A 56,494-nucleotide genomic window follows, 5' to 3' on the forward strand; every position below is an offset into this window, starting at 1 on the left:
TTTCGAGGCGAACACCAGCGTCACCGTTTCCCGCTTTGCGCGCTGAGCAAGCGACCTGAGCGCTTCCCGATGCTCGGTCAGCTCCTTGAGGTAGCGCGTTCGAAACGCCCCCCAGCCGAGCGAGCCGTCGTGAAACGCCTCGCGCAGCTCACGGCTGGGCGCGATCTCCTTCGGCCATTCGTCGATGTGGGCGTGCTGCTTTTTGACGCCGCGCGGCCAGAGGCCATCCACCAGCACGCGGTAGCCATCCTCTTTCTGCGGCGCATCGAAGGCGCGTTTGAGTGCGATCCTTGCCATGTTGCCTCCCTGGTAGATAAAGGTTGATTGCGTGCCTGGCGTCAGGCGGCCACCAGCGGTCTGGCCGGGCCGAAGTGCTCGAAGTGGCGGTGGCTATCATCAATGCCCAGCCCCGCCAGCGCGGTGTCCACGGCGGCCATGAAGCCCTGCGGGCCGACGAAGTAGCAGCGCGCCCTGGGCCCCGGCAGGTAGCGGGCCAGCAGGTCACGATCGATCCGGCCGATGTGCTCGACCCCTTCACCGCGTTCGAGCACGTTGACCACCGTGAGCTGCTCCGGGTAGTCGCGCTTAAGCGCTTTGACATCGTCGCCAAACGCGTGGTGGTCGCGGTCGATCGCAGCGTGCAGGTACACCACCCGGCGGCCATCAAGAAGCGCCTGGCGGGCGATGGGGAGAAGCGGCGTCTGGCCCACGCCGCCGCTGGCCAGCAGCAGCGGCTCGCTTCCTTCGATGAGCGTCAGATCGCCGGCCGGTGGCAAAAGCTCCAGGGTGTCGCCCACCGCTAACACATCGTGGAAGTGACGGCTGACGCGGCCCTGCTCCTCACGTTTGATGGAGATCCGGTAGCTACGGCCGTTGGGCAAATCGGACAGACTGTAGTGGCGATAAACCGGCTCGCCGTCGATCATCACGCGCACACCAATGTACTGGCCGGGCTCATGGGCTGCCACGGGGCCGCCATCCTCGGGCTCGAAAACGAACGACCGGATGACCGAACTCTCCTGGTGGGTGCGGGCGATTTTGAAGCGCCGCGCGCCGCGCCAGCCGCCGGGGCGGCTTTCGAACTCGCGGTAGCGCTGATCTTCCAGATCGATCAGAAGGGCGGCCAGCTCATTGTAGAGCGCGCCCCAGGCATCGGCGATCTCCGGGGTAAGCGCGTCTCCCAGCACTTCGCCGATCGCTGCCATCAGGCACTCGCCGACGATCGGGTAGTGCTCGGGCAAAATGTTCAGCGAGACGTGCTTGCTGACCACGATATCGAGTGCGGCCCGCGCCTTGGCCGGGTTGCCTCGAAGCTGAACGTAGGCGAGCACCGCGCCGGCCAGCGCCCGCGGCTGGCTGCCGTTTTGCTGATGCACCTCGTTGAATAGCACCTTGACCTCGGGGTAGCGCTCGAACATCAGCGGGTAGAACCGGCTCGTGATGGCGTTGAGATGCTCGGCAACGACGGGGGCGGTGGCGTCGATCAGCGCTTCCTGCTCGTGGCTCAACATGGGGTGCTCCTTATAAGATGTATTTAAAATATATCTTATAAGGCGTGCCAACAAAGCTCAACGCAAGACGCGCGCCGGTGCTTGATCCAGATCAAGAGCCGGTGCATTAGCGAAAGGCTGGGTTCAAACGTGGGTGGCGGGAATGCGTAGCAGCCCGGCGAGTTCCGCCGCGTGGCCGTCCAGCACATCGGCCAGGGTGTAGCGGTCGAGCACGGCGAGAAAGGCGGCGAGCGCCTCGCCCAGAATGGGTCTGAGCCGGCACGCCGGGGTAATCGTGCAGCCGTTGCCCTGTTGAAAGCACTCGACCAGGCCCATGTCCTGCTCGGTATCGCGCACCAGCGCCCCAAGCCCGATGGTGGCAGGATCCTTGGCCAGCAACAGCCCGCCGTTTTTACCGCGAATCGCGGTGACGTAGCCTTTTTGGGCCAGTTCGTGCACTACCTTCATCAAGTGATTGCGCGAGATATCGAAGGCCTCGGCGATTTCACCGATCGTCGCGCGCGCCTCACCTTTGACGGCCAGATAGATCAACACGCGAATCGAGTAATCGGTGAAGCGGGTTAGCTGCATGGTGGGTGCCTGGCGTTCGCCCCACACGGGGCATCAAGAGGGGAGGCCGTAGCCTAATCACTTACGCATGTCGGGTCAAAGCGGCGTTTCATCATTGGGTGAGGCGTCTGCGTTCGCGGGTTGGGGCGCCTGCTCGAACAGCGCCAGCTGGCGATGATCGACGGGTTTGACGCGCCCGCGCCGGGCGCTGGGGCGGCGGTGGCTGGCAAGCCGGGCCATCAGCGTTTGGCTGATCGCTTTCGCCTCCGGCGTATGGCTCATCTCGAAGATGCGCGTTTTCCACCTCTGCGCCTCAGCCTCGAACTCAAACGGAATCGGGTAGTGCTCGCCGGGCGTGAACGCGTAGCGCGTTTGCAGGCTTTCCGGCAGCGCCCAGGGTTTGGCCCGCCACTCGACGGGCAGCACGGTTAACTCCGGCACCCAGCGGGCGACGAATTCGCCGCTCGGGTCGTTGTCCTCGGCCTGCTTGATCGGGTTGTAGATGCGCAGCGTATTAAAGCCGGTGGCGCCGGACTGCATCTGAATCTGCGGGTAGTGGATGCCGGGCTCGAAATCGGTAAACAGCCGCGCCAGGTGAAGCCCGGGCTCCCGCCAGTGAAGGCCGAGGCCAAAGGTGGCAAACGAGATCAGCATCGCGCGCATGCGAAAGTTGATCCAGCCGGTATGAATCAGGCAGCGCATGCAGGCATCCACCAGCGGCACGCCGGTTTGGCCGCGCTTCCAGGCCAGCAGCTGCGGGTGCTCTGGGTCGCGTTCGCGCAGCCCCTTGAGCGCCGGGTGCAGGGTTTTATCTTCGATGCTCGGCTCGCTTTCGAGCTTTTGAATGAAGTGGCAGTGCCAGTGCAGCCGCGAGGCGAGCGCTCGCAGCGAATGCGCCCAGCGGGTTTTCTCGGCGTGCTTTTCGCGCTGGTGGCGAAGCGAGCGCACTACCTCGCGCATCGAAAGCGTGCCCCAGGCCAGATGCGGCGAAAGCCGCGAGCCGTGCACCTCGGCCCGCAAGGGCTTGGAGATCGAGCCCCGGTAGCGCTCGCCGCGCCGGGTGATGAAATCGTACCAGAGCGCACGCCCGGCGCGGCGCCCGCCTCGCTGGCGCTCGGGGCAGGGCGTGGTGTCGACACCCAGCGTGAGCGTAGGGAGTTCTTCCACCGGCCGGTGATGAAACACCTCCCAGCCGGGAGCGGGGCGGGCGCTTGCAGGCGCCTTGAAGGGCGGGGCCTGCATCAGCGCCTCCCACTGCTCCTCCCAAGCGCTTTGATCGACACGGCTTTTCAGCCCGCGCACCACGCCCACTTGGCGGTGCTCATGCCATGTTACTCCTTCAGCGCGGCACCACTCACCCACCGCCACGTCGCGCGCATAGCTCCAGGCATTGCCGGTTTCTTCATGGGAGTAGAGCGTCAGCGCCCCGTAGTGCGCCTTCAGCGCGGCGAGCAGCGCGAGCACGTCGCCTTCCCAGATACACAGCGGCAGCCCGCGCGCGCCCAGCGCTGCCTGTAAATCGACCAGCGAGTCGGCGGCGAACTGCCAGTGGCGAAGGGCGCTATCCGGCGCCTGCCACTGGCCGGGCTCGATGGCGAAGACCGGCAGCACCCAACCCGCCTCGGCGGCGAGAGTGAGCGGGGCGTGGTCGTGAACGCGCAGATCGCGCTTGAACCACACCACGTGAATACCGGCAGTAGCCATGGGTCTCCTTGGGCTATCCGTGCCCGGGTCGTAGCGTTACCATCAAGCGTTGGTCACAATCCCTCAAGGAGCAAGCCCATGTACATCGCCATGAACCGTTTTCGTATCGCCCCGGGCCGGGAAGAGGATTTTCTCGAGGTATGGCGCAACCGCGACTCGCACCTTAATGAAGTGCCCGGCTTCAAGGAGTTCAAGATGCTCCAGGGCGACAAGCAGGAGGATCACACTGTGTTTATATCGCACAGCGTTTGGGAGAGCGAGGCGGCTTTCCGCGAGTGGACGCAGTCTGAGGCGTTTCGCAAGGCGCATGCCAATGCCAAGTCGCCGGAAGGCATCTACCTAGGGCCGCCGAAGTTTGAAGGGTATGAGGTGGTGCTTTAAGGCTTGCCTTTGAAACCACGTATTTAATGCTGCCGCTTTCGAGCGGCAGTTTTGTGTTGAGCCTGCCTAAAAGGTGACGATTACAGGCCTAGGATCTATTACTGACGGATGTCATCGAATTTACGCGTGACCGAAGGTAAGTTTGTGGGTAGGGTATGATGAAATTTGGCAAAACGAGCGGTCTCGCGAAGAAGGGATATGCTGCCTGAAAAATCAGAGTGTACTTTATTTATCAATTGCTTATGGGTTTTGAGCTGGCTGCATAACCACTGTTATAACTAAAGGAGTGGCCGTGAGTAGGTGTGCATTTATATTCGGGAATGGTCTGGGGCGGTCTCTTGATAATGGCTATTTCCAGCTTTCCTCAGGGCTTTCGCATGTATGGAATAATCGAGAGGGATTTACCCAGGCCCAGAAGGATTTGGTTATTTCAGCCATCGAGGGATTGAATGCTGAAGAATATCCACAGTTCGAGGAACAGCTTGATAAATTGCAGGTTGCCATCGTTGCGGCGGGGTTCTTACGTTCATTCGAGACCGATAAAATTCAGTGGCTGAATGGCCATTCAAGAGATTTACCTGTAGCTTTTAGAAAATTCATTCACGAAGTTGCATGTTATTTCCATGATTCTGGAAAACAGCTACCAAGAGAATTTATAGATCCTCTGGCGCAATTTGTAAGGGAAACTGCATCGCATATTGGCGTTTTGAACTATGACAACCTTCTTTACGACGGGTTTGTGAAAGAAGGCATCCTAAACGGTTATCGGGATGTCCTGAATGATGGGTTTAGAGCCGCTGGGTTCAATCCTAACTTCATGGATCGACATAGAATTAGCCATCAAGCATGGTACATGCATCTCCATGGTTCACCATTGTACATTGGAAATAAAAAGTTAATGGGAGGAGCCCGAGCGGATCTTTCACCCTCTTCAAATTCGCACATCGTTCTCACTCACGTCAGACATAAACCCCTGATCATAAGCTCGTCAAATATTCTTTCAGAGTATTGGCAGCGCTTAGGAAAGGCCCTTGGAGAGTCAACGCGTTCAATTCTCGTGGGTTATTCAGGATACGATGAGCATTTAAACCAGCTCATAGAATCCAGTCTTCGAGAAAAAAATATTCAAATCCTTGAAAGGAAGGATCAGGAAACACAGGTAAGTCGAGAGCGGTTCTGGAGAGAACGATTCACAAAATGTGATGTTCGCGTCACTCGTGTCGAGAACATATTAGAGTTCGCAGCATGGCGCGACCTTTAGATTATAACCACCTGATTAACGGATCACCAACTGCGCTGTGCTCCGTTTTCGCCTATTGCCACTGGCGTTAATAAATTAAATCAAAGTGAGGTGAGAGTTTGAAACCAAAAGTATTCGTTGCGTCTTCTGTTGAAGGGCTAAATGTCGCTTACTCTATGCAAGTTAACTTGCAGCATGATGCTGATCTTACTGTTTGGAGTCAGGGTGTGTTTTCTTTATCTATTACCCCATTAGACTCTATTTCTGAAGCTTTGAATTCATCTGATTTTGGCATCTTTGTTTTTAGTCCTGATGATGAAACCATGATGCGAGGTCATATCAGTGACACTGTAAGAGATAATGTTATTTTCGAATTAGGTTTGTTTGTAGGGAAATTAGGAAAAAGACGTTGCTTTATAGTCATGCCTGATAACGTTGATCTTCGTATTCCAACAGATTTGGTGGGTGTGACTCCAGCAAAATATTCAGGAAGTAGGGATAAATCAGAAATTGCAGCTTCTTTAGGACCTGCATGCCATGAAATTCGCCAAGCGATGCAATTACAAGGTTTATGTAATCAACAAGGAACTGAAAGTCAAAAAATTCCTGCAAATGATCATGATAATTATGATGAAGATGATAAGATTGCTCTTTTAGAAGCATGGTTAATAACCGAGGCGGAAGAAGGAAAAGCGATAAAGTATATTGATATCGATAATTATCTTAAAATTGAATTAGGCTCTACTAAGAAATTATTAACCACAATTTTTAATCGTAATTCTTCTTTCAAGATCGACATTGCTGGCAGTAATGTTTTTAAATTCCATTATGATCAACAGTTTCCGTTCTAACTGATTTATCATAAGTTGTTCAAGCGGAATAAAGGGAGTTGGCCATCACTTCGCGCTCACAGTCAATCATTTTATCTGTTTAATGAAGCGTTGGGCCAAACCGAGACTTCCATGCTCTCGGCAAGGTGTTGCTGTAATCGCTGTCGGATTTTTTGCCTACGCAGCTTGGTGAGATGATGAAACGTTTCATTATCTATTAGCTTCTCTAGCGCTATAAAGAGAAAAAAAGACCGCATGCCAACTTTAGAAGCCAACTCGCACCAACCATAATATTAAAATATATTAGCAGGCATTATCACGATAAAAGATTAAGTTTTATATGAGTTACGAGTGACAAAAAATGGCGAAACCCAATAAAAAGGGCCCAACCAAAACCATCGATATCTTTTGTAAGAACTGCGGTGCTCAGCTATTCAAATATCGCAAAGGGGGTAAGGGGGCACTGGTGAAATGTTTCAAGGAACGTATTGTAGAAGACTTCACTGATTTGGCTTGTGTATGCCCTCAATGCGAAAAAGCGTTCGCACGCGAGACCCTGGTGCGCGGCACGCCAGCGTATAAGTTTATCGGTGGAAAAGTGTGGTTTAAATAACGCTCCAATCCTTGAACCTGTTGGCTCAATGGCTACTTCAAATAGGCTATCGCGTACCGCTAACACGGCGAGCGCGGTATATTAACCCGGCCATGGGGCTGCTCGTGGCGCGAGTCATCCAGTCGCAGGTCGCTTGGGTGGGAATCATTGAAAGAAAGAGGAATTGGTTTTGAAATTAGTTAAAAGCTTGCTCATGGGGCTTCTGCTGCTGGGGTGCTCATCCTTGGCAAGCGCGTCGGATTACTACGTCGATATCACCAACGATACCGGCTACACCATTTTGTACATGTACGTCAGCCCGGCCAAAGCCGAGACCTGGGAGGAAGACGTGCTGGGTAGTAATGTATTTCGAGACGGTGAGACCCAGCGTGTGACACTAACCAACTACGAAAGCCCCCTATTCGATATTCGCCTGGTGGATGAAGACAAAGACAGCTACACCTTCTGGGATGTGGATGTCTCGCAGCGCGATATCGTAGTCACGCTGAGTGATCTGGATTAAAGCAGCGTCGCGGCGTGATGATCGCGTCGCCTTGAGCGGTTAGCGCGAATATTCATCCAGAGTATTTATTCCTGCGCAAAGCTCAGCCGCTGTCGCCACGTTAAAACGGCTTGCCTTTTCTTTAGAAGGCAAGCCGTTTTTATATAATGCAAAGCGTAGCGGTCTTGAGTAGTTCAGGTTTTTTATCGACCTTTTCGATTACAGGGTGGAGCGTGGGCAATATGGCGCGCTTTCAGTGACCTTCTCACTATTAAACTTTCGGTAGCACGTTATATCTTGGCGCCGCCTTCTCCAGCCTCCCTGTAAGCGTTCACTATGGTTGGTGTTCAGATTGAGCGCGGCACCAAACTCGGCAATACACGCTCCAATACCCGCGCCACCTGCAACACCTTCAAATCCTGATACTTCCCCGCCACAAGATGCAGCCCCACCGGCAGCCCGTGGTCATCCAGCCCGCAGGGGAGTGAAGCAGCGGGCTGCTGAGTGAGGTTGAAGGGGTAGCTGAAGGGCGTCCAGTCCATCCAGTCCTGGTAGGGGCCATGCGGCGGTACGTTGTGGCCCGCCTCGAACGGCGCAATCGGCATCGTGGGCGTGACGAGTAGATCGAATCGTTCGTGAAACGCGGCCATGTGGGCGGTCAGTTCGCTGCGCTTGCGCCGGGCGGCCAGGTACGCCGAGAGCGAGACATCCTGGCCGCGCCGGGCGATGTCGAGAAAGCCGGGGTCCAGCGCTGCCTGCTGTTCGTCATCCAGCTTCTCCAGCGCTTGGGTGGCGCCGGCGAACCAGAGGGTATTGAAGGTGTCGAGCGGGTTGGCAAAGCCCGGGTCGATGCGCTCGACCGTGGCGCCCAGCGCTTCCAGGTGCGCCACGGCTTCCTCTACCTTACGGGCGATATCCGGCGCCACGTTCACGTAGCCCAGGTTCGCGCTGAAGGCGATGCGGTAGCCGGTCAAGTCCGCGGGCGGCGGGGCAAGCCAGTCCGGCCCCTGCGGGTTGCCCGCGTAGCCGTCCCGGGCGTCGGGCTTTGCCATCACGCTGAGCATCAGCGCGGCGTCGGCGGCGGTGCGTGTCATGGGGCCCAGGTGGGAAAGCGTGCTCATGGCGCTGGCGGGCCACTGGGGTACCCAGCCAAACGTCGGTTTGATGCCGAAGGTGCCGGTGAAGCTCGCCGGAATGCGAATCGAGCCGCCGGCATCGCTGCCCTGGTGCAGAAGCCCCAGGTTCAGCGCCGCCGCGGCCCCCGCGCCGCCGGAGGAGCCGCCGGGCGTCAGCCGGGTATCCCAGGGGTTGCGGGTAATGCCGTGCAGCGGGTTATCGGTCACGCCTTTCCAACCGAACTCCGGCGAGGTGGTCTTGCCGATGATGATCGCGCCGGCCTCACACAGGTGGCGGCTGATCGGCGCGTCCACCTCCCAAGGGCCATCCGGCGAGGTGGTGGTCGAGCCCATGCGCGTGGGAAGCCCGCGGGTCAGGGTCAAATCCTTGATCGTCACCGGTACGCCATCCAGTGGGCCGCAGGGCGTGCCCTGTTGCCAGCGCCGGTGGGAAGCCTGGGCGAGCTCCTGTGCTTGCGCCGAGTTGACGACGCTGAAGGCGTTGACGCGCGGGTTGTGGCGCTCGATGCGTGCCAGACAATCCTCGACCAGCGCTTCGGGGCTGAGTGAGCCCTGCTCGAAGCGTGCAAGCGCTTCGACGGCGGTCAGAGTCTCGAAGGTATCGGCAGAAGGGCTGGCCATCAAGCGTCTCCCTTGACCGTACCCGCCGCGTCCAGTACCGCGTGGAGCAGTACGTTGGCGCCAGCGTGAACGTGTTCCGGCGTGGCGCTTTCGGCCTCGTTGTGGCTGATGCCGTCCTTGCAAGGAATGAAGATCATCGCCGCCGGTACCACGCGCCCGAGAAAGATGGCGTCGTGGCCCGCGCCGCTGATGATCTCTTCGTGAGAAAGCCCCAGTGCCTCGGCGCCTTTGCGAACCTGCTCCACGCAGGTTTTATCGAAGTACTCCGGCGCGAAGGTGGCGGTGGGGGTAAGCTTCCACTCGAGGCCGTGGCGCTCGCTGATCTCTTCGACCGCCCCGGCCACCTCGCGGCTCATCGCCTCCAGCGCTTCCGGCTCCCAGTGGCGCATGTCCAGAGTCATCTTCACTTGGCCGGGAATCACGTTGCGTGAGCCCGGATGAAGCGCCATGTAGCCCACCGTGCCGCGGCCGTGGGGCGCATGGTTGTGGGCGATGCGGTTGAGCGCGTGGGTGACTTCCGCCGCGCCCATCATGGCGTCGCGGCGCAGGTGCATGGGCGTGGGGCCGGCGTGGGCCTCGAGCCCGGTCAGCGTCAAATCGAACCACTTCTGGCCCAGCGCGCCGATCACCACACCGATGGTGGTGGCGTTTTCCTCCAGAATGGGGCCCTGCTCGATGTGCGGCTCAAAGTACGCTGCTATTTCGTCCGGCGATACTTCATCGCTGCCGCGGTAGTCGATGGCGTCGAGCGCCTCGCCCGCGGTCACGCCATCGTGGTCGGCTCGGGCCATCATCTCGTCGAAATCGAGCTCGCCGGTAAATACGCCGGAGCCCATCATGCAGGGAGCGAAGCGACAGCCTTCTTCGTTGGTCCAGGCGACGATCTCCACCGGCGCTTGGGTCTGGATGTGGTGCTGGTTGAGCGTACGCAGCACCTCGAGACTCGCTAGCACGCCGAAGGCACCGTCGTACTTGCCGCCGGTGGGCTGGCTGTCCAGGTGGCTACCGGCCATGACGGTTTTTGCGTCAGGGTCGCGGCCTTCTCGGCGGGCGAAGATGTTGCCGACCCGGTCAATGCGGATCGAGCAGCCTTCCGCTTTGCACCACTCGATGAAAAGGTCGCGGCCCTGGCGGTCCAAATCGGTCAGCGCTTGGCGGTTGACGCCGCCCTTGGCCGTGGCGCCGAGCTTCGCCATCTCCATCATCGAATTCCAGAGACGGTCGCTGTCGGTCGTCATTGCGTCATGGGTTTGTTGAGTTGTCATTGTTGGCTACCTCGCGGGTGAGAGTCGGTGGAATGGTCTATCGCCAGGTCGTGCAATCGTGAGCGCTGCATCGGGTCCATGTGCAGGCCGGCGGCGAGCATTTGCTCGGCCATTTCGGCTTCCAGCGCGCTCATGTGGTGTTCGGCGTCCGCCATGTGCTCGGTCATCAGCTGGCGCACCTGTCGCGTATCCTCGATGCGGTAGGCCTCAAGCAGCCGGCGGTGGTAGTCGTGGTTGGCCTGGTCGAACTGCGTGCGCTCGGGGATATAGGCCTTCTTGATCACCACTAGGTCGCGCAGCATGTCGTTGAGAAACCGACATATGAAAGCGAGCAGCGGGTTGGGGCACACGTCGGCCAGGATCTGATGAAACTCCAGTTCCAGAAAACGCTGTTGGCGATGGTCCTCTTCGTGGTCGCAGCCGCCGCAGGCGGCCATATTCGCTTCCAGGCGCTCGAAGTCTTCAGGCGTCAAGCGCCCGACCACCGAGGCGGCAAGCTCTACCTCGAGCAGTTTGCGCAGTTGATAGACTTGGCGTCCGTCCAGCTTCTGAAAGTGCAGGAAGCTTCGCAGCAGGCGGCTGGCGGGCTCCATGCCCGGCTGATTGATCACTGCGCCGCCCTTCGGGCCGGTTTTGAGCGTGATCAGCCCCTCGACTTCGAGGATCTTGAGCGCCTCGCGGATCGTGCCCTTGGCGCTTTCATAAAGCGCCATCAGGGCCTTCTCGTTGGGCAGGCGGTCGCCTGCCTCGAGCCCTTCGGCGGCGATCCAGCGCTTGATGTCCTCGCTGATCAGCTCGGCAAGCTTGGGCCGCCGCGTTCCGGGCTTGAAGCCGTTGGCCATAGTCATAGGCCTCGGTGGCCCGCGGTTTCGCCAACGGCGGGCGTGTCGGTTGCGCGCTCAGGGTGGTACTCGGCGTCGTACTCGCCGCGGGCACGCTCGAAGCGCTCCACCACGTCACGGTCACGCCGCGCAAGCGCCATGCTCAAGCCCATTAAAAGCGCCACGTTGAGCAAAAGCCCCCAGACGCCAGCGTGAAAGCCAAAGGGCGCGGCCAGCGGCCCGAAAGTCATCAGCAGCACGCAGGCCACGCCGCCGAGCAGGCCGACCAGCGCAGCGGTGGGGTGAGCCCTTTTCCAAGTGATCGCGCCGACGGTGGGGACGATGAGCTGGGCGGTGCCGGCCAGGGCCGCAATGCCGATGGTCACCAGCACGCCGGGCACCGCCAGCGCCATGATGTAGGCCGCCAATGAAAACCCGACCAGCGAGTAGCGCCCGATGGTTACGATGCGCGCTTGGCTCGCGTCGCGGTTCACGTAGCGCTTGTAGATATCCATGGTAACGATGGTCGAGACCGCGTGGATCTGCGAATTGGCGGTCGACATCGCCGCCGAGGCGCCGGCGGCCATGATCAGCGAGGCGAGCAGGTAAGGCGCGTACTCCATCAGCATGATGGGCAGAATCTGGTCCGGGTTATCCACACCCGGCTCCAGCAACACGCCGGAATAACCCGACAGTACCGAGCCCACGTAGGCGAATGCGGCCAGTCCCAGCAGAAATGGCATCAGGTTGAAGAGCTTGCCGTGCTTGACCGAATACATGCGCAGCCAGATCTGCGGGCCCATGAAGGCACCGATGGCGGTGACCACGAAAAGTGAGAACCACATCGGGTAGCCCATGGTGCCGTTGGGCCCCGGCAGAGTCAGGTGCTCTGGTGAGCTTTGCTGCAGCTGGCTGAACAGTGCGACCGGGCCGCCTACCTGGGTCGAGATGTAGTAACCCGCGTACATCATGCCGAAGAAGAGCAGGGCACCGTAAATGACATCGGTCCAGGCGATGGCACGAATACCGCCAATCCACACGTAGATAATAATAATGAAATAGAACAGCAGCGCCGCAAGCCAGAAAGGAATCAGCCCATTGGAGGCCACTTCGATGAGGTAAGCACCACCGGTCAACTGAATTTGCAGATAGGGCACAGTGAAGATCAGCGTAATAGCCGCCACGGTGAGGCGAAGCGCTTCGCTGTTGTAGAAGTCGCCCATCAGATCCGACGGGGTCAGATAGTCAAAGCGTTTACCCAGAAACCAGACCCGCTTGCCGATCCAGTAGTACATGAACCCGAACAAGAGATTCCAGGCAAGCGCGGTCAGAAAGACCGGCCCGTTGGTGTAGAAAGTGGCGTTGGAGCCGAGAAACGCAAACGCGCTCCACCAGGTGGCCGCCACGGTGAAGAAGACCGCGATGCTGCCCATCGCGCGTCCTTGCACGAAGAAGTCCTCGCTGGTGGCCTGGGACTGCCGTGCCGATACGACGCCCACGATCAAGGGGATGATCATGAACGCGGCGATGATCAATAGGCTGCCGCTCATGATTTCTCTCCCGCTGGCTCTTTTGGCTGGTTAAGTGGCGCAGATGCACTTCCCCAGTTAGTGAAGTAAGCCGCCAAAAACAGGGCGGTCAGCACGAACCACCAAAAGAGATTCCATGCGAGCAGAAAGGGGACCCCCATAATTAAGGGTTCGATTTGGTTTGCCAGTAAAATGAGGGGACTTTCCAGCATGACGAAGCTGATGATTATACCGGCGTAGAGCACCAACTTGGGGCGGGGTAGGTTTTTCATAAGTCACTCGGCTCGTTGATTTATGTTTGAAAGTGCGAGCTTTTTTAATCCACAAGCAGGTGTTGAAACTTCGAGGAAGTTATCACCACGAACTTGCTGAAGGGCGTGTCACAATTTTTATATTTATTCGTATAAATATTATCTTTAGGGCGTTTAAGGGCCAGGGTCAAGGCCGTCCAGGATTAAAGAACCCCTATTTACGTATAAATTAACTAACGTGAACTAAAGAAAAATGGTGTTTTATTGACGTAGCGGGCAGCGCATTCTGATTGGGTATCCAACACTTTGGAGCCTGAATCATGACGGATCTTTCGACCGGCGCTTCGCCGCTGAGCGCGGAGGCTGAGAGCCCGAGCGCCAAGCTCAACCACCACTACTGGATGCCCTACAGCGGCAACCGCGATTTTCGCGCGAACCCGCGGGTCATCACCGGGGCCGAGGGGCGCTATTACATCGACGACCAGGGCCGCAAGCTTTTCGATTCGCTCTCCGGGCTCTGGACCTGCGGCGCCGGGCACAACCGCGAGGAGATCCAGAAGGCGGTTTCAAAACAGCTCGGCACGCTCGATTTCGCGCCGGGCTTTCAGATCGGCCACCCCCTGGCCTTCGAACTCGCCGAGAAGATCGCAAGCCTCACGCCCCAGGGGCTCGATCATGTGTTTTTCACCAACTCCGGGTCGGACGCGGCGGACACCTCGATCAAGATGGCCAAGGCCTACTGGCGCTTGAAAGGCAGGCCCGAGAAGACGCGCCTGATCGGCCGCGCCAAGGGGTATCACGGCGTCAATATCGGCGGCACGAGCCTGGGCGGCATCGGCGGTAACCGTAAGCACTACGGGCAGTTGATGGACGTGACCCATTTGCCGCACACGCTGCAGGCAGGGCACGCGTTTACTCGCGGCCAGGCGGAGACCGGCGCTGAGCTTGCCGACGCGCTGCTCGACCAGATCGCCCTGCACGACGCTTCGAACATTGCTGCGGTAATCGTCGAGCCGATGTCCGGCTCCGCCGGCGTCATCGTGCCGCCAAAAGGGTACCTGGACCGGCTCCGCCAGATTTGCACCGAGCACGATATCCTCTTGATCTTCGATGAAGTAATCACCGCCTTCGGGCGCAGCGGCGCGCGTACCGGCGCCGAGGCGTTTGGCGTCACGCCGGACATCATGAACGTGGCCAAGCAGGTGACCAACGGCGCGGTGCCCATGGGGGCGGTGATCGCAAGCAGCGAGATCTTCGATACCTTCATGCACGGCGGTGGCCCGGCTCATGCCATCGAGTTCCCTCACGGCTACACCTACAGTGCCCACCCGGTAGCCTGCGCGGCGGGGCTGGCCTCGCTCGAAATGCTCGAGCGCGAGGACTTCCCCGCTCAGGTGCGCGGAATCGCCGCTGCCTTCGAGGAAAAACTGCACGCGCTGAAGGGCCGGCCTCATGTGGTGGATATTCGCAACTACGGGCTCGCCGGGGCCATTCAGCTCGCCCCACGCGCGGGCGACCCGACCATTCGCCCGCGCGACGCCCACCTGGCGCTGTGGGAGGCGGGCTTCTACGTACGCTTTGGCGGCGACACGCTGCAGTTCGGTCCGCCTTTCGGCACCACCGAGGCCGAACTCGAGCGGCTCTTTGACGCCGTCGCCACCACCCTGGACGCTCTGGCTTAACCAATTGGAGAACACACGATGGATCTAGTGGCCCACCTGATCAACGGCGAATCCGTTCAAAGCGCGACGACGCTCGACGTCACCAACCCCTCCACCGGCGAGGTGATTCGCCAAGTAGCGGAGGGTCGCCGCGAGGACGTCGAGCGCGCCATTGCCGCCGCCCAGGCGGCGTTTCCCGCCTGGCGCGATACGCCGCCGGCCAAGCGCGCCCAGGTCATGTACCGCTTCAAGCAGCTTCTGGAAGACGATGCCGAGCGCTTGGTGAGGCTTGTCAGCGAGGAGCACGGCAAGACGCCGGAAGACGCGCTGGGCGAGCTCAAGCGCGGCATCGAGAACGTCGAGTACGCCTGCGGCGTGCCGGAGCTTCTGAAGGGCGAGTACTCCCACAACGTGGGCCCGGGGATCGATGCGTGGTCGAACTTTCAGCCGCTCGGCGTGGTGGCGGGTATTACGCCGTTCAACTTCCCCGCCATGGTGCCGCTGTGGATGTATCCCATGGCGATCGCCTGCGGTAATACCTTCGTGCTCAAGCCGTCGGAAAAGGACCCGAGCGCGGCGCACGCCGTGGCGGCGCTGCTGAAGGAGGCTGGGCTTCCGGACGGCGTGATGAACGTGGTGCACGGCGGGCGCGAAGCGGTCGAAACGCTGCTCGACGCCAAGGCGGTCAAGGCGATCTCGTTTGTAGGCTCCACCCCCGTGGCCGAAGCAATCTACAGCCGCGGCACGGCGAACGGCAAGCGCGTCCAGGCACTGGGCGGGGCCAAGAACCACGCGGTAGTGTTGCCGGATGCGGACCTTGAAAACGCCGCCAACACGCTGATGGGCGCGGCGTTTGGTAGCTGCGGCGAGCGCTGCATGGCGATCTCGGTGGCGGTGTGCGTGGGCGATGAAACCGCCGACCGGCTGGTCGAGACGATGCTGCCCAAGATTCGTGATCTCAAGGTCGGCCCCGGCACCGATAAGGGCCTGGACATGGGCCCGCTGGTCACCGCCGAGCACCGTGACAAGGTGCTGAGCTACATCGCAGACGGCGTCAACGCCGGCGCCCGGCTTACCGCCGACGGTCGCGAGCTGTCAGTAAAAGGCCATGAAAACGGCTACTTCGTCGATGGCTGCCTGTTCGATCATGTCACCGCCGATATGCGCATCTACCGGGAAGAGATCTTCGGCCCGGTGCTGTGCGTGGTGCGCGTGGGAAGCCTGGACGATGCCATGGCGCTGATCAACGACCACGAGTACGGCAACGGCACGTGCCTGTTCACCCGCGACGGCGAGGCCGCCCGGCGCTTCACCGACGGCATCGAGGTCGGCATGGTCGGTGTCAACGTGCCGCTGCCGGTACCGGTGGCCTACCACAGCTTCGGCGGCTGGAAGCGCTCGCTGTTCGGCGACCTGCACGCCTATGGGCCGGATTCCGTGCGCTTCTACACCCGGCGCAAGGCGGTTTCCCAACGCTGGCCCTCGGTGTCCGAGGCGACCCGCGCCGAGTTCTCCTTCCCCGCCAACCAGAGTTGACGTCCTCCTCCAACCAGGACATCGTCTCAGCACCGCCTTCGGGCGGTGCTTTTTTTGGCCGTGTTAAAGCGCACCGAGCGCAAAACCATAGGTCATTAACGAAAATTCTAGCCAGTACAAGCTGAAAATCCGCTCAAATGGCGTAAAATGATTATAAAGCGCCATTTTTAGGAAGGAGGGTTGCATGGCTATCACCACAATGTCCGTCGAAGAACGCCGCAATATGAGTGCGTCGGTCATGCGTACCTATCCCAATATTGTCAGGGATTGGCAGCTCAAGGAGCATGACGCCGCACTGTTGCTGGGCGTGCCTGACGCGACCTATCGCCGCTGGAAGCAGGCGCCCGATAAGGCGCGTCTGGATCAGAGCCAGATGGAACGAATGTCCTTGATTCTGGGGATCTACAAAGCGCTACAGATTTTATTGCCGCGTAGTGACGCCGCTGATACCTGGCTGCGCCGTGCTAACCAGAACCCGCTTTTCTCCGGCCAGCCGCCGCTGGATCGACTGCGCAGCGGCCTGGTGTCCGATCTTTATGTGGTCCGACAGCACCTCGACGGTGCACGAGGCGCGGGGCACGCATGAGTTTTACCCGTACGGCCCTGCAGTGGCGGCCCAGTTACCGGGTGGTGCCTTCACGGTTTCCGCCCATCGATTTGTTCGAACGGGTGGCCGAGCCGGACGACTGGTCACTGCTGAACCAGTTGGAGGGAGAAACGTCCGCTCGACTGAGAGAGGAAGCCGGCGCGATTCATATGGTGCCGGCATCGGATCGACGCTACGGCCCGGGATGGACGCCCATCATGGCGGCTTTCTGCCACTTCAGCGGTCAAGGATCACGTTTTAGCAACGGAAGCTTCGGCGTCTATTACTGCGCCCGAACCGAAGCCACGGCGATTGCCGAGACGCGCTATCACATGGAACGGTTCATGAAGGACTCCAATGAGCCCCCAATGCAGCTGCAGCAGCGCGTCTACCTGTCCGATCTTCAGGGCGAACTTTTTGATCTGCGCGATAACCCGGAAGCCGCGCCCCTGTTGAATCCCGAAAGCTGGCAAGCAGGACAGGCGTTTGGTTTGCGTCTTCGAGAAGACGGCGCCGACGGCATCGTATATCCCAGCGTGAGAGAGACGGGCGGTGAATGCGCCGCGGTGTTGCGACCGCCCGTCATGTCGGCCACTCGACAGGGACGCCACTTGGGGTACGAGTGGGACGGCGAGCGGATTCGTCATGTGCTGGAATTGACGTGGGTGAATTGAAAAATCAACATCTTGTTTTGAACCTGCCGGGGCTGCGAACAGCGCCCAGGCGTTTTTCACCGTTTCGTGTCAGAGGGCAGAGCCGCGCGTGCCAAGAACCCAGGAAGAGATTCGTCAGACCAACGTAAAGAACATCCTTCAGGCCGCCGAGCGCTTGTTTGCCGAAAAAGGCTACGCCGGTGCCTCGATGGGTGAAATCGCCGCGCTAGCCGGGCTGCCCAAATCCAACGTGCACTACTACTTTTCGACCAAAAAGGCGCTCTACCAGGAAGTGCTGCTGGCGCTGCTGGAGCTCTGGAAGCAGGATGCGCTGTGCTTCGAGCTCTATGACGACCCCCGCGTGGTGCTTTCCACCTACATTCGCGCCAAGATGAACCACTCGCGCTACCGCGCCCACGGCTCAAAAATATGGGCCATGGAGGTCATGCAGGGCGCGCCCATTCTCGGTAAGCGCCTGCGCGAGAACCTCTTCGATTGGGCCAAGCTGAAAGAGGCCAGGATCAGCGAGTGGGTGAAAACGAAGCAAATCGCCCCGGTGGAGCCGTCGCATCTGCTTTACATGATCTGGGCCTCGACCCAGCACTACGCCGATTTCGACTACCAGATCGGCCTGCTCAACGGCGACCAGCCGCTCGATGACCTGCAGTTCGAAAAGGCGGTACAGACGGTCACCTCGGTGATTTTGCGCGGGATTGGGTTGACGAGCTGAGCCACTCGAATCAAAAGAAGGTGATCGGCATACACGACGAAGGTATGGCATTCATGGAGGGTCAACAGGCTAACCCTTGAATCTTATAATTGAGAAAAACGCTATCATTAATGTCTGTAAGCTGTTTATTGTTATAGGTAAAAATAAAAGATTAGAACAACGGTGTCGGTGATGACTTTTCCAGGGTTCGCTAAAACATGGATTGAATAGCGGCCAGTATTGCTAATAGAGGAATAACGAGTGTTTCTAGCATTGAACGATAGCGAGCATGGCGAGCGAGCCGAAAAGGGAGGGCTATCCAGCGTGGCCTATGAAGCTATCATGCGCATGATTCTCGCGCGCGAACTCTCGGGTGGCGATATCATCCAGGAAAGGCGCTTGGCGGATGAATTGGATATGTCACGTACGCCTGTACGCGAGGCTTTACGACGACTGGAAGCGGAAGGATGGCTGGTAAGGCTAAATGCGCGCACGATTGGCGTTAAAAAGATCGCTATCAATGAATATGTTGCAGCGCTGCAGGTTAGAGAGCTATTGGAACCCGAAGCAGCGTCCCTGGCGGCGACCAAATGCGGTACACCCATGATCAACGAGTGGGCGAAAAAGCTCGATGCTATCAGGTACTCGAAACAGGCCGGCCTCAAGCAGCAATGGGAGTTCGACCAAACACTTCACATGGGAATTGCGCAGGCAACGGGCAACGAGGTGTTGTTCAAAATCATATCGGAACTCAGGAAAACGACGCAGATTTTCGAGAACCAGACCCTGCCCGCTCGTTCTTTTCCTGGCTACGATGCTCACTTGGCGATCATTGAGGCCATCGTGACGGGTGATTCTGATAAAGCACGACAAGCGATGCGGCTCCATTTGCGTGAAACCAGGAAGAATATATTCGAAGCAATCTAATTTTAATTTATCATTAAGGCTCGAATTTGGTGCGTTATACTTTTGGTTAGTAAGCCGCTGAGCTACCCAATTCAAAGCCTTGTAAGACTAAGTAACTTTCTGATCGTTAACTAAACGTGCTTGTGCACAAAATCTGTGCAAATTAATTTTGAAGGCCACTTTTTGATGCAAGAGAGTGAGTGTCTCTTGTGATAAGAGATAGTTGACAGCTGGTATACCACTGGTCTACAAATACATAATAACTTCAAACAGGAACAACTATGAAAAACTCTATGGCGTTTGGAATTGCTTTGTTTACTGCGACTTGCTCAACGTTTTCTTGGGCTGAAACATTGACACTAACGGCGGGTCATTCGGCCAACCTCAGTGAGCCCTATCAGAAAGGGTTGGAGAAGTTCGCCGAGGTTGTCGAGCGAGAAACCAATGGTGAAGTCACGGTGCAAATATTCCCCAATAACCAGTTGGGTAATGAGCGTGAAATGATTGAAGGTGTTCTCATGAACACGCTTGATATCGCTGTACCCACCAATGGTGTGCTGACTAACTTCGTCTCTGAGCTTTCGCTTTTCGATCTGCCTTTCCTGTTTGACGACCGTCAGCATATGTATGAGGTATTGGACGGTGAAGTAGGGAACCGTTTGGCTTCATCGATGCAGGAAAATGGCTTTCGTCTACTGGGTTTTTATGAGGCAGGTGTTCGCCATATCGTGACCCAGGCGCCGGTCAATAGCATCGAAGATCTGGACCGCCAGAGTATTCGGACCATGCAGATTCCGGCACATGTGGCCGCATTCAACGAGTTCGGTGCCAATGCGACGCCACTTGCCTATAGCGAACTCTATGCCGCACTGGAATCGGGCGTAGTAGATGGCGCCGAGGCGGCGTTTACCAACTATCAGGCTCAGCGCTTTTATGAAGTGGCGCCGTATCTTGCTGAAGTGAGCTGGACAACACTAGTGGCGGATCTTGTAATGTCTGAGCAGCGTTTCCAGAGTTTGCCCGAAAACGTACAGCAAGCCTTGTTGGTAGCTGGTCAAGAGTCTGCAGAGTACGAGCGCCAGGTATATGCAGACATGGACGCACGTATTCGCGAGGAGCTTTTGAGTGCGGGTGTCGAGTTCACGCAGCCCGACTTGGCACCTTTTCGCGAGAGATCTCAAGCGGTCTATGACGAGTTTGTCGATACGGACCAAAAACAAGAACTCCTGGATGAGATCGAGCAATTACGTTAACCCATAAAGGGCTATTCATGATTCGTTTGAATAGCCCTGCGTATCGGGAATTAATTATGCCTCCCTTAATGCAATGGGCAGAGCGTCTGCTCCAGTGTGTCCGGCTATTGATATCGGCGTGTGTCATCGTTTTATTTGCCTACATGGTCATTGCGATCTTAACGCTCGTGGCGGGCCGATATATTTTCGACTTTTCCATCGCAGGCGCGGCGGAATCGGCTACCTTCGCTCAGATATGGGTCATCTTTTTGGCCGCCGGACTGGCCATGCGTGAAAGGCTTCACATCGGCGTCGATATTTTATATGAAGCCCTGCCGGACATTCTCAAGCGCGTTACGGCGCTATTGATACTGGTGCTGGGAAGTTGGTTCTTGTGGTTAGCCATTTTGGGTAGTCAGCGGCTATTGCAAATCGGCCAGATGCAAACTTCTTCGGCATTGGGGATCCCCATGTGGATTCCCTATCTCTCTCTGCCTGTAGGGCTAGGCTATTTCTTCCTCGAGTTCTTGATCGCCTACTTAAAGAAAATTTTCTTCAAGACACCGATCGATAACGCAGGGAAAGATAAAAAGGGCGCCACGTCATGATAACGGTCATTTTATTATTCCTGGTGCTTTTGATCCTGGGCGCTCCCATTGTTTTTACCATGGGAGTATCCGCTAGTTTGGTGTTGATGGGAGAGGGCATTCCCAGCAGCATCATTTCACAGCGCCTATTCGCGGGGCTTGATAGTTTTACCATCATGGCAATTCCCTTTTTCGTTCTGTCTGGGCTGTTGATGGAGCGGGGCGGCATTGCTAAACGTATGATCGATTTCGCGACCGCCCTGGTGGGCTGGATTCGCGGCTCGCTACTGCTGGTCTCCGTCGTCTCTGGTACAGGCCTTGCGGCCGTCTCGGGATCAGGGTCTGCCGATACGGCCGCGACAGCGTCACTCATGCTGCCGGAAATGAGACGACGTCGTTACGATATCGATTTCGCTGCCGGATTGATGGCTGCGGCGGGCTCTCTCGGGCCGGTTATACCACCCTCCATCATGATGATCGTTCTGGCATCGGTGGGTAACGTTTCCGTAGGCGATATGTTCATCGCAGGCGTAGTGCCTGGCTTTCTAATGGCTCTCGGTTTATTGCTGGCGGGCTATTTTCATGCTCGTCGTCACGGCGGCGTTTACAGCCAAGTACAGCCTTTCTCTCTTCGCGAACTGGGTAGCACGGCGCTCAAGGCCATTCCGGCGTTTCTGATGCCATTGATCATCATCGGCGGGATCATTGGGGGCGTCTTCACTCCGACCGAAGCAGCCTCGGTGGCTGTGGCGACGGGGCTACTGGTGGGGCTTCTGATCTATCGTGAGCTCAAGCTGCGCGATTTGCCTGGACTGATATTGCGGGCCGCCAGTATCTCAGCGTCCGTGATGATGATTATCGCCGTAGCCAACATCTTTTCCTGGCTGGTAGCTCGAGAGGGGGTGCCTCAGCTACTGGTAGAGTTTCTGCAGTCCGTATCCGATAACCCTCTGATTTTTCTGGCTATGCTCAATGTCGGACTGATCTTTATCGGAATGTTCATGGAAAGCATTGCCGCGATACTGATTTTGGTACCAGTACTCATGCCGGTAGCTCAGAGCTATGGCATCGACCCACTGCATTTAGGGGTCGTCATCATCATCAACCTTTCTATCGGCATGGTCACGCCGCCGTATGGCATCACGTTATTCGTGGCCAGCAGCATCGCCCAGCGTCCGATCATGCGTGTGGCTTCAAAAATCGTTCTGCCGCTGAGCTTCATGATCGCCGTGCTCCTGCTCGTGACTTACGTGCCTTATATCGTAACCGCCTTACCTGATTTTTTTAGAACCCGTTAACGTTGAGTCGGAGATTCAAATGTCGCAGTTCGCTGGTACTTATAGTGTGCTCATCACCCCGTTCGATGACGATTTGAACGTAGATGTCGAAAGATTGCGCTCTTTTATTGATTGGCAGATCGAGCAGGGTATCCATGGCTTGATTCCTCTCGGGAGTACCGGGGAGTTCCTCTCGATGACGGATGAGGAGCGCCGCCTGGTGGCCAAGACCGTTATCGATCAGACCGCTGGTCGCGTGCCCGTACTGGTGGGCACCGGGGCGGAAAACACGAATGATGTGGTTCGTTATAGCCGCGAGGCCGAAGAGCTGGGTGCCGATGGCTTGATGATTATCCCGCCGTTCTATAGCTGCCCGACGGAAGACGAGCTTTACCATCATTACAAGCAGGTGTCGGATGCCGTTTCACTGCCGATCATGATCTACAACAACCCTAATGCGGCGAATGTGGATATGCAGCCCGAAACGGTTGCCAGACTCGCCGAGATCGAGAACGTGGCGTATATCAAGGAGTCCACGCTCGAGATAACCCGAGTGCGCGACATCCTGAGACTCTGCGGCGACAAGATTGGCGTGTTCGGCGGCGTGCTGGGCTTCGAATCCTACGTGGAAGGTGCGATCGGCTGGGTAGCGGTGGGCTCCAATGTGATGCCTGCCGAATTCGCTGACCTTTATACGGCAACGGTCGTGGAAAAGGATCTGGATCGCGCCCGAGAGGTGTATCACCGCATCCTTCCCGTTATCGATTTCGTCTTTGGCCATCGCTACGTATCGGGCACCAAAGCGTTGCTTGAGTCGATGGGTAAAAGCGTTGGTCACCCTCGCCCGCCACGGCTGCCTTCGCCCGCCGAAGACAAGGCGTGGGCGGATCGCATCGTTCGCACTCTTTCGCTGAAGTAAGGGATCGATATGGACGCGCTGGGACGAAAGGTGGTCAGGAAGGCACCAGAGGTTACCTTCACTTTCGAAGGTAAACAGCTAAGCGCTCTGAAGGGTCAGAGTCTGGCCTCGGCCCTCGTGGGTGCCGGCTATTTGTCTCAGCGCGAGGGTCGCCTGGGCGCTAAGCACGGCCACTACTGCGGTATGGGGGCGTGTTTCGAGTGCCTGGTCAACGTGGACGGGCGTCATGGCGTGCGTGCGTGCATGACACCGGTTCAGGAAGGACTGGTGGTCAAGCATCATCCCTACAAAAGCCCCCTTGTTTACGAGCCAGCCGAGCCGGCACCGTTCAAAACCTCGCACGAGCGCGTGACGACCGATGTGCTGGTCATCGGCGCGGGCCCCGCCGGTCTGCAGGCGGCGCTCTCGGCCCGACAGACCAGCGCAGATGTTCTTTTGATTGATGAGCGCGCAAGCCTTGGCGGCCAGTATTTCAAGCAGCTCTCACCGGCCTATACAACGGCAAAGGGCATCGCACCCGATAAACAAATGCAGGCAGGTCGGTCGCTGATAGAGACGTTAGTAAAAGCTGATGTAAAGCCTTGGCATAACACGCTCGTTTGGGGCGCGTTTCGAGAGCATCCCGACCAGATACAGATCGGCGTTGAACGAGAGGGTGTCGCTTTGATTATCGAGCCCCGGGCCGTTGTTATCGCGACCGGTGCCACCGAACGGCCGTATCCCGTGCCTGGCTGGACACTGCCCGGCGTCATGACCACGGGAGGGTTGCAAACCCTGCTACGTTCCTATCGAACGGCGCCCCCGGGGCCCGTACTGGTCGCTGGTAACGGGCCACTCAATCTACAGGTTGCTGCAGAGCTGGTCTCTGCAGGCGTGGAAGTGGCGGGCGTTGTGGAAAGCGCCAAGCTCACGTCCCCGACCGCGCTTGCTCAAACGGGTCAAGCGACGCGTCACGCGCCTACGTTGATAGGTGCCGGGCTTGGCTACCTGCTGACGCTCAAACGAGCCCGTGTCCCCATTTTCGATGGCTACACGGTCGCGGCGATCGAAGGGGATGGCGAGGTCGAAAGCGTGGTTCTCGCCCCGGTAACCTCGACAGGGGAGCTTGGCGAATCGACCCGACGCCTTCGGGTGAAAGCGATAGGTCTTGGATACGGTTTTCAACCGCAGGCCGAAATTGGTCGGCTGCTGGGTGTCGAACATTTCTATGCGCCCGCCATGGCCTCTGTTACCAAAGTGCTTTCGGCAGATAGGGCGCAAGACGGTAGCTGCAATGTGCCCGGCGTTTTCATCGCCGGTGAGGCGGGTGGCTTTGGCGGTGCTCAGCTGGCGCTTGCCCAAGGCGCGCTGGCGGGAGCCGCCGCCGCCAAACACTGTGGCTATCAGGTGAGCGAAGACCTTGCGAGCTGGCATGCGCAGCAGCGAAAGCATCGACGCTTTCAAAAAGCACTTTGGAGTGCCTTTGCCTCTCCCTTGAAGCCGTTGGCGGGGCTTACCGACGAGACGGTCGTTTGTCGCTGCGAAGGTATTACGGCCGGCGATATTCTTGCCGGGCGCGAAGCCTGTAGTGATGTGGCCTCCATCAAGCGCCAGACCCGAGCCGGCATGGGGCGTTGCCAGGGGCGGTACTGCGCCGCGACGGTCAATCTTCTTATCGCCAGCGATAGAAAAGGTAGCCAGTTCGACCTGCCGGCTCCGCAGAATCCAATCAAGCCCGTTGCCATCGGTGCTCTGGCCATCGAGAAGGGTGAGTGGGCCGGACACCGACGCGTAGAGACACCGAGGGCATCGGTTCATCATGAGACTGCCACCTCACAGCCAACCATCGAGGTCGATGTGCTGGTGATCGGCGCTGGTGTAGCGGGAAGTTCGACCGCAATGTCCCTTGCCCGTCAGGGCGTCGAGGTAGCGGTGCTGGATCGCGGATTGCCCAATGGCGAAGCCTCGGGCGGTAACGCGGGCAGTCTGCACGTTCAATTGCTGTCGTTCGATTTCGGAAAAAAGGCCGAAGGTGGTGGCGGGCCTGCCGCCAGCACGCTACCACTGCAACAGGCGAGTACCTCACTTTGGGAAACGTTGGCCGGTGAGCTCGATGGTGACATTGAATTCAAACGCAGCGGCGGTCTCATGGTGGCGGAAAACGAAACACAGCTGCGCTTTTTGGAACGTAAAGCGGCGCTCGAACGCTCGCTGGGTATCGACACCCGGATCATTGAGCGTGCCGATGTCGAGCGCAAACTGCCCGCTATTTCAAAGGCTGTGATCGGTGGGGCGTGGTGCGCTGAGGAGGGCAAGATCAATCCTCTATTGGCGACGCCGGCTCTGGTCCGGGCGGGCACCCTGGCCGGAGCGCACTTTTACACCGGCGAGGCGGTACAGACGATCGAGCGAGTCAACGGGAAATGGCAGGTCGGTACCCAAAGCGGGCGTATCTATCGCGCTTCTCGGGTCGTCAATGCGGCTGGTGCCTGGGCGGGCGACATAGGCAAGTTGGCGGGAATAAACGTGCCGGTACATGCGGCGCCGTTGCAGATGATTGTCACCGAGGCGGCGGAGCCGGTCGTGGATATGCTTCTTGCCCACGCCGATCGACACCTAACGCTCAAGCAGGCGGCGAACGGCAATGTCATTATCGGCGGCGGCTGGCCTGCAGGTCTCAGCATTCCTTTTGGGTATCAGCGTCCGTTGCTCGATAGTATCGAAGGCAACTTGTGGGTAGCGCGGCACGTGCTCCCGGCCCTGGGCCAACTGCGTGTACTGCGTAGCTGGGCGGCGATCAATATCAATATCGATGGTGCACCGATTCTGGGAGAGGCACCGCAACTTCCCGGTTTTTATAATGCAGTGACGTCCAATGGTTTTACCCTGGGGCCTCTGGTGGGTCAGATCACGGCGGATCTGATCACGCGTGGAAAAAGCGATTGGAACCTCGCGCCTTTCTCTTTGCAGCGCTTTGAAGGGCAGAACATTTCGTGACGGCAGTAACTGCTGCCACGCAGCGCCCGCTTCGTGGCATTGCCTGCATGCTGGCGGCCGCGGCGCTGTTCGTTGCCATGGACTCGCTCGCCAAATACCTGGGTGATCGTTACTCCCCCGTACAGCTGGCGTGGTCACGCTACAGCGTGCATTTGATCGTGCTGGTACTGTTGCTTGCCTTGATGGGACGACTCAACCGTACCGATCTTGCAAGTCAGGCGCCCTGGGGGCAGTTAGGGCGAGGACTACTGCTGCTTGGTGCCACGATATTTGCCTATCTCTCTGTTCGTGTGCTGCCGCTTACGCAAGTCTATGTCGTCAATTTCAGCTCGCCGCTTATCGTCACGCTATTGGCAATACCGCTTTTGAACGAACGTGTTGGTTTTAAACGCGTTCTGGCGGTTGTGGGCGGCTTTTCGGGCGTATTGATTGCCGTGCAACCCGACGCGGGGGGCTTGAGCAGCGAGCTTTTGCTACCCGTAGCCATGGCGGTTTGCTTTGCGCTTTATCAATTGGCAACACGGTACTTCGCCGCCCAGGATTCAGCGCTGATCTCGCTGCTTTATACCGCCGCTGCCGGCGGCGTCGTATGCACACTGGCGGTGCCTTTTTTCTGGGTGCCCATTCAGCATCAGGATATCGCTTTGTTCGTCATGATCGGCGTGTTGGGGGCGTTGAGTCATTTTGCATTGATCGAAGCCATGCGCTCGGCGTCGGCTTCGCTGGTCTCTCCCTTTTTATATTCCCAACTGATCTGGGCCACCTTCATTGGCTACTGGTTTTTCGGCGACTATCCCACAAAAGCGACATTTGTCGGGGCAGGGATCGTCGCCTTGGCAGGCGGTTATCTCATTATCAATGAGCGTCATCGACACTAAACGAAGAGGAGATTTGCATGAGCGAGCAATCCAAAACAGTGCGTATGTTCGTCAATGGACAGGCAATGTCAGGCGGCAGTATCAATTTTGCGTTGAAGGATGCGAAGTTTCTTGGAGCTACCAGTACCGCTGCCAGGTACCGCTTTTACTCCGTACGTGACGAGTTTCCGGGCCTATGGCCTGTCGAGCAGGGTGGACAATCGATTCCGGGTGAGCTTTACGAAGTGACTTACGCACAACTTCGGGATTCATTACTTCCTAACGAACCCACCGAGCTGGAGCTGGGAGTGATCGAAATGGAAGACGGTAGCGGTTCGTTGAGCATGAAAATGCGAGCTGAGGAAATCGAGGCTGAGGGGGTGGTGGATATTACCAATGAGGGGGGATGGCTCAAATACCTTGCCCGAAAGGCATAACGACGCGTTGATCGAGCAGCGATAGGGCACTCATTGGTTCAAGGCGCTCATTTCACTAGTAAAGGCACTTTTTTCATGACTGGATTCGATTTGATCATCCGTAACGGAACCGTGGTCACTGCAAGCGATACCATGCGCTGCGATGTGGGGATTCGAAACGGCAAGATAGTGGCTCTGGCGGAGTCGCTGGATTCGGCCGAGCGCGAAATCGACGCAACCGGTTTGCTGGTCATGCCGGGCGGTATCGATAGCCATGTGCATCTGGCCCAACCGACAAGCGATGGCAGCGTCATGGCAGACGATTTCGAGTCTGGAACCCGCTCGGCGGCCTGTGGGGGGAATACGACGGTCATCGCCTTTTCGCTTCAAGAGCGGGGGGCGTCACTGCTCGAGTCGGTCAAGGCGCACCATCAGCGTGCGGCGGACAAGTGCTATATCGACTATGCGCTGCACGCCATCATTACCGACCCGACCGTTCAGGCGCTCGAGCAGGATTTACCGCAAGTGGTCCAGGAGGGAGTCTCATCGGTCAAGATTTTCATGACTTACCAGGATATGGCGTTGAACGACGCCGAAATATTCAAGGTCATGGAGGCAACGCGGCGTGAAGGTGCGCTGACCATGGTTCACGCGGAGAATTTCGACGCGATCCAGCAGATGACCGAGCGTCTTGAAAAGGCTGGCCAGAACGGCCCGCGCGGCCATGCCGAATCTCGGCCTATCGTGGTCGAACGCGAAGCGACCCATCGCGCGATCAGTTTTGCCGAGCTTGTGGATGTCCCACTGTTCGTCGTTCACGTTTCCGGTGGAGATGTGATCGAGCAGATCGAGTGGGCCAAGCGTCGTGGTCTGCCCATCTACGCCGAAACGTGTCCGCAGTATCTCACGCTTACCGCAGACGATCTGGATAAAGCCAACATGGAAGGGAGCAAGTACGTATGCAGCCCGCCGCCCCGAGACAAGGCTAATCAAAAAGCTTGTTGGGATGCGCTGTCCAGAGACGTTTTTTCGACCTTCACGTCAGATCACTGCCCGTTCATCCATGAAAGCGAGACTGGCAAAAAAAAACCGGGCGCGGATGCCAGCTTCAAATATGTGCCCAACGGGATACCCGGCGTGGAAACGCGCCTCCCAATACTCTTTGGCAAAGGTGTCAGCGAAGGGCGTATCAGCCTGAACCAATTTGTGGCCTTGTCGGCAACGAATCATGCCAAGGTGTATGGAATGTATCCCCGCAAGGGCACCATCGCCATCGGGTCGGACGCTGATATTGCACTCTGGGATCCTGAGAAGCGCGTCACGCTTTCGCAATCCATGCTTAACCATAACTGCGACTACACACCTTACGAGGGCATGGAGCTGAAAGGCTATCCCGTCACCGTAATTTCTAATGGTGAGATAGTGGCAGAAAACGGCCGCCCGGTGGGTAGCGCGGGTAAAGGCACGTTTATCCCCCGAGGTGTATCGAGCCTGATTCCTGATCGAAAAAAACCCTGATGTTGGCAACAAGGTCGGTGTTGCGAAGCGCTGACTCATTTAGTCTACGCTAAAGAGCATTCAGCCCCGTCGGCCACGCGGCGGGGCGCTTGATCGGCAAGGATGTCCATGAGTGTTTCCTCCGCGACGGTGCCACAGCGCGCCAATATTTTTCTTGGCGCCGCCCTGGCGTTTCTGACCACCATGATGGGCACTACACTGCCTACGCCGCTCTACCCCATGTATCAACAGACGATGGGCTTTTCGCAGCTGATGGTCACGGTGATTTTTGCCGTCTACGCGGCGGGGGTGATCGCGGCGCTGCTGATCGCCGGGCGCTGGTCGGATCAGTTGGGACGGCGGCCGATGCTTTTGGCGGGGCTGGCGCTGTCGGCGATCAGTGATCTGGTCTTTTTACAGGCTGGCGGCGTGGGCGCGCTGCTGGCGGGGCGCGTGTTGTCCGGGCTGTCGGCGGGCATCTTCACCGCCACGGCTACGCTTGCGGTGATGGAGCTGGTTCCGCCGGGCTGGCAGCGCGCTGGCACGCTGGTGGCCACCGCCGCCAACATGGGCGGGCTGGGGCTCGGACCCATGGTGGCCGGGTCACTGGCCTCCCTTTTCGCCGCGCCAATGGTCGTGCCGTTCGGCGCTCATTTCGTGCTGGTGCTGGTGGCCGTTGCCTGTATCTGGCGCGCGCCGGAAACGGTCGAGCGCCCGGCGCGGCCTCGGCTAAGCGTGCAAAAGCCCGGCGTTCCGGCGACGGTGCGTCCGGTATTCATTCCGGCGGCCATCGCTGCCTTTGCCGGCTTCATGGTGTGCGGCTTTTATACCGCCGCTTCGCCGGCGTTTCTCGGCCAAGTGCTGGGCTATAGCCATCCGGCGTTGGTGGGTCTCGTGGCGGGGCTGGTGTTCATCGCCTCCACGGTGGGGCAAATGATGCAGGGGCGCCTGCCCGAATCTTCACGCTTGCCCAGCGGCTGCGCGGTGCTGCTGGCCGGCGTGCTGGTCGTTGCCTGGGGCATGGTGGAGGAGCAGCTCGCCGGGTTCGTGCTGGGGGCGGTGGTCGCCGGTATCGGCCAGGGCATCGCCTTTCGCGCCGGGCTCGGTGCAATATCGGCGGCCAGCACCTCGAAGGAGCGCTCCGCGGTGGTCTCCACCTTCTTCGTCATCGCGTACGTGGCGATCTCGCTGCCGGTGGTGGGCATCGGGCTCATGAGTAGCGTGGCCAGCCTGAAGACCACCGCGCTGACGTTCGACCTGGCCGTGGCGGCGCTTTGCTGCGTGTCGCTAGCGCTGCTGTATCGTCGCAAGTCGGCCTGAGACTCTGGCTGAAATAGGACGCAGCGTGTCGAGGCCAGCGGCTTATTCAAGGTGTATCTCGCCCCGACCCACCCGCACTGCACCGCCGCCGACTTTAATCAGTTCGCCGGCCATGGCGGTTTCGATCACGCTGGGCCGGCCCATTTCCACGCCCTGATGAATGATGCAGTGCCGCGTCTCGCTACGGCATGCCAGGTAGCCGGTGAGCGCCGCGGCGGCGCTGCCGGTGGCGGCGTCTTCGCACAGGCCGTGCTCGCGGCAGAACATACGGGCGCGCAGCACGGTCTCGGTATCGCTTGCCGACTCGACGCTGTACAGATACACCTGCTCGACGCCGCTGGGCGTAACGAGACGTGCCCAGTCAACGGCGGAAAGGCGTATCTGCGCCAGGGTCGCCGGATCATCGACTTCGATGAGATGAAATGCCAGCCCGCAGCAGGCGACTACCGGCGCGCCGACCACCTGGTGCGCCTCGAGCCCCAATAGCGCCGCCGCTGACGAGGCGTCCAGCGTGCTCGGGTGGATCCGGGCGGGGCGGGCAGTGATGAAGGAGACCTTGCCATCCGCGAACGCGACGGGCAGTTCGCCCACCGGCGGTTCGAGAATCAGCGGTGTATCGCGTGTCACCATCCCGAGCTCGGCCAGAAGCCAGGCGGTGCCCACCGCGGGGTGCCCGGCAAAGTCGAGCTCCTCGGTCGGCGTGAAGATGCGCATGGGGTAATGGTTGGCGGCGCGGGCACTGCCCAGAAACACTGTTTCCGCCAGGTTGAGCTCCCGGGCGATGGCCTGGCAGGTGGCGGTGTCCAGTCCGTCAGCGTTCAGAAAGACCGCCAGCTGGTTGCCGGTAAAGGGGGTGTCGGTGAAGACATCCAGCAGGTGATACTCGGCGCGGTTCATGGGGCTCCTTATCGCATGTGGCAGGTGGTCAGAAGGTTTTGCGGTTCGCCTGGCGGGCCTGGGCGCGGCTGATGCCGATATCCTTGAGCAGGCGATCATCGAGGGCCAGCAGTTGGAGCCGGCTGCGGCGGCGTTCCTGGTAGCGACGTAAGCGCTGGCGAAGGCGAGCAAGACTGAAACGAGCCATGAGGAGTCCTCCGGTAAGTGGCCCCTCCAGATTACCCAGCGCGTGGTTTGCCATACAGATATAGAAAAAGCTATTTTAAAAATACAGATAGGCGATTTTAAGCCGTCGTAGGGCGATTTATGGGGTCAACTGTATGGTGCCGAAAAAGGAAACGCCATGACGCGCTATGAAGAGGTGGCCGCTGTATTGCGCGAGCGCATCGAACACGGAATCTACCGCCCGGGGGACCGGCTGCCCTCCATTCGCGCGGTCTGCCAGGAGATGGCGGTCAGTATCTCGACCGCCCAGGAAGCGTATCGCCAGCTGATGGACGCGGCGCTGATCGAATCGCGCCCGAAGTCGGGCTACTTCGTGCTGGCCGGCCGGGCACCAATGGTGTTGCCATCGGTATCGCGCCCGGCCCAGCGGCCGCTGGACGTCTCCCAATGGGATCAGGTGCTCGAGCTGTTGGCCACCCAGCGCGACGATGCGCGGTTGCTGCTGGGCCGCGGGGTGCCCAACGTCGACTACGCGACGCTCAAGCCGTTGGCGAAGATGCTGGGCGGTTTGCACCGCGATACCGAGCTCAGCTTCAACTACGACACGCTCATCGGCAGCCCCGAACTTCGCCAGCAGGTGGCACGCCTTGCCGTGGGATCAAACTGCCTGCTGCACCCGGACGACATCCTGATCACCACGGGCTGCCAGGAGGCGCTGGCGATTGCGCTGCGCACCCTGACCCAACCCGGCGACGTGGTCGCGGTCGATTCACCGAGCTTCTACGGCACCATGCAGATTCTCAAGGCCAACGGCCTGAAGGCGCTCGAGATTCCCACCGACCCGCAAACCGGCATCAGCCTGGAAGCGCTGGAACTGGCGCTGGAGCAGTGGCCGATCCGCGCGATTCAGATCACGCCCACCTTCAACAATCCGCTGGGCTACACCATGCCCGCCGAGCGCAAGCGCGCGCTCTTTCAACTCGCCCAGCGCTTCGACGTGGCCATCGTCGAGGACGACATCTACGGCGATCTGTCGTTTAGCCAGCCCCGGCCGCCGACCATCAAATCCTTCGACGACGATGGCCGGGTGCTGCTCGCCAGCGGCTTTTCCAAAACGCTGGTGCCGGGGCTTCGAATCGGCTGGCTGGCGCCGGGGCGCTACCGCGACCAGGCGCTGCATATGAAGTACGTCTCCACCGGTGCCTCGGCCACGCTACCCCAGCAGGCGGTGGCGCAGTTCATCGCCAAGGGCCATTTCGATCGCCACCTGCGCCATGCAACGCGCCAGTATCAGCGCCAACGCGATGTCATGATCGGCTGGGTGCAACGCTACTTTCCGAAAGGCACGGGCATCAGCTACCCCCAGGGCGGCTTTATACTCTGGGTCGAGCTGCCCGCCGCGGTGGACTGCGTGCGCCTTAACGAGCGCCTGGCCGAGCATCAGCTTCACGTGGCGCCAGGCTCGCTGTTCTCCGCCTCCGGCAAGTTTCGCCAGTGTTTGCGGCTGAACTACGACTTTACCCTGACGCCGGAAATCGAAGCGGCGGTGCGCACGGTGGGCGAGTTGGCGAAGGTGATGGTGGACGAAATGCGAGCGCCGCTGGGCTGAGGGAGCAGTACCTGGATCGTGGTGCTGGCGGCGGCGAGCGCACCTGGCCGCGGGAGAGCGGTAATGACAAACTCATCGAGTAGCGGGCAGCAGGCGGGCTCGATGTACCACTTCGCATAAAACGGTAAACTCCTTGTTTTTTAGAATCTGCTTAACAAGGAGGAACGGTGAAAAAACTACCTGTCGTCACTCGACTCTACGCGTGGGGGGGAGTGACCTTCTTTAGCTGGATGCTGTATCTGTACGTTCATGAACATCATCCGTCGGCGGAAGGCCTGGCGCGGACGAACTTTCTGGGGTGGCGATTCGACACCGGGGCGTTACTGACTCTCGTTACGTGCGTTTTTATCGCGACCCTGCTGATGGGGGTAGTGGCCTACTTCATCGAAAAACGGTTGGGTCGCTTTTGGGGCAGAGTTCTTGCGGTGATTCCTGTAGCGGGTATCGGGCTGGCCGCGTACTACAGCCCCTATGCCCTGGAGGAGAGAACGCCGTATGAGCCTTATTTTGCCAAGGATTCCCACGTCGACTACCCCCTGGATACACAGTATATCTATCCCCCTAATAGTCAGGAGCATCATGCAATGGCTCCCTTGCCCTTACTGGTGATGTTCGAGAAAAGCTTCACGAACATGGGCGACAAGGTGATGTGCCCCATGTGGCTTTACGAACGAAAGGGTCCTGTCTTCGTCGAGAGCCATTACACTTATGATCCTGAACGGTATTCCTGGTCTTCTGGCACAGACACCAGCGCCTACGACGCACCAGAGGCTAAAGTACGCGCCTGTGATCAGATACGAAACGAGCTCTTCGCCAGATACGACTGGGAAGAGGTCAGCGAGTCCGAGCTACAAGAGCTTGCCAACATCAATGACCATTTCAAAAATCTCGTCGAGTTTTCTATAGGGCGTATTTACCGCCCGCGCCAAGAGCGTTAAAGAGGCGCTCGGGGGGCGCTTGTCCAAGAGGAATAAGGCGGCGTTAGCCGCCCGGGAGGGGGCCACTGCCCCTTCGGTCACCCAGAGCGCGGCCTTACGACGCCTCGCAAGATCCGCGGGTGCGCCTATCGGCTTACCCGCGCTATGAATTTATGCGCTAACGTACCAGGGGGCACCGTCGCACAATACCAGACACGTTTCCCCGCTAACTGACTGGCATTACGCCTTTTAGCGAGGGCGGCTTTTTTCATGTGATGCGCTGCAGGTTGATATCGTGCATCCAGGCTGCGATCGTCGTTAAGCTTCCTTGCAAGTGGTGCGCCACTCCACAAAAGACCGGTGTGAACATCTCTAACCAATCGCCACCATCAGGCGCCGTGTACTGCAATGGCCCTGTTCCCCGTGAAAATGGCACGTTCCTTCGATAAGCTTGAACGATCAGTCTTGGTGCGTTTTTGGCGTTATTTTTCGAGCCACTGATTTTATTGATCTTTAATAATATATCGTTGGTCAATAATTGATCTAAATCGCCGGTAGATTTTTTAATGCTCATTTTTTACTTGTAGAACAATCATCTAAAATTAGACCGTTCCCCGCGTTCGCGGGGATGAACCGGTAAATCACCTATATTTTCCGAGCGTCTTACACCGTTCCCCGCGTTCGCGGGGATGAACCGCGACCCTGGCTCGGGTATTTCGTCGATGTGATCCGTTCCCCGCGTTCGCGGGGATGAACCGAGGGTAGCTATATGAGCGATTCAAATAAAGAGCCGTTCCCCGCGTTCGCGGGGATGAACCGTTCTATGGTGGCGATTGGCTCTTTGCTAATAGCCGTTCCCCGCGTTCGCGGGGATGAACCGCGATTTAACTAGCGTCAGCTCATCGCAGGGAACCGTTCCCCGCGTTCGCGGGGATGAACCGCAGTTCACTGGCGAGGACGATATTCAGGCCCGCCGTTCCCCGCGTTCGCGGGGATGAACCGCCTCAGAGTTTGGATTATCCCGGTGGCGTTGACCGTTCCCCGCGTTCGCGGGGATGAACCGTGGCGGGCTGAGGCCCACAAGAGCAAGCACTGCCGTTCCCCGCGTTCGCGGGGATGAACCGACGGCAATTTAGACGCGCTGCTGGCCTACGCTCCGTTCCCCGCGTTCGCGGGGATGAACCGCCATGGAAGGGCATCGTAAGGGGCTGATGGACCCGTTCCCCGCGTTCGCGGGGATGAACCGTGACTATTAGGTTTGTTGGTGAGGATTATTACCCGTTCCCCGCGTTCGCGGGGATGAACCGGCGTATCTTCGCGCCGCATCGTCTGCTGTTTACCGTTCCCCGCGTTCGCGGGGATGAACCGTTGCCTGACCAGTAGTTTAGTTCGCTGTCGATCCGTTCCCCGCGTTCGCGGGGATGAACCGGTGGGTTAAATGGCTTCTTACGTGCTTATTAACCGTTCCCCGCGTTCGCGGGGATGAACCCCATCTGCGCCTGGTTGAACGCGGCCTCCTGCTCCGTTCCCCGCGTTCGCGGGGATGAACCGTCGTCGGACAGGCGAAAGGTGACGCTGTCGCGCCGTTCCCCGCGTTCGCGGGGATGAACCGATGATTGATATGCCCACGCAAATCGGCACCATCCGTTCCCCGCGTTCGCGGGGATGAACCGCAGCCGCCCAGAGCGAACAGAATCGAGTGGGACCGTTCCCCGCGTTCGCGGGGATGAACCGCTTGCCTCCTGCACACCTTGCGTTATGCCTTCCCGTTCCCCGCGTTCGCGGGGATGAACCGGCGTTCATTCAGATGGAAGGCGGCCCGCTGGTCCGTTCCCCGCGTTCGCGGGGATGAACCGCAGCTGTTTCCGGATGAAGGCCCATACCGACGCCGTTCCCCGCGTTTGCGGGGATGAACCGTTCATCATCGTGTTCTGGAGCAGATCGTTCAGCCGTTCCCCAAGTTCGCAGGGATAAGCTGCTACGCCATACGAGGCCAGGATTGAGCTGATACGTTCTCTATACCAACAGGTATAAGCTAGGTCCAGGGCTGGCTCTGACCGATGGCGCCTTACCAGCATTAATAAAACTGTGCATTAAAAACTACGGCTGGGGTTATAAATCCTGCAAAAAAATTATAACTCTGGAGTTATGATTGATTTATGATGAACAAATAAGGAGAGGGGGGTGAAAAGCAGGGAACTTATCAAAGAGATGGAGGCCGACGGCTGGTATCTCGATCGTGTTAGTGGGAGCCATCACGTATTCAAGCATTCCACCAAACCCGGCAGCGTGCCCGTCCCTCATCCAAAAAAGGATTTACCCAAGGGGACTATCCACAGCATCAGGAAACTCGCTGGGCTCAAGTAGCTCAGCTGTGTAGGAGGTAGATCATGCAATATCCGATTGCCATCGAATGGGGCGACGAGAATACCGCTACCGGTATCGTGATTCCCGATATTCCCGGCGCCGTGACAGCGGGCGACACGACCGAACACGCCTATGAGATGGCGGTGGAGGTGGCCCATATCCAGTTGGAAGAACTGGCCAACGATAACAAGGATATTCCCATGCCTCGCAGCATCGCGGAGCATCGTAGGAATCCACAATTCGAAGGATACGGTTGGGGGATTATCGATATCGATATCACTCCCTATCTCGGCAAAACTGAAAAGGTGAACGTTACCTTGCCTGGCCACGTCATCCGCCAGATCGATAAATACGTGACCACCCACGGCATCAAAAGCCGCTCTGCGTTCATTGCCTCGGCGGCGTTGGAAAAGCTGACCCACGCGTAACGAATAGCCTGACTGAAAGAGGCAGGCGTATTGATGTGGTGACGCTGAAGCCGCAGGCCAAATGGAAAACCCGCTCTCGACCGAGAGCGGGTTTTTTCATGATGACGCAACGCGTTCACCCACCGGTCGTTTTGGACCTTCCCTTCAACTTGTAGACACGCTATCGTCGGTTTTGGTCAGTTCGCTAATTTTACTGAGCGAGCGTGGCTGTCATCCTGATCAAGGGAGAATGTTCTGGCCATGCCGACGCGATCTTCACGCCTACCGACCTATCACCGCTACGCCGGCAAGGCGCTGCCAAGCCAGTCGGAGGGCGCCTGCCATCTGCTTGCCTGGCACAGCCTGGACGTCGCGGCCGTCGGCTGGCACCTGTTGGCCCCCGAGCGCCCCCTGACAAGGCAACTGGCCGCGCAGCTGGGTATCGAGCCCGAACCGCTGCGGCGGCTGCTGGTGTTTCTGCTAGGTCTTCATGATCTTGGCAAGTTCTCCCGGGCTTTCCAGGAAGTGCTGAAGCTCGCGCTCGATGGCATGGCCGCGCCGCAAGGCAAACCCTACAAGCAGCGCCACGACCGCTTGGGCGTACTGCTCTGGGATGCTTGCTGGAATACCTGGCGCAGGGATGGCGCATTGCGCTGGCCTGAGGATAGCACGGCGACCAAACGCAAGCTGTTGACGCCCATGGACCACTTGCTGGCGCCGTTTTTCGGCCACCATGGCCAACCCGTGGCAACCGGCCAACTGACGTTTGCAGACTTTTTCGTCGACGACGGCGAGCTTGAGGATGCGGCCGCCGCCGGCGATTTCGTCGCCGATTGGGCCGCGCTGGTCGAGCCATACTGGCCCGTCGACCAACTGCTGGATGAAGAATGGCTTGAGCGTTTCAAGACGCTGAGCTGGACGATAGCCGGCTGGGCGACGCTTAGCGACTGGCTGGGCTCGAACCGGGATTATTTTCCTTACTGCCAGCAGCCCATGGCGCTGGACGATTACTGGCCGCGAGCGCTCAAGCAAGCCGAAGCGGTACTGGACGCCACCGGCTTTGCCCGCCCGCCGGAGCCAGTGCCTTACGCGGGGCTGGCCCACTGGTTTTCCGGCAAGGTAACGCCGACCCCGCTGCAGCAGAAAGCGGAAAATCTGCCGCTTCAAACCGGGCCACAGCTTTTCATCCTTGAGGACGTGACCGGGGCGGGCAAGACCGAGGCTGCCTGCATCCTGACCCAGCGGCTGCTGGCCGATGGACACGGCGAAGGGCTCTATTTCGCGCTGCCCACCATGGCCACCTCCAACGTCATGTACACCCGCCTGGGCGATCTTCATCACCGCTTTTACAGCGCTGCCTCAACGCCATCGCTGGTGCTGGCCCATGGCGCGCGTGCACTTAATGAAGCGTTTGAGCGATCCATTGCACAGCCCGAGCACGACGACTATGCCGCCATAGACGCCAGCGCCTCGACCCAGTGCAACCGCTGGCTGGCGAACTCCAACAAGAAGGCGCTATTGGCCGATGTGGGGGTAGGCACCATCGACCAAGCGCTGATGGGGGGCTTGCCGTTTCGTCACCAGTCGCTGCGTTTGCTGGGATTGGCGCGCAAGGTGCTGATCATCGACGAAGTCCACGCCTTCGATCACTACATGCAAACCCTGCTGCATCAGCTACTGGCCCACCACGCCCGTCAGGGCGGCAGCGCGATTCTGCTGACGGCCACACTGCCCAAGGCCATGCGCGAGGCGCTGGTAGCGGCTTGGCAGCATGGATTGGACGCCGCACCCAAGCCGCTGGAAGCAACCGACTACCCGTTGCTCACCCACTGTGGAAAGAGCACAACGGAAGAAGTTCCTGTGAAGACGCGCCCGGAAGTCGCGCGCCGCGTGGCAGTCGATTGGCTTGAAAGCGAGGACGAGGCTATCGAGCGCGTGCTGGCCGCCGTGGACGCGGGGGAGTGCATCGTCTGGGTGCGCAACACGGTGGACGATGCCATTCGTGCCTACCAGTCGCTGCGCGAGCGCCACCCCGACCCCGAGCGCTGCCTGCTTTTTCACGCCCGCTTCGCCATGGTGGATCGCCAGCGGATCGAGTCCGAAGTCATTCGCCGCTTTGGTAAGGAGTCCACGCCAGCCCTCAGAAGCGGGCAAGTGATTGTCACGACGCAGGTTTTTCAGGAGAGTCTGGACTGCGATGCCGACCAGATGGTCAGCGACATCGCGCCCATCGATCTTTTGATCCAGCGTGCCGGGCGGCTGCAGCGCCATCAACGCGGCGAACGCCCAGGCCCCGTGCTACAGGTGCTGGCGCCTGCCTGGAGCGATACCCCCAGCGCTGACTGGCTGAGCCAGGCGCACCGCGGCACCCAGGCCGTTTACAAGGACACCTCGCTGATCTGGCTGACCCAGCGCGTGCTGCGTGAGCAGGGCGCCATCACCATGCCGGGCGAGGCGCGCCGCTTGATCGAGCACGTTTACGCCGCCTCGACAGACGATCTTCCTGAAGCGTTTGACCTGGCGCACTTCGAGCGCACCGGTATGGATAAATACGCGGTCTCGGTGGCCACCCATAACGCCCTGAATCTGGAAGATGGCTACCGCCTCAATGGTGATTTCGACCCGTGGCAAGAGGAGCGCGAGACGAGCACGCGGCTAAGCGACGAGCAAAGTGTCGAGGTCGTGCTGCTCAAACGCCGGGGAGATGAGCTGGTGCTCTGGGTGGACGATCACCGCCACGCCGACCGGCTGAGCCGATGTCGCCTGAGGGAAAGCCAGGCCCGGAAACTGGCTCAACTGCCGGAGCGCTATACCCAGCAATGGGAAGCGCTGCAGCAGCGCCATCGCGGGCTGCGCTTTGTTCAGCCTTGGCTGCCGGAAGAGGACGATAAGTGTGATTACGATGAGCAGTGGGGCGTGAGTTTTGAACAAAAATAGACACTGCCATTTTACTGAAAGACAAGTGATACAGGGTAATTAACACGAACGATTAACGCTGAGACAATGCACGCGAGGTGCCGATGAATCTACTCACAGACCCCTGGTTGCCCTTTCGGCATCGTGATGACGATGGCCGAATTGAATACCGCCCACCCTCGGCCCTCGCCGATCCTGATGTGCTCGACCTCGCACTTCCTCGCGCCGATTTCCAGGGCGCGGCCTGGCAGTTTTTGATCGCGCTACTGCAAACGGCAATGACACCGAAGAGTACCGATGCCTGGCTAGATCGTTATCAGACGCCGCCCAGCGTAGCTGAGCTCGATGATCTGCTGGCGCCCTTTGCCTCCGCCTTCGAGCTTGATGGCGACGGTCCGCGTTTCATGCAGGACTTGGATCCGCTGGACGACGTCAAAGACGCGCCGGTCGCGGGCCTTTTGATCGACTCGCCCGGGGCCAACGGCATCAAGAACAATACCGATTTCTTTGTCAAGCGCGGCCGAGTAGAGGCTGCTTGCCCCGAGTGCGCGGCGCTGGCGCTTTATACCATGCAGATCAACGCGCCCGCCGGTGGCGCGGGCATTCGCGTGGGGCTGCGTGGCGGCGGGCCGCTGACCACGCTGATTCTGCCGGAAGACGAGAGCAAACCACTGTGGGCACGCCTCTGGCCCAACGTCATGCCCGCGGATGCGGTGGGCCAGCCGGGGCAGGCCTGGCGCGCGCCTGAAGCCAACGATAGTGATCTGTTCTTCTGGATGGCCGACACTCGCGTCAGCGACAAGAAGGGCACCGAGGTTTTGCCCGAACAGGTGCATCCGCTGCACGCCTTCTGGTCAATGCCGCGACGCTACCGGCTACTGTTCGACGAAACGCCGGGCGAATGTGATCTTTGCGGCCGTGAGGCGACACACCCGGTGCGCCGCCTGCGCGCCAAGAAGCAGGGCGCTAATTACGACGGCCCCTGGCGGCATCCGCTCACTCCCTACCGCCGCCTCAACCCCAAAAAGCTCGATGAGCTACCGCTTTCCAGCAAAGGCCAGCCCGGGGGGCTTGGCTACCGCCACTGGCCGGGGCTGGTACTCGAAGATGAAGCCGGAAGCGGCGCGCTACCCGCCCGTGTGGTCACTCACCACCTGAAAAAATACGAGATGCTGGAAGCAGCGCGAGAAGACGGCGAAACGTTCGAAGCGCTGTTCAAGCGTGCCCGGCTCTGGGTATTCGGTTACGACATGGACAACATGAAGCCGCGCGGCTGGTACAGCGTGGCGATGCCGTTGGTGGGCGTACCCGAAGCGCATCAGGAAACATTGCGCGGCTGGGCAAAGAGCTTCGTCGACTTGGCCGCTGATATCAGTTGGACACTGCGCAACCAGCTCAAGCGCGCTTGGTTCAAGCGCCCGGAAGACGCCAAGGGCGACATGAGCCAGATCGACGCCCAGTTTTATGAGGCGACCGAGCTTGCCTTTTTCACCGCCCTGCGCGAGATGGGCGAGGTGCTGCGCGACGAAGGGCTACGTGAGAAAGGGGAGCTTACCACGCTTTCGCCCGAGACCCACCGCCAGTGGTATCTGGCACTCAAGCGTGAAGCCATGGCGTTGTTCGACGCCCAGTCCATCAGCGGCCCGCTGGAGGGCATGAAGATGCAGCAGCTCGACCGCATCACCAGTGCGCGGCGCTACCTGCTGGCGTATCTGAATGGCAACGGCAAGAAGGTTGGCAAGACGGTGCAGACGTTTGCCCAAGTAGGTGGCTTCGAATTGAAAACGTCGGTAGCTGAAAACAATGCGGAGGGCAGTGCAGCATGAGTGAAGCAGAACAACAGGCAGAGTCGCCAGCAGCGGACGAGCAGACAACCTCGGTAGAGCGCTATCTGTATGCTCTCGACAGGCAGGAAGCCTACGAGCTGCGCCTGTGGTGGCGGCGGCTGGTAATGGACGATCAGGAACTCAAGCGCTACACCAGGCTACGGCCTTTCCCACGCGGTGTGCGCGCCGCGCTGCGCCGCTGCGACACGATCGAGTCGGTCATGCTGACCGAAGCGTTTCGCCATCTCTGGCAGGCACTCGAATCGAAGGCATGGCAGGAGGCACCGCCCAAAACTTCCAGCGATCAGCGCATCAGAACGTGGGCCGCTATTGCCGCCGTTGCAAGCGAGCTGCGCGCCGAGACCTTTGATGCCCCGCTGGGCAAGCGCTTGGGCGAGAAACGCCCGAATACTGGCGATACCCCACGCATGAGCGATCTGCGCTTTCAGCAGTTGCTCGACTGCCATACGCCTGAAGAACTGATTCGCCGCTTTCGCCGGGCGCTCAAGCTCGCCGATAACGCTGGCATCAGCGTGGTTCGCCTGGCCGATATGGTCGCGCTCTGGGATCGCGAGCAGCGCGGCCAGTACCGCGCCGAGGCCACACAGCGCTTTGCTTTCATCATGAGCGATGCCTACTTCCAGGCGCGCGCCGAAACCGGGCGCGGGTGACTGAACGGCAACGGTCACTTATCAATAACCACTGTTTCGGTATTCGGCACATTCTTTATTCAGGGGATCTATCATGAGCCACTTTATCCAGCTTCACCTGCTTACATCCTATCCGCCTTCAAACCTCAACCGCGACGATCTGGGTCGCCCCAAAACGGCGTTCATGGGCGGCGCGCGGCGGCTGCGCGTCTCCTCGCAAAGCCTCAAGCGCAACTGGCGCACTTCCGATCTGTTCGAAGCAGCGGTCGATGGCCACAAGGGCACGCGCACCAAGCGCCTGGGCAAGCAAGTATTTGATCGCATGAAAAACGCCGGTGCCGATGAGAAAGTGGCCGGCAACAGTGCGGAGGCGATCGCTGGCGTCTTCGGCAAGCTGCGCAAGGTCGATAAAGGCGAAAAACACGAGTACGAAATCGAGCAGTTGGTCCACGTCGGGCCTGAAGAAGTGGCCGCGCTGGAAGCGCTTGCCGATACCTTGGGCGCGGAGAACCGCGAGCCGACAGATGACGAACTCAAGGGCCTGCTTGCCCGGCGGCCCACCGCCGTCGATGTGGCGCTGTTCGGACGCATGCTCGCCGCTGCCCCCAGCTACAACGTCGAAGCCGCCTGCCAGGTTGCCCACGCCATTACCGTGCACGCCGCCGAGGTCGAGGACGATTACTTTACCGCTGTCGATGATCTCAATACAGGTGATGAAGACCGCGGTGCGGCACATATCGGCGAAGCCGGGTTCGCCGCTGGGCTGTTCTACCTCTATATCTGTATCGACCGGGATCTGCTGGTCGAGAATTTGCAGGGCAATACAGAGTTGGCCGACCGCGCCATCGCCGCGCTGGTGGAATCTGCCGTCAAGATCTCGCCCAAGGGTAAGCAGAACAGCTTCGGCTCCCGCGCTCAGGCAAGTTACGTATTGGCAGAGAAGGGCGATCAGCAGCCGCGCTCGCTGTCTGCCTCTTTCCTGCAGCCGGTCAACGGCGAAGGGCAGGGCGTTGCGGCCATCCGCAAGCTGGAAATCCAGGCTCAGGCGTTCGATGACGCCTACGGTGCGGGGGCGGACCGTCGCTTTATTCTCTCGGCAACGCCGGAGTACGACACGCCAGCCCTGCAAGGCGACATTCAGCGCGGCAACCTGCAAGAGCTGCTGACCTTCCTCAAGGGCGACGACTAAGCGGAGGCGACATGCCACACCATCTGGTTTTTCGCCTCTATGCGCCCATGGCGAGCTGGGGCGAGGCCGCCGTTGGCGAGACACGGCCCACGGCCACCTACCCCGGCCGCAGCGCCATTCTGGGGCTGATCGGGGCGGCGCTGGGCATTCGCCGCGACGACGATGACGGCCAGCGTCATCTGCGCGAGAGCCTGCAGATCGCGGTCAAGCAGCTCTCGCCCGGGCTTTTGCTGCGCGACTATCACACCGTACAGGTGCCGCCGACTCAGTCGAAGGTTACCCACCGCACCCGCCGCGAGGAGCTGTCGGTACCCAAGGAGGCGCTCAATACCATTCTGTCGTCGAGAGACTACCGCTGCGATGGCCTGTGGACCGTAGCGGTGCGGCTGGCCACGCACGCCGCCTGGTCGCTCGATGACCTCAAGGCGGCGCTGGAAAAGCCCCGCTTTGCGCTTTACCTCGGCCGCAAGGCGTGCCCCGTGGCCGCGCCGTTGTTGCCCACGCTGGTCGAGGCCGAGAACTGGCGCCAGGCGCTGGATCACCGCTTTGAAAGCGCGCTGGACCCGAAACGCACTTGGCTCGCGCTGGTGGGCAACGAGAAAAAGGACGAGGACGTGCTGCGCCTGCCCGATCAGGTGCTCTACGCTTGGGAGGGTGAAGAAACGGCGCTCGACGGTGTTGACGCTGCCAGCGAATCTAGCGAGGTGTGGGACGAGCCGCTACACCGCCGCCGCTGGCAATTCGGCCCCCGCCTTGAACATCGGCGCATCGTGAACGTTAAAGGAGAGCGCTAATGTATCTATCGAGTGTCAGGCTGGACCTCAACGCCCTCAGCCGCGCCGAACTGTTCGACGTACTGGACGGCGGCGCCTATACCGCCCACCAGCTCCTTTGGCGGCTGTTTCCCGACATACCCAAAGGCGAGCGGCCGTTCATCTTTCGCCAGGAAATGGAAGAAGACGCCAACGGAAAGAGCGCCGGGCTGCCTCGGTTCTACGTTGGCTCAAACCGGCCCCTCGAGCTCGTCAAAGGCTTCGAAGTGCAGTGCAAGCCGTTCGACCCCCAGCTTGCTCGCGGCGAGCGGCTGGCCTTTCGTCTGCGCGCCAACCCCACCGTTGCTAAACCGGCGGGCGAAGGCCGCCGCTCTCACCGCGCCGATGTATTGATGGATGCGCGCTACCCTTTCCCCAAAGGTGAGCGCACAAGCCAGGCCTGCGTCGAGGCGATGGACGCGGCAGCTCGGCACTGGCTCGACGAGCGTGCTGAAAGCCTCGGCTTTTCATTGCCGGTGAGACCGGAAGTGGGCGCTTATCGCCAGCACGCGCTGGTCAAGAAGGAGGGTGGGCAGCCTATCCGCTACTCCAGCGTAGATTACGAAGGCCTTTTGGAAGTGAACGATCCCGAGCGGCTCAGGGAAACGCTGCGCGACGGCATTGGCCGTGCCAAGGCGTTTGGCTGTGGGCTCTTGTTGCTGCGCCGCGTATCGGAGTGACCCATGAGCTTCATCCCCCTCAAGCCCATTCCCCTCAAGGACCGCATGTCGATGATCTTCGTCGGCATGGGCCAGATCGACGTACGCGACGGGGCGTTCGTCGTGGTCGATGAGGTCAACGGCGAGCGCATGCATATTCCGGTAGGGTCGGTGGCCTGTCTGTTGCTCGAACCGGGCACGCGAGTCTCGCATGCCGCGGTCAAGCTGGCCTCAGTGGTGGGTACGCTGTTGATCTGGGTGGGCGATGCCGGGGTGCGGCTCTACAGCGTCGGGCAACCGGGCGGGGCGCGCTCGGACAAGCTGCTCTACCAAGCCCAGCTGGCGCTGGACGAAAGCTTGCGCCTGAAAGTCGTGCGCAAGATGTTCGAGCTGCGCTTTGGTGAGGAGCCGCCTTCCCGGCGCAGCGTCGAGCAATTGCGTGGTATCGAAGGCGCGCGGGTGCGCAAGACCTACCAGGTACTCGCCAAGCAGTACGGCCTGAAATGGCAAGGGCGCCGTTACGACCCCAAACAGTGGGACGCCTCGGATGTGGCCAACCAGTGCCTGTCGGCCGCCACTGCCTGCCTCTACGGAATCACCGAAGCCGCGATTCTGGCCGCGGGCTACGCCCCGGCCATCGGCTTTCTGCATACTGGCAAGCCGCTGAGCTTCGTCTACGACATCGCCGATATCGTCAAATTCGAAACCGTGGTCCCGGCAGCGTTTCGCATCGCGGCCAAGAACCCGCCGATGCCGGAGCGCGAGGTGCGCATTGCCTGCCGCGATGCCTTCAAGCAGACCCGACTTTTACAGCGCATCATTCCCATGATCGAAGAGGTGTTGGCAGCGAGCGAGATCGAACCGCCGCCCCCGCCGGCCGATGCCGTGCCGCCCGCCATCCCCGAGCCGGCATCGATAGGTGATAGCGGCCACAGGAGTCATTAACATGGCCATGCTCGTCGTCGTCACCGAAGCTGTACCGCCGCGCTTGCGTGGGCGGCTCGCCGTCTGGCTATTGGAGATTCGCGCCGGTGTCTATGTGGGAGACGTCAGTAAGCGTATCCGCGAAATGATCTGGGAACAGATCGAGGTATTGGCCGAGGAGGGCGGCAACGTCGCCATGGCCTGGGCCAGCAATCACGAATCCGGCTTCGAGTTCCAGACCTTCGGCGACAACCGCCGCGTGCCTATCGACCATGACGGATTACGCTTGGTGCGTTTTTTGCCGCCCATGGATAAGTAGCTGTTTTTGATGCTCTTTAATAATATAGAGCTGTTCAAAAAATGATCATAATCGCCGGTGGATTTTACGCTGGCGATTTTTTCTTTTTGAAAACAAGTGACTACAATTAGTCCGTTCCCCGCAGGCGCGGGGATGAACCGGCCAGGCACCGGGCGGAATGCCTCAGCAAGGCCCGTTCCCCGCAGGCGCGGGGATGAACCGCCCTTGCCCTTTGAAAGAGGTTCCCGGCTTGCCCGTTCCCCGCAGGCGCGGGGATGAACCGGCGACCGATGGCGACCTGCTCAATCGCTACGGCCGTTCCCCGCAGGCGCGGGGATGAACCGGCCCCGGTAGAGGTTGCGCTACGGCACCAGGACCGTTCCCCGCAGGCGCGGGGATGAACCGATGTCGGAGATCAACCGCAACAACGCCATGTCCCGTTCCCCGCAGGCGCGGGGATGAACCGTCGGGCCGCTTGAGCTTGAGAATCGTGCTCTCCCCGTTCCCCGCAGGCGCGGGGATGAACCGATGATCTTGCTGCTCTGGACGGTCTGGATATCCCGTTCCCCGCAGGCGCGGGGATGAACCGCTAAAGCCGAGGGCCGCAAACCCCAGTGGGTTCCGTTCCCCGCAGGCGCGGGGATGAACCGTGCTTGCCGTCACGCGCCTGGCACTTCAAGACCCGTTCCCCGCAGGCGCGGGGATGAACCGTCCTGGCCGGGCGCCTGAGTCTCGTTGACCGGCCGTTCCCCGCAGGCGCGGGGATGAACCGACCTAGCCGCAGCAACCGCTACGCTAGACCGTCCGTTCCCCGCAGGCGCGGGGATGAACCGCGCTACAGCCCGGCCAGCGCGGCCACAAAGACCCGTTCCCCGCAGGCGCGGGGAATGAACCGCGTCGAACGGCAGCTCGAGGAGGCGAACAGCACCGTTCCCCGCAGGCGCGGGGATGAACCGATCGCGCGCGATCCATGTCTGGTGCCAGTTGCCCGTTCCCCGCAGGCGCGGGGATGAACCGAGAGCGAGGAATGTTTTCCGGCGCGACCCGTACCGTTCCCCGCAGGCGCGGGGATGAACCGCTACTAACCGACGCAAAGCAAGCCCCGACTACCCGTTCCCCGCAGGCGCGGGGATGAACCGCGTAGTTACGGGCAGCCTCTGAAAAATCCCCCCCGTTCCCCGCAGGCGCGGGGATGAACCGAGGTGACTTATGCCAACCATCAAAATGCCTGACCGTTCCCCGCAGGCGCGGGGATGAACCGATGGCCTGGTTGGAAATTGCAGGGCCTGTGGACCGTTCCCCGCAGGCGCGGGGATGAACCTCCAACAGTGGCGCGTTGTTTGGAACAGCAGGCCCGTTCCCCGCAGGCGCGGGGATGAACCGGCTGGGGCGCGCGGCTGGAGTGCGCGGCGTCCCCGTTCCCCGCAGGCGCGGGGATGAACCGCTCGCCGAAACAACGGGCATTACTTCCGAAATCCGTTCCCCGCAGGCGCGGGGATGAACCGTTACGTTTAATTTTGTTAGCTAACATGGTGTGCCGTTCCCCGCAGGCGCGGGGATGAACCGTCCTGGTCGGTTATCATGACAATGATCGACCCCCGTTCCCCGCAGGCGCGGGGACGAACCGACGATAGGAGCCGCCCATGGAGGCACTTGCCCCCGTTCCCCGCAGGCGCGGGGATGAATCGTCATGTAGCAGATCTCCTCACAGGCCGGCACCCCCATTCCCCGCAAGCACTAGGATGAACCGTAGAGCGTGTGAGCGTGGTCGCTCATGTAATTCAATCGGTCGGGCAGAGGGCGAAGGTTTTTGCAATGAAAGGCGGTGGCTTGAATAAAACCCACTTGCTTCTGGTTCGAGGGCCTTTCATACCTGGCACGGGCTGCTCGCGCCAGGTATAAAGCCAATCGCTCAAAGCGTGAGATTACCCTTGCGCACGTCCAGCTGATTCAAACGCTGCGCCAGGAGCCCGGGAAAGCGGCCGTACCAGGTCTGGTTGAGCGGAGACGGGTGGGGCAGCGGGTGTAGGCTGAAGGTGCGCGATTGGCCTCGACCATCTTCGAGGGTAACGTCGAGGCTTTGCTCGAAGCGCGCCTCGCTTTTCCAGAACGCCTCCAGCCGGTCGCGCTCCTCTTTCGGGCGGTCGATGCCGAACCACAAAAAGGCCTCGCGGCCGAGAGTGATCAGGTCACGGCCTTCGAAGCGCGAGATCAGCACTTCGTTCATCAGCTCACGGAAGTGGCGTTTCACCTTCATCGACCACGCCTTGTTGCCCTTGGGCTTGTAGGGCACGGTGTTGATCCAGAAAAAGTGCTCGCCCACCGCTTTCGAGGCTTCGAAATCCGGCAGCTTGTCGCCGTAAAGGTGTTGATAGAGCGCCTTTCTTACCAACTGGCCACCGGCGCCGATGAAGGGTTCCTGAAAGCGGACTTCTTCCCGGCCCGGGTCGCGGCCGAAAAAGCCAATGCGCAGGTTCTTCTTGCCCAGGCCGATGATGGGCTCCAGCGGGTCGCGCTCGAAGCGCTCGTAGACCTCGAGATCGATACCGTCGATCTCGGCGGCAAGCGCTCTAAAGCGCTCGCGCTGTTTGGCGGTCAGCGGCATCCGTGCCTCCTTTCAAACGACGTTTTGGGTCGGATCAGAATTGAATCAGACGAACCACTCCTGAACGGTGCGCCAGACGCACATGCCCACGAAGTAGATCGAGGCCACCGCCAGGCCCAACAGCGCCCAGCCGGCGTGTACGGGGCTTGTCAGAATCAGTGAGGTGGCGCACACGCACCACATTAGCGTGATGGCGATGTTGAACGGCATGAAGCGGCGCACCCGAAAGGGGTGGAGGAACTTCATTTTGGTGACGGTGAGAATAGCCAGGAAGATGATGGCCGCAAAGGTGAACCAGGGCGGGAAATCGAGGATGAAGAAGTAAGCTGCCGCGATATTCCACGCCGCCGGGAAGCCGACGAAGTAGTTGTCCTGGCTTTTCATATCGACGTTGCAAAAGCAGAACATCGACGACAGCAAGATGGTGAACACCGCCAAAAGCTCGAAGCCCGCCGGTAAAGATACGAAGTAGTAGATGAACAGCGCCGGGATGAACGCCCAGGTCAGGTAGTCGATGACCATGTCGAGCGTGGAGCCGTCGAAGTGAGGCAGGATGGTTTTGACCTCGTACTTGCGCGCCAGGGTGCCGTCGAAGCCGTCGATCATCATCGCCGCGCCCAGCCACAACAGGCAGGCCACCGGGTTATCGTCGATCAGGGCCAAAAGCGCCATGGTACCCAGCAGCACACCGCTGGCAGTGAGCACGTGCACACTCCAGGCCTTGTATCGTGAAGCGTGAGACGGTGGGTGTGAAGAGAGCGGTTGAGCCACGATAACCCCATTGGGAACGCCGGGTTCCCTTGCTGTATTGGTGTATAGACAAGCGTGCGAGACGCTACACTACTATAACAGGCCACGTGGCGTAAGCAGTCAGCCAGGCTCCTTTCAGCATGGCCGCTCCCGCACAAATCCGCTAGCCGAGCGTGCGCGCTTTCGCTGGACCGTGCCCCACTGCTCCCCCTGGCCCCTCCGACAAGGCCTGCCTCTCACTGTTTGAATGCTTTAGATCGAGCCACGCATGCGCCAGCCAGCGCCCAGCGCGAAGAATCGCGTCGTCGGTCGCGCCGGCGTACCCCAGCACCAGCCCGGCGCGCATGGGGGCCTTCAGGTAATAGCGCGAAAGCGGTGACAGCGTCACGCCGACCAGGCGCGCCTTTGCCATCAGCGCCTCTTCCTCGGCAGCCGATTCGAGCTCGGCGACCAGGTGCATGCCCGCGTGGCCCGACGAGAGCACAAGCCCTTCGGCCACCGCCGGGGCCAGCGCCCGGCGCAGGCAGGCCTGGCGCTGGCGGTAGCTTATGCGCATGCGCGCGATATGGCGGGAAAAATCCCCGCGCTGGATGAACTCCGCCAGCGCTGCCTGAATGGGGTAGTGGCCTTCGCGATGTAGCCGGGCCTGAGCCAAACGGAAAGAGGGCGCCAGCGCCTCGGGCAGCACGATATAGCCCAGTCTCAGCGCGGGGTAGAGCACCTTGCTGAAGGTGCCGATGTAGATCACTCGCGCCTGATCGTCGGGGCCTGCCGCTAGCCCTTGCAGCGACGGCGCCGGCGGGATGTCGTAACGAAACTCGCTGTCGTAGTCGTCCTCGATCACCCAGGCGCTGTGCGCCGCCGCCTGCTCCAAAAGCGCCAAGCGCCTGGGGACCGGCATGGTGACGCCGCTTGGGTACTGGTGCGACGGGGTGACGTAGATCAGCGTCGGTGAGGCGCTCCCCGCCGGGCGGCGTGCCGGGTTGATGCCCTCGTCGTCCACGGGCACGGGCACCACGTCGAGCCCGGCGGCCAGAAAGCTGGTCTGGGCGCCGCCGTAGCCTGGCTCCTCCATCCACACGCTGTCACCGCGGTCGGTCAGAAGCTGTGCGACCAGCTCGAAGGCCTGCTGCGCGCCCTGGGTGATCACGATCTGCTCCGGGCGGCAGCGCACCGCCCGTGACAGCGTTAGGTAATCGCACAGCGCTTCCCGCAGTGCCAAAAGCCCGCCTTGGGTCTGGTAGGCGAGCCACTGCTCTTCGGCCTGGCGGTAGTGGCGTCGCAGCAGACGCTGCCACTGGGCATGAGGAAAGAGATCCAGCCCCGGAACGCCAGGGGCGAACGCCAGGTGGCGCTCGCTCAGCGTGCCGCAACGCTCCAACAGCGCCTCGCCGCGGGCGGAGACGCGCCCCGGCGCCGCCAGCCGCTCGGCGGGCAGTGCAGTGAAGGGAGAAAGGTCGGCAACGAAGAGCCCGGCGCCTTGTTTCGACTCCACCAGCCCTTCGGCGATCAGTCGCTCGGTGGCGGCCAGCACCGTGTTACGCCCAAGCGAGAGCCCACGCGCCAAACGCCGTGACGAGGGCAGCCGGCTGCCGGCGGAAAGCTCCCCGCGCTGAATCCAGTCGCGAAGCAGCTGGTAAAGCTGACGGGCCAGCGGGGTCTTGGTACGCGGAAGCAGGCGAAGCGCCAGGGCGTCGATGATCCCGTCCGTCGAAGTTGCGCGTTGGGTCACTGGTTCCCTCGTAACGGCTGAAAGTGGCTCTTATGCGGGAGCCACTATAGCGCGAGACTGAGGGGCCCGATACGGGATCAAAACGCGTTAAATGGAGCCCGCGATGCACACCAGAGCCGCCGTACTCAACGACCTGCCCACCCTGACGGACCTGCTGGACGGCTACCGCCAGTTCTATGGCCAACAAAGCGATGTGGCCGCCGCCCGCCACTTTCTCGAGCAGCGCTTCGGGTTGGGGGATTCGTTTATTCTGGTCAGCGAAGATGGTGAAGGCGGCATGACCGGTTTCGTGCAGCTTTATCCCGGGCTCTCCACCGTGGGGCTCAACAGCCGCTGGACACTGAACGACCTGTTCGTGGCGCCACACGCGCGGGGTCAGGGCGCCGGGCGCGCGCTGATGAACGCGGCAAGCGCGCTTGCCCGCGAGCACGGCGTGCCACGGCTGGTGCTGATGACCCAGGTCGAGAACAGCGCCGCCCAGCGGCTTTATGAGTCATTGGGGTGGCAGCGTAACACCGCGTTTTATAGCTATTTGTTGGATGTGAAATAGCGGGATGTCGCATAGCCGGATATCACATGACCGTATATCGCACAAAGGAGCAACCTGATGTCTTCTACCCCTTCCGCGGTTCTCGCGTTTCCACCGGCAGCGCCGGATGTCATGGCGCACGCGATGTACGACAAACTTTGCCACCACACCGATGCCTGGGATTTGGCCCAGGACCTGGCCGCCGGTGTGGAAGCGATCGTGGTGATCGACACGCGAAGCCAGGCGCACTACCGGGCGGGCCATATACCCGGCGCGGTGAGCCTGCCGCACCGTGAGATGACGCCCGAGCGGCTTGCGACCCTCGACCCTGAAAAGGTGTACGTCACCTACTGCGACGGCATCGGCTGCAACGGCTCGACCAAAGGGGCGTGGAAACTGGCGAGCGCCGGTTTCCAGGTGAAGGAGCTGCTGGGCGGGCTGGATTTCTGGCGCCGGGACGAACACCCGGTGCAGACAGGAGACGAGCGCGGCACGCTTGCCAGCGAGGCGCTGGCGCCCTGCGGCTGCTAGGCCGCCGCTTCAGTCAATACGCATCAAACCCGGCATCGCGCCGGGTTTGATGCGTTGGGCCAAATCAAGCCTCGCTTAACTTGCGCGCGCGGTGCAGATTTTCAATGGTGTTCAGGCAGGCGCTGGCGGCTTCGCGGCCCTTGGCGACGAAGTGCTCGAAATAGAAGTCGTGGTGGGTCGTGTGCTCGTGGAAGTGGTGCGGGGTGAGCACCACCGACAGGATCGGTACGCCAGTGTCGAGCTGGACGCGCATCATGCCGTCGATCACCGCGTGGGCGACGAAGTCGTGGCGGTAGATGCCGCCGTCGACCACAAAGCCGGCCCCGACGATGGCGCCAAAGCGGCCGCTTTGCGCCAGCACCTTCGCCTGTAGCGGAATCTCGTAGGCGCCGGAAACGGTGAATACCTCGACCTGATCGGCACTCATGCCGTTTTTCTCGACTTCCTCGATGAAGGAGGTGTAGGCCTGATTGACGATATCGCCGTGCCAGTGCCCCTGAATGAAGGCGATACGCTGGGCGGTGGTATGAGAGGAGAGTTCTAACGGAAAGGTCTGATTCATGGTGGTTCTCGCTTTAAAGGATACCAGAATCAGGGCATGCGGCATGGCACCGAACGCACCCGGCAAGCGGGGGCGCGAGAGCAGCCGTTCTCTTTCATCCGGACTATCACCGTCGGCTTCGGAATCGCACCGAATCTGCTGACCTCCAGCGTGCTGGAGCGCTCGCGGGCTCGTGCCAGAAAGGCCATCACCGCCGGTGGGGACTTTCACCCCGCCCTGAGAACTTGTTTGCGTGCTAAACGCGGCCCCAGTGTACGTCGAATGGCCTGGCGCCGCTACATTGGCTGTTTATCTCAGGCCGTTGCGCACACATCGACCCATTCAGCGCCCACCAGCTCGGCCAAACGCGACGGGGCGATGCGAACGGCGCTGGTAGGCGAGCCCGCCGCCGGCAGCACTTCGTCGAAACGCTTGAGCGATTCATCGCAGTAAACGGGCAGATCAGTGGCCAGGCCAAAGGGGCAGACGCCGCCCACCGGGTGGCTGGTCAGCTCCATCACCGTTGCCTCGTCGAGCATTTTTGCCTTGGCGTCGAAGCGCTCGCGGATTTTGGCGTTATCCAGGCGCACGTCGCCCGCCGCCACCACCAGAAAGGGCTGCTCGCCCACTTTCAGCGCCAGCGTCTTGGCGATCTGGCCAGGCTCGACGCCGTGGGCCTTCGCGGCAAGCTCAACGGTGGCGGTGCTTTCGTCGAGTTCGATGATCGTCAGGTCCGGGGCGTGCTCGGCCAGAAACCCGCGCGCGGTATCAATGCTCATGAAACGGCTCCTTGTTTTGAACCGTTTCAGATTAACGCGCTTTTCTGATCTCAGCCAATCCAGGCGGGTGTGACGATTCTTGACGGCTCGCGCTGCATGATCACCTCGCCCTTGCGTACCGAGAGCAACACATCCCCCTGGTTGCGCAGCACGCTGTAGTCGTCCTCACCGTCGAGCAGGTTGAAGCTTGCGGGCTTGTCCACTTCGATGCCGTAGCGATCTTCGATATTGAGCGTGCGCGCGCTGTTGTCGGTCACCAGCGAAAGCGCCTTGCTGAAATCCTTGTAGCCCATCATCTGGCAGATGTGCAGGCCGAAATCGAGGGTGCGCAGAAGCTTGCCGTTACCCAGCGAGTACCAGGGATCGAAGATCGAGTCCTCGGCGAAGCAGACGTTGATGCCCGCCGCGTCGAGCTCCTTGACCCGGGTCACGCCGCGGCGCTTGGGGTAGGTGTCGAAGCGCCCCTGCAGATGAATGCTTTCGGTGGGGCAGGCGATGAAGTTGATGTTCGACTGCTTGAGCAGTCGGAAAAGCTTGGAGCAGTAGGCGTTGTCGTAGGAGTGCATCGCCACGGTGTGGCTGGCGGTGACGCGCGAGCCCAGATCGTTGAACAGCGCCTCACAGGCCAGCACTTCGAGAAAGCGCGAATTGGGGTCGTCGATCTCGTCGCAGTGCACGTCGACCAGCCGGTCGTACTTCATGGCAAGCTCGATCACCCGCTTCATCGAAGCCACGCCCAGCTCCCGGGTGTACTCGAAATGGGGAATGCCGCCCACCGCGTCGGCGCCGATCTCCAGCGCCTCTTCCATCAGCTTGTCGCCGTTTGGAAAAGAGAGCAGGCCGTCCTGGGGGAAGGCGACCACCTGGATATCGATCTTGTCCCTGAACTCGTCGCGCAGCGCGCACAGCGTTTTGAGGCCGACCAGGCTCGGGTCACTGGTGTCGGCGTGGGTACGCACGAACTGCACACCGTTACCGATCAGCAGGTTAAGCGTCTTGATGACGCGCTCGCGGATATCGGCCTCAGAAAGCATCGGCTTGCGCTCTCCCCAGCGCTCGATGCCCTCGAACAGCGTGCCGCTTTCGTTCCAGGCCGGTTCACCGGCGGTCAGCGCGGCGTCCAGGTGGATGTGCGGCTCGATGAACGGCGCGCAGGCAAGCTTGCCGCCGGCATCGAGCTGATCGGCCGAGGCCTCGATGGGAGCGCTCTGCGCCTCGATGGCGGTGAAGACGCCGTTGTCGATTTTAATCTCGAAGAGTTCGGCGCGCTGGCGCAGGCGGGCGTTGACGATATGCATTCAGTGGCTCACAGAGTGTTCGGTAGAAGATGAAAGGCGATTGACCGGTGCCGGCTGACCCACGCGCAGCAGCAGGGCATAGCTTAGCGCGGCCATCAGCACGCCGACCAGCGGCGGCAACAGCGGCGAGAAGTAGGCCGCCGCGGCGCCAATGGCGTAGGCGGTGAGGCCCCGGCGATCGAAAGCGGGCAGGTTGGCATCGATCAGGGCCGGGTAGCGGCCCCGATGCTTGAGCCAGAAGTCCGCCATGATCACTCCACCCATTGGCGGAATGAAGGTGCCGAGCAGCACCAGAAATGGAATCAGGTAGTGGTACATGCCGCCGACGGCCAGCACGGTGCCAATCGCCGCCCCTGCCACGGTCACCGTGCGTCGCCGGTCGGTGCGGACCAGGTTGCACCCGGCCACGGCGAAGTTGTAGATGGTGTTGTCCTGGGTGGTCCAGATATTGAGAAACAGCATCAGCACCGCAATCGATACGAACCCCTGGGCGATCAGCACGTCGACGATGTCCGCCTGCTGGTAAATCATCGCGCCAAGCGCCCCGGTCAGCACCATCAGCCCGTTACCGACCAGAAAGGCCAACAGCGTGGCGATGACCGCCACGCGCGGGCTTTTGGCGAAGCGGCTCCAGTTGGTGGCTTGGGTGCCGCCGCTGATGAAGGTGCCGATGATGACCGTGACCGCCGCGGCCACGTTCATGCTCTCGCTCGGCGTTTGGCGGGCAAGACCGGCAAAGCCGCCCACGTCGACCAGCCCGGCGGCCAGGCTCAGCAGAATGAAAACCATCATGGCCGGCACAGCAACGCGCGATAGCCAGTCCATGCCGCGGTAGCCGATCATCGCGGTGATGCAGAAACCGAACCCAAAAAGCACCATAAGAGGGATTTCCATCCATTCTTGCATCCCGGTGGTGCGTACCAGCACGACGGCGATGGTGGCCGTGCCCCAGGCGTACCAGCCGATCTGCGTAAAACCGAGAATGAAATCCGACAGCTTGCTGCCCTTCTCACCGAAGCAGAACCGGCCCATGAGCACGGCGTTGAGCCCGCTCTTGCAGGCAATGTAGCCCAGTGCGGCGGCGTAGGCGCCGAGCAGCAGATTGCCCAGCAGCACGATCCACAGAAGCTGGCCAATGGGAAAGGCCTGACCAAGCGAGCCGCCGGCCCACATGGTGGCGGTGAAAAAGGTGAACCCCAGTAACACGACGGACGTAGAGAGAAGCCCCTTACGGGCGCTGGCAGGCACCTCGCGCAGGGGGTAGTCGGATGTTTGCATGCTCAAGACCTCGTGACGGCGCATCGCGCGCGTTGCGGTAAACCTAGAATGAAGCAATAAACAGGCCAGTTGAGCGTTTTCTAATGAGCTGCGAGGTGGTTGGCTTCGGTCGCGTTGGGCGGGGCAAAAAAACGCCCCCTTGCAGGGAGGGGGCGGGGGGCGTTCAAGGTTATATGGCTTAAAGGATCGAGACTCAGGACGCCGGCGCGGTGCCCAGCGCGCTCACCACTTCGTCGATCTGAAGCGACAGACTCTGCAGGCCACCGCCGGAAAGATACCAAAGCGCCGGCGAGAGCACGGCGACCTCGGCATTGGCGGCGCCGGCCTCTTCGAGCTGCTGGCGCAGTTCGTCGGCGTCGAGCGGCTGCTGGCCGATGGCGGCGCTGCGGTCGATGATCAGCAGGCGCTCCGGGTCGATCTCGGCGATCGCTTCTGGCGAGAGCCGCGTGAAGCTGCGCTCACCGAAGGTTTCGGCCTCGACGCCGTCCGGCATCGCCTGCTTCTCGACGCCCAGCAGCTCGTGAATCACCGGATGCTCGTTGAGCGAGTAGTTACCGTCATTATGAGTCACGACCAGCGTGCGCGGGGCATCGGCAAGCGCTTCACGCTGGGTCTCGATCTCATTGTGCAGCGTTTCGAGGGCATCTTCGGCCTCGCTCTCAAGGCCCGCGTGTTCGGCCAGGGTGCGCACGTTGTCATCGAAGGCGGCGAGGTAGTCGTCGCCGGTCAGGCCCGCGTCGAACAGCGGCGC

General features: G+C 60.1%; 54 protein-coding genes, 2 CRISPR repeat arrays and 1 riboswitch (2 of these 57 only partly in view). Of the genes, 34 read left to right on the forward strand and 20 right to left on the reverse strand.

Going from position 1 to position 56,494, the window contains the following annotated elements:
• From OCT39_RS01650 to OCT39_RS01665, 4 genes are all read right to left on the reverse strand, one after another.
• Positions 1 to 297: the 5' portion of a DUF488 domain-containing protein gene (locus OCT39_RS01650; RefSeq protein ID WP_263585970.1), read on the reverse strand. 57 nt of this gene lie to the left of the window's left edge; only the first 297 of its 354 coding nucleotides appear in the window; it begins with the start codon at positions 295 to 297; its stop codon lies beyond the left edge, outside the window.
• A gap of 41 nt (positions 298 to 338) precedes the next feature.
• Complete coding sequence (locus OCT39_RS01655; protein WP_263585971.1) at positions 339 to 1,511, reverse strand: globin domain-containing protein; 1,173 nt, start codon at positions 1,509 to 1,511, stop codon at positions 339 to 341.
• Between the two features lie 123 nt (positions 1,512 to 1,634).
• Positions 1,635 to 2,081 (reverse strand): Rrf2 family transcriptional regulator, encoded by a 447-nt coding sequence (locus OCT39_RS01660; RefSeq protein WP_263585972.1) that lies wholly within the window; start codon positions 2,079 to 2,081, stop codon positions 1,635 to 1,637.
• A gap of 75 nt (positions 2,082 to 2,156) precedes the next feature.
• Positions 2,157 to 3,764, reverse strand: coding sequence for a cryptochrome/deoxyribodipyrimidine photo-lyase family protein (locus OCT39_RS01665; RefSeq protein WP_263585973.1), 1,608 nt, complete (start codon positions 3,762 to 3,764; stop codon positions 2,157 to 2,159).
• 78 nt (positions 3,765 to 3,842) lie between these two features.
• Here OCT39_RS01665 and OCT39_RS01670 point away from each other — a divergent pair, with 78 nt between their 5' ends.
• From OCT39_RS01670 to OCT39_RS01690, 5 genes are all read left to right on the forward strand, one after another.
• Positions 3,843 to 4,145: an antibiotic biosynthesis monooxygenase family protein gene (locus tag OCT39_RS01670; RefSeq protein WP_263585974.1), complete on the forward strand. Its 303-nt coding sequence runs from the start codon at positions 3,843 to 3,845 to the stop codon at positions 4,143 to 4,145.
• A 292-nt stretch (positions 4,146 to 4,437) separates the two neighbouring features.
• Positions 4,438 to 5,406, forward strand: coding sequence for an SIR2 family protein (locus OCT39_RS01675; RefSeq protein WP_263585975.1), 969 nt, complete (start codon positions 4,438 to 4,440; stop codon positions 5,404 to 5,406).
• A gap of 98 nt (positions 5,407 to 5,504) precedes the next feature.
• Positions 5,505 to 6,236, forward strand: a complete 732-nt coding sequence (locus tag OCT39_RS01680) for a nucleotide-binding protein (RefSeq protein ID WP_263585976.1) — start codon at positions 5,505 to 5,507, stop codon at positions 6,234 to 6,236.
• A gap of 340 nt (positions 6,237 to 6,576) precedes the next feature.
• Positions 6,577 to 6,828, forward strand: coding sequence for a hypothetical protein (locus OCT39_RS01685; RefSeq protein WP_263585977.1), 252 nt, complete (start codon positions 6,577 to 6,579; stop codon positions 6,826 to 6,828).
• A 169-nt stretch (positions 6,829 to 6,997) separates the two neighbouring features.
• On the forward strand, positions 6,998 to 7,330 hold the full coding sequence (locus OCT39_RS01690; protein WP_318152972.1) for a hypothetical protein: 333 nt from the start codon (positions 6,998 to 7,000) through the stop codon (positions 7,328 to 7,330).
• A 326-nt stretch (positions 7,331 to 7,656) separates the two neighbouring features.
• Here OCT39_RS01690 and OCT39_RS01695 read toward each other — a convergent pair whose 3' ends face one another.
• The 5 genes from OCT39_RS01695 to OCT39_RS01715 are packed head-to-tail and all read right to left on the reverse strand — an operon-like array spanning position 7,657 to position 12,953.
• On the reverse strand, positions 7,657 to 9,066 hold the full coding sequence (locus OCT39_RS01695) for an amidase (RefSeq protein WP_263585978.1): 1,410 nt from the start codon (positions 9,064 to 9,066) through the stop codon (positions 7,657 to 7,659).
• Positions 9,066 to 10,331, reverse strand: coding sequence for a Zn-dependent hydrolase (locus OCT39_RS01700; RefSeq protein WP_263585979.1), 1,266 nt, complete (start codon positions 10,329 to 10,331; stop codon positions 9,066 to 9,068). Before OCT39_RS01700 ends, OCT39_RS01695 begins: the two co-directional genes overlap by 1 nt.
• Positions 10,328 to 11,179: a FadR/GntR family transcriptional regulator gene (locus tag OCT39_RS01705; RefSeq protein WP_263585980.1), complete on the reverse strand. Its 852-nt coding sequence runs from the start codon at positions 11,177 to 11,179 to the stop codon at positions 10,328 to 10,330. The genes OCT39_RS01700 and OCT39_RS01705 overlap by 4 nt, the downstream gene beginning before the upstream one ends.
• Positions 11,176 to 12,702, reverse strand: a complete 1,527-nt coding sequence (locus OCT39_RS01710; RefSeq protein WP_263585981.1) for a sodium:solute symporter family protein — start codon at positions 12,700 to 12,702, stop codon at positions 11,176 to 11,178. Before OCT39_RS01710 ends, OCT39_RS01705 begins: the two co-directional genes overlap by 4 nt.
• Positions 12,699 to 12,953, reverse strand: coding sequence for a hypothetical protein (locus OCT39_RS01715; protein ID WP_263585982.1), 255 nt, complete (start codon positions 12,951 to 12,953; stop codon positions 12,699 to 12,701). Before OCT39_RS01715 ends, OCT39_RS01710 begins: the two co-directional genes overlap by 4 nt.
• A gap of 299 nt (positions 12,954 to 13,252) precedes the next feature.
• Between OCT39_RS01715 and OCT39_RS01720 the strand changes: the two genes are divergently transcribed.
• The 15 genes from OCT39_RS01720 (at position 13,253) to OCT39_RS01790 (ending at position 30,064) form a co-directional block, all read left to right on the forward strand.
• Positions 13,253 to 14,614, forward strand: coding sequence for an aspartate aminotransferase family protein (locus tag OCT39_RS01720; RefSeq protein ID WP_263585983.1), 1,362 nt, complete (start codon positions 13,253 to 13,255; stop codon positions 14,612 to 14,614).
• Positions 14,615 to 14,632: 18 nt separating this feature from the next.
• A complete protein-coding gene (locus OCT39_RS01725) occupies positions 14,633 to 16,129 on the forward strand; it encodes a CoA-acylating methylmalonate-semialdehyde dehydrogenase (RefSeq protein ID WP_263585984.1) in 1,497 nt (498 codons plus the stop codon).
• A 184-nt stretch (positions 16,130 to 16,313) separates the two neighbouring features.
• Positions 16,314 to 16,715: an antitoxin Xre-like helix-turn-helix domain-containing protein gene (locus OCT39_RS01730; protein ID WP_263585985.1), complete on the forward strand. Its 402-nt coding sequence runs from the start codon at positions 16,314 to 16,316 to the stop codon at positions 16,713 to 16,715.
• Complete coding sequence (locus tag OCT39_RS01735) at positions 16,712 to 17,389, forward strand: RES family NAD+ phosphorylase (RefSeq protein ID WP_263585986.1); 678 nt, start codon at positions 16,712 to 16,714, stop codon at positions 17,387 to 17,389. Before OCT39_RS01730 ends, OCT39_RS01735 begins: the two co-directional genes overlap by 4 nt.
• Before the next feature lie 88 nt (positions 17,390 to 17,477).
• Positions 17,478 to 18,098 (forward strand): TetR/AcrR family transcriptional regulator, encoded by a 621-nt coding sequence (locus OCT39_RS01740; protein ID WP_263585987.1) that lies wholly within the window; start codon positions 17,478 to 17,480, stop codon positions 18,096 to 18,098.
• A 240-nt stretch (positions 18,099 to 18,338) separates the two neighbouring features.
• Positions 18,339 to 19,004: a GntR family transcriptional regulator gene (locus OCT39_RS01745; RefSeq protein WP_263585988.1), complete on the forward strand. Its 666-nt coding sequence runs from the start codon at positions 18,339 to 18,341 to the stop codon at positions 19,002 to 19,004.
• Between the two features lie 260 nt (positions 19,005 to 19,264).
• Positions 19,265 to 20,236: a TRAP transporter substrate-binding protein gene (locus OCT39_RS01750; RefSeq protein WP_263585989.1), complete on the forward strand. Its 972-nt coding sequence runs from the start codon at positions 19,265 to 19,267 to the stop codon at positions 20,234 to 20,236.
• A gap of 17 nt (positions 20,237 to 20,253) precedes the next feature.
• Positions 20,254 to 20,823: a TRAP transporter small permease gene (locus OCT39_RS01755; protein WP_263585990.1), complete on the forward strand. Its 570-nt coding sequence runs from the start codon at positions 20,254 to 20,256 to the stop codon at positions 20,821 to 20,823.
• Positions 20,820 to 22,100 (forward strand): TRAP transporter large permease, encoded by a 1,281-nt coding sequence (locus OCT39_RS01760; protein WP_263585991.1) that lies wholly within the window; start codon positions 20,820 to 20,822, stop codon positions 22,098 to 22,100. Before OCT39_RS01755 ends, OCT39_RS01760 begins: the two co-directional genes overlap by 4 nt.
• Before the next feature lie 19 nt (positions 22,101 to 22,119).
• Positions 22,120 to 22,998: a 4-hydroxy-tetrahydrodipicolinate synthase gene (dapA, locus tag OCT39_RS01765; protein WP_263585992.1), complete on the forward strand. Its 879-nt coding sequence runs from the start codon at positions 22,120 to 22,122 to the stop codon at positions 22,996 to 22,998.
• Between the two features lie 9 nt (positions 22,999 to 23,007).
• On the forward strand, positions 23,008 to 25,974 hold the full coding sequence (locus tag OCT39_RS01770; protein ID WP_263585993.1) for an FAD-dependent oxidoreductase: 2,967 nt from the start codon (positions 23,008 to 23,010) through the stop codon (positions 25,972 to 25,974).
• Positions 25,971 to 26,852 (forward strand): DMT family transporter, encoded by an 882-nt coding sequence (locus OCT39_RS01775; RefSeq protein WP_263585994.1) that lies wholly within the window; start codon positions 25,971 to 25,973, stop codon positions 26,850 to 26,852. Before OCT39_RS01770 ends, OCT39_RS01775 begins: the two co-directional genes overlap by 4 nt.
• Before the next feature lie 17 nt (positions 26,853 to 26,869).
• Entirely contained in the window at positions 26,870 to 27,268 is a 399-nt protein-coding gene (locus OCT39_RS01780) for a gamma-glutamylcyclotransferase (RefSeq protein ID WP_263585995.1), read from the forward strand.
• Positions 27,269 to 27,343: 75 nt separating this feature from the next.
• Positions 27,344 to 28,765 (forward strand): dihydropyrimidinase, encoded by a 1,422-nt coding sequence (hydA, locus tag OCT39_RS01785; protein ID WP_263585996.1) that lies wholly within the window; start codon positions 27,344 to 27,346, stop codon positions 28,763 to 28,765.
• A 108-nt stretch (positions 28,766 to 28,873) separates the two neighbouring features.
• Positions 28,874 to 30,064 carry an MFS transporter gene (locus tag OCT39_RS01790; protein WP_263585997.1) on the forward strand — a complete coding sequence of 397 codons (1,191 nt, stop codon included), beginning with the start codon at positions 28,874 to 28,876 and terminating at the stop codon, positions 30,062 to 30,064.
• Positions 30,065 to 30,106: 42 nt separating this feature from the next.
• Here OCT39_RS01790 and OCT39_RS01795 read toward each other — a convergent pair whose 3' ends face one another.
• Together OCT39_RS01795 and OCT39_RS01800 are read right to left on the reverse strand one after the other, a co-directional pair.
• Positions 30,107 to 30,961: a PhzF family phenazine biosynthesis protein gene (locus OCT39_RS01795; RefSeq protein ID WP_263585998.1), complete on the reverse strand. Its 855-nt coding sequence runs from the start codon at positions 30,959 to 30,961 to the stop codon at positions 30,107 to 30,109.
• Positions 30,962 to 30,989: 28 nt separating this feature from the next.
• Positions 30,990 to 31,148, reverse strand: a complete 159-nt coding sequence (locus tag OCT39_RS01800) for a DUF1127 domain-containing protein (RefSeq protein ID WP_263585999.1) — start codon at positions 31,146 to 31,148, stop codon at positions 30,990 to 30,992.
• 156 nt (positions 31,149 to 31,304) lie between these two features.
• On the opposite strand from OCT39_RS01800, the gene OCT39_RS01805 reads away from it, so the two are divergent.
• Both OCT39_RS01805 and OCT39_RS01810 read left to right on the forward strand, forming a co-directional pair.
• Complete coding sequence (locus OCT39_RS01805) at positions 31,305 to 32,735, forward strand: PLP-dependent aminotransferase family protein (RefSeq protein WP_263586000.1); 1,431 nt, start codon at positions 31,305 to 31,307, stop codon at positions 32,733 to 32,735.
• A 167-nt stretch (positions 32,736 to 32,902) separates the two neighbouring features.
• A complete protein-coding gene (locus OCT39_RS01810; protein ID WP_263586001.1) occupies positions 32,903 to 33,673 on the forward strand; it encodes a hypothetical protein in 771 nt (256 codons plus the stop codon).
• Between the two features lie 247 nt (positions 33,674 to 33,920).
• Here OCT39_RS01810 and OCT39_RS01815 read toward each other — a convergent pair whose 3' ends face one another.
• Positions 33,921 to 34,226 (reverse strand): hypothetical protein, encoded by a 306-nt coding sequence (locus tag OCT39_RS01815; protein WP_263586002.1) that lies wholly within the window; start codon positions 34,224 to 34,226, stop codon positions 33,921 to 33,923.
• Positions 34,227 to 34,259: 33 nt separating this feature from the next.
• Positions 34,260 to 35,569: direct repeats of the CRISPR family, unit length 29 nt; unit sequence CCGTTCCCCGCGTTCGCGGGGATGAACCG.
• Between the two features lie 267 nt (positions 35,570 to 35,836).
• Between OCT39_RS01815 and OCT39_RS01820 the strand changes: the two genes are divergently transcribed.
• From OCT39_RS01820 to cas2e, 10 genes are all read left to right on the forward strand, one after another.
• Positions 35,837 to 36,019: a type II toxin-antitoxin system HicA family toxin gene (locus tag OCT39_RS01820; protein ID WP_263586003.1), complete on the forward strand. Its 183-nt coding sequence runs from the start codon at positions 35,837 to 35,839 to the stop codon at positions 36,017 to 36,019.
• Between the two features lie 23 nt (positions 36,020 to 36,042).
• Entirely contained in the window at positions 36,043 to 36,447 is a 405-nt protein-coding gene (locus OCT39_RS01825) for a type II toxin-antitoxin system HicB family antitoxin (protein WP_263586004.1), read from the forward strand.
• Positions 36,448 to 36,687: 240 nt separating this feature from the next.
• Positions 36,688 to 39,363, forward strand: coding sequence for a CRISPR-associated helicase Cas3' (cas3, locus tag OCT39_RS01830; protein WP_263586005.1), 2,676 nt, complete (start codon positions 36,688 to 36,690; stop codon positions 39,361 to 39,363).
• 83 nt (positions 39,364 to 39,446) lie between these two features.
• Positions 39,447 to 41,168 (forward strand): type I-E CRISPR-associated protein Cse1/CasA, encoded by a 1,722-nt coding sequence (gene casA / locus OCT39_RS01835; RefSeq protein ID WP_263586006.1) that lies wholly within the window; start codon positions 39,447 to 39,449, stop codon positions 41,166 to 41,168.
• Entirely contained in the window at positions 41,165 to 41,839 is a 675-nt protein-coding gene (gene casB / locus OCT39_RS01840; protein WP_263586007.1) for a type I-E CRISPR-associated protein Cse2/CasB, read from the forward strand. The genes casA and casB overlap by 4 nt, the downstream gene beginning before the upstream one ends.
• A 73-nt stretch (positions 41,840 to 41,912) precedes the next feature.
• Positions 41,913 to 43,007 (forward strand): type I-E CRISPR-associated protein Cas7/Cse4/CasC, encoded by a 1,095-nt coding sequence (gene cas7e / locus OCT39_RS01845; RefSeq protein ID WP_263586008.1) that lies wholly within the window; start codon positions 41,913 to 41,915, stop codon positions 43,005 to 43,007.
• Positions 43,008 to 43,018: 11 nt separating this feature from the next.
• Positions 43,019 to 43,801: a type I-E CRISPR-associated protein Cas5/CasD gene (cas5e, locus tag OCT39_RS01850; protein ID WP_263586009.1), complete on the forward strand. Its 783-nt coding sequence runs from the start codon at positions 43,019 to 43,021 to the stop codon at positions 43,799 to 43,801.
• Positions 43,801 to 44,499: a type I-E CRISPR-associated protein Cas6/Cse3/CasE gene (gene cas6e, locus OCT39_RS01855; protein ID WP_263586010.1), complete on the forward strand. Its 699-nt coding sequence runs from the start codon at positions 43,801 to 43,803 to the stop codon at positions 44,497 to 44,499. Before cas5e ends, cas6e begins: the two co-directional genes overlap by 1 nt.
• A gap of 3 nt (positions 44,500 to 44,502) precedes the next feature.
• The gene (cas1e, locus tag OCT39_RS01860; RefSeq protein WP_263586011.1) at positions 44,503 to 45,423 is read left to right on the forward strand and encodes a type I-E CRISPR-associated endonuclease Cas1e; all 921 of its coding nucleotides are present in this window, start codon (positions 44,503 to 44,505) and stop codon (positions 45,421 to 45,423) included.
• Position 45,424: 1 nt separating this feature from the next.
• The gene (gene cas2e / locus OCT39_RS01865) at positions 45,425 to 45,721 is read left to right on the forward strand and encodes a type I-E CRISPR-associated endoribonuclease Cas2e (protein WP_106375122.1); all 297 of its coding nucleotides are present in this window, start codon (positions 45,425 to 45,427) and stop codon (positions 45,719 to 45,721) included.
• Between the two features lie 111 nt (positions 45,722 to 45,832).
• Positions 45,833 to 47,450: direct repeats of the CRISPR family, unit length 29 nt; unit sequence CCGTTCCCCGCAGGCGCGGGGATGAACCG.
• A 162-nt stretch (positions 47,451 to 47,612) separates the two neighbouring features.
• Here cas2e and OCT39_RS01870 read toward each other — a convergent pair.
• From OCT39_RS01870 to OCT39_RS01880, 3 genes are all read right to left on the reverse strand, one after another.
• Positions 47,613 to 48,305 (reverse strand): uracil-DNA glycosylase family protein, encoded by a 693-nt coding sequence (locus OCT39_RS01870; RefSeq protein ID WP_263586012.1) that lies wholly within the window; start codon positions 48,303 to 48,305, stop codon positions 47,613 to 47,615.
• A gap of 45 nt (positions 48,306 to 48,350) precedes the next feature.
• Positions 48,351 to 49,076, reverse strand: a complete 726-nt coding sequence (gene pcsA, locus OCT39_RS01875) for a phosphatidylcholine synthase (protein ID WP_412031131.1) — start codon at positions 49,074 to 49,076, stop codon at positions 48,351 to 48,353.
• 142 nt (positions 49,077 to 49,218) lie between these two features.
• Positions 49,219 to 50,787: a PLP-dependent aminotransferase family protein gene (locus OCT39_RS01880; protein ID WP_263586014.1), complete on the reverse strand. Its 1,569-nt coding sequence runs from the start codon at positions 50,785 to 50,787 to the stop codon at positions 49,219 to 49,221.
• A gap of 103 nt (positions 50,788 to 50,890) precedes the next feature.
• Between OCT39_RS01880 and OCT39_RS01885 the strand changes: the two genes are divergently transcribed.
• Positions 50,891 to 51,337, forward strand: a complete 447-nt coding sequence (locus OCT39_RS01885; protein ID WP_263586015.1) for a GNAT family N-acetyltransferase — start codon at positions 50,891 to 50,893, stop codon at positions 51,335 to 51,337.
• Positions 51,338 to 51,394: 57 nt separating this feature from the next.
• Positions 51,395 to 51,847 carry a rhodanese-like domain-containing protein gene (locus tag OCT39_RS01890; RefSeq protein WP_263586016.1) on the forward strand — a complete coding sequence of 151 codons (453 nt, stop codon included), beginning with the start codon at positions 51,395 to 51,397 and terminating at the stop codon, positions 51,845 to 51,847.
• A gap of 64 nt (positions 51,848 to 51,911) precedes the next feature.
• On the opposite strand, the gene OCT39_RS01895 is transcribed toward OCT39_RS01890, so the two are convergent.
• The 5 genes from OCT39_RS01895 to OCT39_RS01915 all read right to left on the reverse strand — a co-directional run.
• Positions 51,912 to 52,409, reverse strand: coding sequence for a 6,7-dimethyl-8-ribityllumazine synthase (locus tag OCT39_RS01895; protein WP_263586017.1), 498 nt, complete (start codon positions 52,407 to 52,409; stop codon positions 51,912 to 51,914).
• Between the two features lie 82 nt (positions 52,410 to 52,491).
• Positions 52,492 to 52,637, reverse strand: a riboswitch (FMN riboswitch).
• Positions 52,638 to 52,702: 65 nt separating this feature from the next.
• The gene (locus tag OCT39_RS01900; protein WP_263586018.1) at positions 52,703 to 53,167 is read right to left on the reverse strand and encodes a YbaK/EbsC family protein; all 465 of its coding nucleotides are present in this window, start codon (positions 53,165 to 53,167) and stop codon (positions 52,703 to 52,705) included.
• Between the two features lie 50 nt (positions 53,168 to 53,217).
• Entirely contained in the window at positions 53,218 to 54,465 is a 1,248-nt protein-coding gene (gene codA / locus OCT39_RS01905) for a cytosine deaminase (protein WP_263586019.1), read from the reverse strand.
• Positions 54,466 to 55,743 carry a cytosine permease gene (codB, locus tag OCT39_RS01910; protein ID WP_263586020.1) on the reverse strand — a complete coding sequence of 426 codons (1,278 nt, stop codon included), beginning with the start codon at positions 55,741 to 55,743 and terminating at the stop codon, positions 54,466 to 54,468.
• 193 nt (positions 55,744 to 55,936) lie between these two features.
• Positions 55,937 to 56,494, reverse strand: the 3' portion of a protein-coding gene (locus OCT39_RS01915) for an ABC transporter substrate-binding protein (protein WP_263586021.1). 324 nt of this gene lie beyond the right edge of the window; the window shows 558 of its 882 coding nt (coding positions 325-882); its start codon lies beyond the right edge, outside the window; the stop codon is at positions 55,937 to 55,939.

This window comes from Halomonas sp. GD1P12 (assembly GCF_025725645.1).
GTDB lineage: Bacteria > Pseudomonadota > Gammaproteobacteria > Pseudomonadales > Halomonadaceae > Vreelandella.

What these genes read in the sequence shown, in the direction of transcription:
- OCT39_RS01655 (WP_263585971.1), bottom strand. Translation starts at nt 1,511, where the DNA reads ATGTTGAGCCACGAGCAGGAAGCGCTGATCGACGCCACCGCCCCCGTC.
- OCT39_RS01660 (WP_263585972.1), bottom strand. Translation starts at nt 2,081, where the DNA reads ATGCAGCTAACCCGCTTCACCGATTACTCGATTCGCGTGTTGATCTAT.
- OCT39_RS01665 (WP_263585973.1), bottom strand. Translation starts at nt 3,764, where the DNA reads ATGGCTACTGCCGGTATTCACGTGGTGTGGTTCAAGCGCGATCTGCGC.
- OCT39_RS01670 (WP_263585974.1), top strand. Translation starts at nt 3,843, where the DNA reads ATGTACATCGCCATGAACCGTTTTCGTATCGCCCCGGGCCGGGAAGAG.
- OCT39_RS01685 (WP_263585977.1), top strand. Translation starts at nt 6,577, where the DNA reads ATGGCGAAACCCAATAAAAAGGGCCCAACCAAAACCATCGATATCTTT.
- OCT39_RS01695 (WP_263585978.1), bottom strand. Translation starts at nt 9,066, where the DNA reads ATGGCCAGCCCTTCTGCCGATACCTTCGAGACTCTGACCGCCGTCGAA.
- OCT39_RS01700 (WP_263585979.1), bottom strand. Translation starts at nt 10,331, where the DNA reads ATGACAACTCAACAAACCCATGACGCAATGACGACCGACAGCGACCGT.
- OCT39_RS01705 (WP_263585980.1), bottom strand. Translation starts at nt 11,179, where the DNA reads ATGACTATGGCCAACGGCTTCAAGCCCGGAACGCGGCGGCCCAAGCTT.
- OCT39_RS01710 (WP_263585981.1), bottom strand. Translation starts at nt 12,702, where the DNA reads ATGAGCGGCAGCCTATTGATCATCGCCGCGTTCATGATCATCCCCTTG.
- OCT39_RS01715 (WP_263585982.1), bottom strand. Translation starts at nt 12,953, where the DNA reads ATGAAAAACCTACCCCGCCCCAAGTTGGTGCTCTACGCCGGTATAATC.
- OCT39_RS01720 (WP_263585983.1), top strand. Translation starts at nt 13,253, where the DNA reads ATGACGGATCTTTCGACCGGCGCTTCGCCGCTGAGCGCGGAGGCTGAG.
- OCT39_RS01725 (WP_263585984.1), top strand. Translation starts at nt 14,633, where the DNA reads ATGGATCTAGTGGCCCACCTGATCAACGGCGAATCCGTTCAAAGCGCG.
- OCT39_RS01730 (WP_263585985.1), top strand. Translation starts at nt 16,314, where the DNA reads ATGGCTATCACCACAATGTCCGTCGAAGAACGCCGCAATATGAGTGCG.
- OCT39_RS01735 (WP_263585986.1), top strand. Translation starts at nt 16,712, where the DNA reads ATGAGTTTTACCCGTACGGCCCTGCAGTGGCGGCCCAGTTACCGGGTG.
- OCT39_RS01750 (WP_263585989.1), top strand. Translation starts at nt 19,265, where the DNA reads ATGAAAAACTCTATGGCGTTTGGAATTGCTTTGTTTACTGCGACTTGC.
- OCT39_RS01755 (WP_263585990.1), top strand. Translation starts at nt 20,254, where the DNA reads ATGATTCGTTTGAATAGCCCTGCGTATCGGGAATTAATTATGCCTCCC.
- OCT39_RS01760 (WP_263585991.1), top strand. Translation starts at nt 20,820, where the DNA reads ATGATAACGGTCATTTTATTATTCCTGGTGCTTTTGATCCTGGGCGCT.
- dapA (WP_263585992.1), top strand. Translation starts at nt 22,120, where the DNA reads ATGTCGCAGTTCGCTGGTACTTATAGTGTGCTCATCACCCCGTTCGAT.
- OCT39_RS01770 (WP_263585993.1), top strand. Translation starts at nt 23,008, where the DNA reads ATGGACGCGCTGGGACGAAAGGTGGTCAGGAAGGCACCAGAGGTTACC.
- OCT39_RS01780 (WP_263585995.1), top strand. Translation starts at nt 26,870, where the DNA reads ATGAGCGAGCAATCCAAAACAGTGCGTATGTTCGTCAATGGACAGGCA.
- hydA (WP_263585996.1), top strand. Translation starts at nt 27,344, where the DNA reads ATGACTGGATTCGATTTGATCATCCGTAACGGAACCGTGGTCACTGCA.
- OCT39_RS01790 (WP_263585997.1), top strand. Translation starts at nt 28,874, where the DNA reads ATGAGTGTTTCCTCCGCGACGGTGCCACAGCGCGCCAATATTTTTCTT.
- OCT39_RS01795 (WP_263585998.1), bottom strand. Translation starts at nt 30,961, where the DNA reads ATGAACCGCGCCGAGTATCACCTGCTGGATGTCTTCACCGACACCCCC.
- OCT39_RS01800 (WP_263585999.1), bottom strand. Translation starts at nt 31,148, where the DNA reads ATGGCTCGTTTCAGTCTTGCTCGCCTTCGCCAGCGCTTACGTCGCTAC.
- OCT39_RS01805 (WP_263586000.1), top strand. Translation starts at nt 31,305, where the DNA reads ATGACGCGCTATGAAGAGGTGGCCGCTGTATTGCGCGAGCGCATCGAA.
- OCT39_RS01815 (WP_263586002.1), bottom strand. Translation starts at nt 34,226, where the DNA reads ATGAGCATTAAAAAATCTACCGGCGATTTAGATCAATTATTGACCAAC.
- OCT39_RS01825 (WP_263586004.1), top strand. Translation starts at nt 36,043, where the DNA reads ATGCAATATCCGATTGCCATCGAATGGGGCGACGAGAATACCGCTACC.
- cas3 (WP_263586005.1), top strand. Translation starts at nt 36,688, where the DNA reads ATGCCGACGCGATCTTCACGCCTACCGACCTATCACCGCTACGCCGGC.
- casA (WP_263586006.1), top strand. Translation starts at nt 39,447, where the DNA reads ATGAATCTACTCACAGACCCCTGGTTGCCCTTTCGGCATCGTGATGAC.
- casB (WP_263586007.1), top strand. Translation starts at nt 41,165, where the DNA reads ATGAGTGAAGCAGAACAACAGGCAGAGTCGCCAGCAGCGGACGAGCAG.
- cas7e (WP_263586008.1), top strand. Translation starts at nt 41,913, where the DNA reads ATGAGCCACTTTATCCAGCTTCACCTGCTTACATCCTATCCGCCTTCA.
- cas5e (WP_263586009.1), top strand. Translation starts at nt 43,019, where the DNA reads ATGCCACACCATCTGGTTTTTCGCCTCTATGCGCCCATGGCGAGCTGG.
- cas6e (WP_263586010.1), top strand. Translation starts at nt 43,801, where the DNA reads ATGTATCTATCGAGTGTCAGGCTGGACCTCAACGCCCTCAGCCGCGCC.
- cas1e (WP_263586011.1), top strand. Translation starts at nt 44,503, where the DNA reads ATGAGCTTCATCCCCCTCAAGCCCATTCCCCTCAAGGACCGCATGTCG.
- cas2e (WP_106375122.1), top strand. Translation starts at nt 45,425, where the DNA reads ATGGCCATGCTCGTCGTCGTCACCGAAGCTGTACCGCCGCGCTTGCGT.
- OCT39_RS01870 (WP_263586012.1), bottom strand. Translation starts at nt 48,305, where the DNA reads ATGCCGCTGACCGCCAAACAGCGCGAGCGCTTTAGAGCGCTTGCCGCC.
- OCT39_RS01885 (WP_263586015.1), top strand. Translation starts at nt 50,891, where the DNA reads ATGCACACCAGAGCCGCCGTACTCAACGACCTGCCCACCCTGACGGAC.
- OCT39_RS01890 (WP_263586016.1), top strand. Translation starts at nt 51,395, where the DNA reads ATGTCTTCTACCCCTTCCGCGGTTCTCGCGTTTCCACCGGCAGCGCCG.
- OCT39_RS01895 (WP_263586017.1), bottom strand. Translation starts at nt 52,409, where the DNA reads ATGAATCAGACCTTTCCGTTAGAACTCTCCTCTCATACCACCGCCCAG.
- OCT39_RS01900 (WP_263586018.1), bottom strand. Translation starts at nt 53,167, where the DNA reads ATGAGCATTGATACCGCGCGCGGGTTTCTGGCCGAGCACGCCCCGGAC.
- codA (WP_263586019.1), bottom strand. Translation starts at nt 54,465, where the DNA reads ATGCATATCGTCAACGCCCGCCTGCGCCAGCGCGCCGAACTCTTCGAG.
- codB (WP_263586020.1), bottom strand. Translation starts at nt 55,743, where the DNA reads ATGCAAACATCCGACTACCCCCTGCGCGAGGTGCCTGCCAGCGCCCGT.